We start from the raw sequence: 57,671 nt of genomic DNA, 5'->3' as shown, positions 1-57,671 counted from the left end.
CCAGGGGAACTTCGTGTGGCTGCCACTTGGCGATCTGTCGTCGGCCTTCGAGGACGCCTGCGTCGACCAGGCTGTCGCGGTGCGCAACCTCGGTGACGGGGTGCGGATCAGCATCGGCGAGAGGGAGGGCCTCGACCGGGTTCTCGCGGTCGCCGCCGCTTTCCGGACAGAGCATTTCGGGTAAGGACTTTCGGTAAGGACTTCGGGCAGGGCATTTCGACTGAGAGCTTCGGGCTGAGCACTGCCGACTCAGAGCTCCGCGAGTTCGAAGGCGAGCGCCACGGCCTGGACCGAATCTGCCTGTGAGAGGTCCCGCCCCAGCAGGGTTTCGACCTTCGCCATCCGGGCACGAACCGTGTGTCGATGGATGCCCAGCTCCGCTGCGGTCGCGTCGCGCACTCCCCCTGCGGCGATGAATGCCCGCAGCGTCAGCAGCAGATCCTGCCCGTCGCGCGCGGCCAGCAACGTGCCCAGGACCCGATCGACGAACCGCTGAGCCGCCGCTTCGTCGATCGACGACAGCAGAGCACGCACGTCCGAGGTCGCGCTCTCATGCTGGGTCCGCCACACCGTCCAGGTGTGATGGATCTGGGTGAGCGGGATCGTCTTCGCGAACAGCCTGTCGAGTCCCGTGACCTCCGCGACTCGGTCGACCGCACTCGCGTGTTCGGTCCCCGATTCGGCATGTCCCGCACTCGCCTGTTCGGTCCCCGATTCGGCATGTCCCGCGCCTCTGGTGTCCGGCTCGATGACACCGAGCATCGATCCCGCCCGAGCCAACAGCGTGTCCGCCCCGAGATCGCCCATCAGGGCTTCGGCATCCTCACCGCGCACATTGCCGAAAACGGTGAACCTCACCCGCGGGACAGGCGCCAGCCCAGTCTGCTGCGCCCATTCGACCCGAGCCTCACCGACCTCCAAGGGAGTGGCGAAGAGCCGTGATTCGACGCGCCGAGGCACCTGCTCGGCAATGCTGAGACTCAGCAGTGCTGCAGCGGTCGACAGCAGCAGGGAACGGGTACGGGGACTGCCGGCCGCCTCGGCGGGGGCGAGGATCCATCCGCGAACATGCTCATCGCCGACGGGCACGGCCTCGACGAGTCCCGACTCCCCATGATCCGGCTCCGACTCCTTCGACTCGGCGGGGCCACCCCACCCGGTGCGCAGGAGGCGAGGTGCCATGGAGGGTTTGAGCGACTCGGCGATCAGCTCGCGTCTCACCAGTGGCCCAGCATCGTGCCCGGTCAGACCCCTGCCGGTGGGCGAGACGAACTGGACGCCTGCACCCAGAGTTCCCTCCAGATCGCCGACCAGTGCGGCCGGCCCCTGGTGCGCGAGGTCGGTGGCGAAGCGGCGTCCCGCGCTGCTGGCCCGAGTCAGTTCCCGGCCCGTCTCCTCCTCGCGCATCCGGGTGAAGGCATCGACGACAGCCACGAACGGAACCGGTTCGGGAACCCCGAACAGTGCCAGCCCCTGGGCCTCGGCTTCGTCGCGGAGCAGCTCTGGGATCGTCTGCCATGGCAGCGCGGAGCCGAGGCCGATGCCGAGCGCGTGGACACCCACACGTTTGAGGCGGGTGACATAGTCGCCCACGCCGTCACCACCGAGGTCCTGCCCGACGCCGATCGTGAGCAGAACCTCGCCCCCGGCCAGCCATTCGTCGACCTCGGCCAGCTCCGAAGAATGGACGATCGTGACCTCCTGAGCCCTGGCATTCGCTGCATCGACGACGACGTCGAGAGCGAGTTCCTGACGTGCCCAGAGCTGACCCAATGTGACCATAGACCCCATCCTATCCACTGTGGATATCTTGTCTCTCAATTTATCCGTCGTGGATATCGGTGGGATGTGAGCCACGTCCTAGGCTGATGGCAACCACTCACCACCGAGTTCAACAACCGTCTTTTCGAAGGAGAGTCGATGTCGTCTCAACCCCTGGGCCCAGCCGATTACAGCCAGACGCCGCGTTTCGCGGGACCACCGACCTTCGGTCTGCTGCCGCGCATCGACGAAGTCGAAGCCCAGCGGCCGGGTGAGAAGATCGACGTCAGAATCCTCGGCGTCCCCTTCGACGCAGGTGTCAGCTACCGACCGGGAGCCCGCTTCGGCCCCGCCCACATCCGACAGTCCTCGAAGCTGCTGCGCCCCTACAATCAGGCGACGAACGTCCACCCGTTCACCTGGCAGCAGGTCGCCGACTGCGGTGACCTGGGCGTCAACCCGTTCGACATCGAAGAGGCCATCTCCACGGTCGAGGAGACCGCCGATGAGATGCGCGCCGACGAGGCGAAGCTGCTCACCCTCGGCGGCGACCACACGCTGGCTCTGCCGAACCTGCGCTCCCTGCACAAGACCCACGGCAAGATCGCGGTCCTGCACTTCGACGCCCACCTCGACACCTGGGACACCTACTTCGGTGCTCCGTACACTCACGGCACCCCGTTCCGCCGTGCCAGCGAAGAGGGCCTGCTCGATCTCGAGTCCTGCATGCACGTGGGCATTCGCGGACCGCTGTACGGCAAGAAGGACCTCGAGGACGACGCGGTCCTCGGATTCCAGATCGTCCGCAGCGACGACTATCAGTTCACCTCCGTCCAGGAGGTCGTGGCCCGGATGCGAGGGCGCCTCGGCGACGCCCCCGTCTATCTGTCGGTCGACATCGACGTCCTCGACCCCGCGGCCGCACCCGGGACCGGCACTCCCGAGGCCGGCGGGATGACGAGCCGCGAACTGCTCAACTCGATCCGCGGGCTGCAGGGACTCAACGTCGTCGGCGGTGAGATCGTCGAGGTGGCCCCCGCCTATGACCACGCCGAGGTGACCGGCCTCGCCGCCGCCCACGTCGGCTACGAGATCCTGTCCCTGTGGGCGGCCGAGCAGAACGGTCTCACCGAACCTTCCGGTCCCAGCGGCGACGCGCTGGGTGCTTGAGATGAACGCGAACCCACAGCAGCCTCCTCAGCCGGGGCACAGCACGGCAGCGAACGGGGAGATGTTCCGCAATGGCGCCAGAGCCGTCGTTGCCACCTTGGCCGCGCACGGAGTCGACACCGTCTTCGGCATCCCCGGCACGCACAACCTCGAGTTCTACCGGCATCTGGGCGAGTTCGGCATCCGCGCGATCACGCCCCGCCACGAACAGGGTGCCGGCTACGGAGCCGACGGGTACTTCCTCGTCTCCGGCAAGCCCGGGGTCGTCATCACGACCTCGGGGCCCGGCCTGACCAACGTCGTCACGGCCGCCGCGACCGCGTACGCGGAGTCGCGTCCGATGCTCATCCTCTCCCCCGGTGTGCCCACCGGCCTGGAGCGCGCCGACGTCGGAATGCTCCACGAGACGAAGGACTCCTCAGGTGCGCTGAGTCATCTGCTGGTCTCCTCTCAGCGCACGCGGACGGCCGAGGGTGCGGCCCAGGCCGTCGCCGAGGCGTTCGCCATGTTCGCCTCGTCCCGTCCCGGCCCCGTCCACATCGAGGTTCCGCTCGACGTGCTCGAGGGCGTCTGGAACGGCAGCGTGCCGACTCCGATCCCGGGTCGTCGCCCGGGTCTGGATTCGCGGGTCGTGGCTCGTACCGCCGAGGCGGTGCGCGGTGCACATCGTCCCCTCATCGTCGCCGGTGGTGGGGCCCGCAGTGCCGGTGCCGAGGTCACAGCCTTCGCCGAGGCGCTCGATGCTCCCGTGGCCACCACCGCCAACGGCAAGGGCATCGTCGCGGAGGACCACCCGCTGTCCTTGGGGTCCAACGTTCGTTTCCCCAGCGTCCAAGCAGAGTCGGCAGCCGCGGACGTGCTCATCGTGCTCGGCTCCGAACTCGCCGACTCCGACCTGTGGGGCGGACTCATCGGCGCCCAGACCTCGGCCGGGGTCCGCGACCCAGACTCGGACCAGGTCGTCATCCGCTGCGATATCGACCCCGACCAGCTGGGCAAGAACCTCGGCGGTGACATCCTCGCCTGCGCCGATACGGGCGAATTCCTCACCGCGCTGATGACCGAGCTGGGCATCGGCGAGCCCACGGCCGCCTCGGCGAGGGACATCGCTTCCGGCGAAAGCGGAGCCGACAGGGTTGCAGCCATCCGTCGGTCCTGGGGTGAGGATTTCGACTTCGAGTGCATCGGTGCCCGCGTCACCCGTCTGGTCGAGCAGGGTGCCGGTCCGTCTGTTGTGGTCTCCGGAGACTCGTCCCAGGTCACCTACGACGGATCCGTGCACGCGCTGACAGCGAGCACACCCGACCAACTGCTCTACATGCCCGGCTTCGCCACCTTGGGCTACGGGATCCCCGCAGCCATCGGGGCGAAACTGGCCGACAGCGCCCGGCCCATCGCCTGCATCCTCGGGGACGGGGCTGCGATGTTCTCGATCCAGGAGCTGATGACCGCCGGCGAGCTGGGGCTGGGGATCCCCTTCGTCATCGTCGACAACGGAGGCTACGCGGAGATCGAGGAGCAGATGGTCGATAGGAGCATGGAGCCGTTCGCGGTCAAGCTCGCTCGTCCCGACTTCGCGGCACTGGGCCAGTCCATGGGCGGGGCCGGAGTCACGATTGCGGAGTCGGACCTCGACGACATGCTGCCGACGACCGTCGCCGAGGCGCTCGAGCGTACGGTTCCCACCACCATTCACATCGAGTGCTGAAGCACCCGCTGAGCCGGATGCGCACGCACCAACCAAGGAAAGGGTCGACGTGGACTCTCTAGTCGTCATCATCTATCTCGCCGCCATGGTGGGATTCGGAATCTGGGGCCGGTACAAGGCAAAGAACCAGGACGATTTCCTCGTCGCGGGCCGTCGCCTGGGCGGATGGCTGTACACGGGCACGATGTCCGCGGTCGTCCTCGGCGGAGCCTCGACGATCGGCGGTGTCGGCCTCGGCTACACCTCCGGGCTGTCGGGAATGTGGCTGGTCTTCAGCATCGGCCTGGGCATCATCCTGCTCTCGCTGTTCTTCGCCCCGAAGATTCAGAAGCTGGAGATCTACACGGTCTCGCAGATGCTGGAGCTGCGGTACGGCAAGGGCTCCCGACTGGTCTCGGGCGCGATCATGACCGCCTATGGTCTGATGATCTCGACGACATCGACGGTCGCCTATGCGACGATCTTCCATGCTCTCTTCGACCTCGACAAGTTCTGGTCGGTGCTCATCGGCGGCGGCATCGTCATCCTCTATTCGATGCTCGGCGGAATGTGGTCGATCACGCTGACCGACTTCGTGCAGTTCTTCATCCAGACGATCGGAATCTTCCTCATCATGCTGCCGATCGTGTTGAGCAAGTCCGGTGGCATCACCGAGCTGTTCGCGTCACTGCCCGCCGAGCAGACCAGTCCGGTGGGAATCGGCTGGGAGGCCGTCCTCGGCTACATCCTCGTCTACACGCTGGGACTGCTCATCGGCCAGGACATCTGGCAGCGCGTGTTCACCGCACGCAGCCCGGGCGTGGCCAGGTGGGGCGGACTTTCGGCAGGCGTCTACTGCCTCCTCTACGCCGTGGCCGGTGCGCTCATCGGCATGGCCGCGACCAAGATCGTGCCCGGCATCGAGGTCCAAGACGATGTGTTCGTCGCCGTCGTCGACGCTGCCATGTCGCCCCTGATGGGCGGGCTCGTGCTCGCGGCAGCACTCGCCGCGATGATGTCCACTGCCTCGGGATCGCTGATGGCGGCCTCGACCGTGTGCCGTCAGGACATCGTCGAACCTCTGCTGGCCCGCAAGGACGTCGTTCCGGTCACGGAGGATCACTCGGCGGCCGACGGCGTGGCGGCGAACGGCGTGGCGACCGACGGCGTGGCGGGTGAGACTGCCTCCGCAGGCACCACTGGCACCGACGCGATGTCCGGCGGGACTGCCAACGGGGACTCCAGTTTGGGAACGAAGTCGGCCCTCGTCCGATCCCTGGTCCGCGAGACCGGGGATGAGATCCGCGATTCCCGGATCTACCTCATCGGCCTCGGCGTCGTCACCCTCATCCTCGCAAATATCATGCCCAGCGTCGTCGAGGCTCTGACCGTGGCCTACAACCTGCTGGTGACCGGACTGTTCATCCCCATCCTCGGCGGTCTGGTCTTCAAGCGCGGAACGATCGTCGGCGTCATGGCCGGCATGATCCTCGGTGCGCTCACCACGATCATCGTCATGATCACGATGGGCATCTACTCGAGTGAAGCCATCTACCTCGGCCTCATCGCCTCGCTGCTCGGCTACGTCATCGGTTCCCTGGTGTCGAAACCGACCGATCCGGCGATCATGGCAGCGTGGAAGGAACGCCTGAACCGCTGAGCCGCCGAGAAACGCACGCGGTACCGAATAACGCCGGTGCGCGTGCGTTTGTCGATACTCAACCCGTGCTTCGGCGATCGGCACTGTCGCGGTGCACCCACCGTCGCGGTGCACCGCCCGAACTTGGTCAAGGGACCACCTCTCGCCTATATTCGTAGAGTCAGGCCGGTGCCAACGTCGAATCCGGTTGATACCGAGAAGCCGGCGCTCGAAAAAGGAGCGCGAAGCCGCGGAACACGCGTGTGAGACATATATGGATCGCTCTTTCCATATCTCAATCTCATTCGCGAAAGGTCTCCCATGGCCCACACATCGGCTCACGTCGCGCACACTCTGGCCTGCCACATCGATGAGGTCTTCGGACTCATGGGCAACGGCAACGCCTACTTCCTCGATGCCCTACTCGCCTCCACCTCGGCGACCTACACCGCCGTCAGACACGAAGCCGGTGCCGTCGTCGCAGCCGATGCGCACTTCCGCACCTCCGGGTGCCTCGCTGCCGCGACCACGACCTACGGTGCCGGATTCACGAACACGCTCACCGCCCTCGCCGAGGCGGCCCAGGCCAAGGTTCCACTCGTCCTCGTCGTCGGTGATGAGCCCACGTCCGGCCCCCGCCCCTGGGATGTCGACCAGATCGCAATGGCCTCCGCGGTGGGGGTGCGCACCTATACAGTCGGCCGTGTGGACGCCGCCGCGGCCACAATCACCGCGATCGAACACGCCGTGACGTACCGAGTGCCCGTCGTCCTCGCGATCCCCTACGATGTCGCGACCCTCGACATCGGGGAGATTCCACAGGTTCCCGGGCCCGGTCGCCGGGCTCCGCTGGCACCGTCGTCCGAGTTCGCGCAGTCCTCCCTCGACCGTCTTGCGGCTGCCCTCGCCGATGCGGAGCGTCCGCTGCTTCTGGCCGGCCGAGGTGCGTGGCTGTCCGGTGCCGAGGAGGAACTCGGCGCCCTGGCAGAGGCCACCGGAGCGTTGACCGCGACCACGGCTCTGGGCCGCAATGTCTTCCCGGATGCCGAGTACGACCTCGGTGTGGCCGGAGGGTTCGGGGCTCCCGACGCCATGCAGCGAGTCCGGGAGGCCGATGTCGCCGTCGTCCTCGGCGCCTCGCTCAACCAGTTCACGATGCGCTTCGGCGAGTTGTTCCATCCAACGACCGCTGTCTGGCAGATCGACACGGACGATCGTGCGACGAACGCTCGCGTCGGCGGATTCGTCCGCAGTGACGTGAAGCTGGCCGCGGGCGAACTCGTCTGTCGATTGGAAGCCTCGGGTGCGCCTGTCGGCGGATGGCGCGAGTCCGTGGACACGACGGCCGAGAGAGCCTATGAGGTAGGCACAGAATTTGCCGAGGACGGTCGTCTCGACCCGCGTGCGGCGGCCGCGCGGCTCGGGGAACTTCTACCTGAGGACCGGGTCGTCGTCTCCGACGGCGGTCACTTCATCGCATGGGCGAACATGTTCTGGGAACCCAGTGCACCCGACCGTCTGGCGATGGTCGGCACAGCATTCCAGTCCATCGGGCTCGGGTGGCACAGTGTCGCAGGAGCGGCGAGAGCCAATCAGAATTCGACGATCGTCCTCACCACCGGCGACGGCGGAGGAGCGATGGCTCTGTCCGATCTCGACACCGCCATCCGTTCGGCAGGAGGGCGAGGAATCGCCGTGGTCTTCAACGATGCCGCCTATGGTGCCGAGTTGAACCTGTACGGTCTCAAGGGTCTCAACCAATCGCCGATGCTCATCGACGAGATCGACTTCGCAGCCCTGGCCGACGCGGCCGGTGGACAGGGAGTCGAGGTACGATCGCTGGCCGATCTCGAAGTCGTCGATGAGTGGAAAGCGACTCCGGTCGGCGAACGGAGGTTCCTGCTGCTCGACCTGCGCGTCTCGGGTTCGGTCATCGCGCCGTATCAGGAGGAAGTCATCCGTGTGAACTCTCAGGTGATGGCATGACGAAGCCCCGTAGGTCTGATGAGATTCAGGCCTACGGGGCTTGTCTATAAGTGGAGATGGCGGGAATCGAACCCGCGTCCGTCGGCAGATTGTCGGGACTTCTCCGGGCGCAGTTCGTGAAATAGTTTCTTAGGTTCTGGTCCTCGCACGAACACGTGGACCAACGAACGGAGTTGAGTAAAAGTCCCTCAGATACCCTCAACGAATATCTGAAGCAGTGGCTTCCTAAGCGACGCCAGATTCTAGAGCGGAAGCAACTCTAGGCTGACGGATTCGCAGCTCGCGCTCTATCAGGCAGCGAGGGCGAAATCGGTGCGGTTGTTAGACTTAGCACCTATTGTTTGCAGAGGACATTAACGAGATGACTCTACATTCTCGGCCCGCTTCTCCCGACGCATTGTCCAACGTCGAAACCGATCATCCCCATATTCTGTTACCAAACCTGAGCAACTCGTCCACCTGACCGAACAGGCTCATTCGCTGACCAGGATAACCAGCATACCCTCTCAACACCGAGCGACCCAATTGCATTCCCGAACTCGGAAATTCAGGATGGACAACCGGTCTCAGAGGTACTGTTTAGCCTTCATCGCACGCTCGGCCTCACGTTTGTCAGTCGCCTCGCGCAGAGCCTGGCGTTTGTCCCATTCGCGCTTGCCCTTGGCCAGAGCGATCTCGACCTTGACCCGAGATCCATCGAAGTACAGCTCGAGCGGAACAAGGGTGCGCCTCGATTCCTTGACCTTCTGTGACAGCTTGAGTATCTCCTCCCGATGGAGAAGGAGCTTCCGCCGTCGACGAGCCGTATGGTTCGTCCACGTCCCCTGCAGATACTCGGGAATGTAGACGTTTTCCAACCAGGCTTCGTTCTGAAAGATCAGTGCGAAGCCGTCCCTCAGCGATGCCCTGCCCTCTCGCAGCGACTTCACCTCGGTTCCGGTGAGCACGAGGCCGGCCTCCCACGTATCTTCGATGTGATAGTCGTGGCGCGCCTTCCGGTTCCTCGCAATGACGTTCCTGCCAGTTTCCTTCGCCATGTCCGGCCTCCTTTCTCAGTCTCGGCCCAACCGTGCCCACCCGTTGAATGCCAGCCCTCTCGACTGTCCATTCGTGTGGACACGCAGACCCACAAGTCTAACTCAATGATATCGCGTACGGAAGGCCACGAAGACCATGGTCAGGGTCCCCTCGGCGAAGGTCCTCGGCGAAGATCCACCTCGACGAACATCCGCCTCGGCGAGGTCATGTGACCGGTCCCGGGACGGCGGAATCAGGAGATGTAGGGCATCGGGTCGACGTAGCCGCCGTTCTTCATGATCTCGAAGTGCAGGTGGCAACCGGTCGATGCGCCCGTCGTGCCCGAAACCGAGATGACATCACCCTTCTTGACCTTCTGCCCCGGGTGAACCTTGACCTTCGTGTTGTGGTTGTAGGTCGAGGCGATCGTATCGCCCTTGATCTTGCCGTGGGAGACGACCACGCGATTGCCATAGCCGCCTGTCCAACCGGCGCCGACGACCACACCATCACCAGCGGCGTGGATCGGGGTCCCGCAGGGGACACCGAAGTCGGTGCCGGAGTGCAGCTTCTTCGCTCCGGTGATCGGATGCACACGGTAACCGAAGGGCGATGTGGTGGGATACCCCTTTGCAGGATTGGCAAGCTCACCGTCGCCGTAGACGAATTTGCCCTTCTTCTCCTGCTCCTTCTCCCATTCTCGGACCTTCTCCGCCAAGCGGTCCTGTTCTTCCTTCTCCTTCTTCAGCTGTTCCTTCGTTGAGGCCTTGTTGTCGGAGATCGTCTCCTCGGCATCGTCCTTCGCGGAGATGAGATCGTTGAGGCTGTCGGCCTTCTTCTTCGCGTCGACCTGTGCGGCCTCCTTGGCCACCACCGCCTCGGCGGCTTCGTCCTTGAGGTCGGAGATCTCCTCCGTCACACCCGACAGGCGCTCCTCGTTGTTCTTATTCACGGCCCGCTGCTCGGAGAGATTGTCGATCGTCCGCTGCTGCGAACGGACGGCGGAATCCACGCGGCCGATCCCGCCATCGGCGCTCGTGCCCTCGGCCATCTGCAGCAGCATCGCCAGGTCCGAGGTGATCCCGGAGTTCTGGTAGGCCTGACGGCCGATGCGCGCGGCCGAGGTCTTGTGCTTGTCGATCTCCTCGGCACCGTCCTCGATCGATGTCTTGAGATCCTTCTGGGCATTCTCCGCCGAGGTGAGACGAGCGGCCATGGAGGCATCCTTCTCGATTGCCTCGGCCAGGGCGTCGTCGGCCCGCTTCGATGCGGCTTCGGCGTCGGGCAGCTTCTCCTCCGCTGCGTCACGTTCGGCGATGACTCGGGCCAGGTCCTCGTCGAGTCCTTCGAACTCCTGCTGGAGCTCCTTGACACGGTCGTCGACCTGGCTCTTGTCGTCCCGAGGATCTGCCGCCGCGAAGTTGACGGGCAGGACGAGGGCGAGCACGGCCGCGGTGATGACCAAACCGAGTCTGCGTTTCATCTCAGACCTTCGTGTATTTGTTCAGGGTGATCAGGGACGAGGCTCCGGCCATGATCACACCGATGGCGATGAGGATCGGCGCGACGATGAGGACGTTGACTCCGGAGATGAGGCTGAAGCCGGCCGCCTGGCCCTCCAGCCAACCGCTGACGCCGAAGTGGACGATGAGTCCCAGCACGCCGGCGGACAGAGTCGCCCCTATCGCCGAGGCGATGACCCCTTCGAGCAGGAACGGGAGTTGGATGAATGTGTTCGAGGCACCGACAAGGCGCATGATGCCCGTCTCGCGCCGCCTCGAGAACGCGGAGAGCCTGATGGTGGTGGCGATGAGCAGCATTGCGCACAGCAGCATGATGCCGGCGATCGCGACGGCGATGACGGTGGCGATGTTGAGGACACCGAACAGGCGGTCGAGGAGCTGGTTCTGGTCGACGACCTCCTCCACGCCCGGCGTCGAGGAGAACGACTCCTTGATGATCTCGTACTTCTCGGCGTCCTTGAGCTTGACGCGGAAGGACTCGTTCATCTCGTCCTTGGGCACGGTGCCCTCGAGGCTGGTGCCCTTGAACTGGTCCTGGAAGTGTTCGAAGGCCTCGCCCTTGTCCTCGAAGTAGACCTCATCGACGTAGGGTGCGAGTTCCGAGCTGTCCAGCTGGTCCTCGATGTTCGTCTTCTGCGTATCGGTGGCTTCGCCCTCGACGCAGTTCGTCGCCTCGGAGTCCGGTGGGCACAGGAAGATGGAGACCTGAACGCGGTCGTACCAGTAGTCCTTCATCTGCCCCACCTGCATCTGCAGCAGGATCGCGGCGCCGACGAAGAGCAGCGACACGAAGGTCACGAGCACCACAGACAGGACCATCGAGACGTTCTTGCGCAGCCCGGACCAGACCTCTGAGAGGATGAATCCGGCCCTCATGAGGCTACTCCGTACGTGCCCTCTTCGACGTCGCGGACGATGACGCCTTCGGAGAGTTCAATGACTCGTTTGCGCATCCGGTTGACGATCTCTCCGTCGTGAGTGGCCATGAGCACCGTAGTTCCGTTGCGGTTGATCTTCTCGAGCACCGACATGATGTCGGCACTGGTGGTCGGGTCGAGGTTGCCTGTGGGCTCATCGGCGAGCAGGATCCCCGGCTTGTTGACGACGGCGCGGGCGATGGCCACGCGCTGCTGTTCACCACCGGAGAGTTCGTTGGGGTAGCGCTTCTCCTTGCCCGCCAGGCCCACCGTCTCGAGGACGTCGGGGACCAGGGTCGACATGGCAGCGCGTGACTTGCCGATAACCTGGAGCGCGAAGGCGACATTGGCGAAGACGGTTTTGTTCGGCAGCAGCCGGAAGTCTTGGAACACTGTGCCGATCCCCCGACGCAGGTAGGGCACCTTCCAGCTGGGCATCCTCACGACGGATTTTCCGGCGATGTGGATCCGGCCGGTGCTCGGCACCTCTTCGCGCAGGATGAGGCGGATGACCGTGGACTTACCCGAGCCCGAAGCTCCGACGAGGAACACGAATTCGCCGCGCTCGGCCTCGAACGAGATGTCGTCGAGTGCCTTGCGGGAGCGCGCGTCGTAGGACTTCGAAACTGAGTCGAATTTGATCAAGAGGGTCTTCAATCATGTCGCGGATGGCTCGGCCGCTTCCACTGTACGTAACAGCTCCATGATGATCCGGGAGGCGCAAGGGCGTGTGTTGCGGATCTGAGGAAGTTCACAGCTGCAGGGGCGAGGAGCGGCACGGAGTGCGACGTGACCGGCGCGGTCGGGGGCGACGGCACTGAAGCGTCAGCCGTCGGGGAGATAAGTGTGGGCTCATGGTCGATTTCAGCGCTGAAATCGACCATGAGCCCACACCCACGATGTTCATGTCGGCGAACCGGGGCCAGCCCGCGGTCCGGGTCGGGCCGGCAGAGTCGGCTCGCTCCGAGGATCAGTCTTCCTCGGCGGCCATCTCCTGCTCCTTGCGCCAGCGGATGCCGGCTTCGATGAGTCCGTCGATGTCACCGTCGAAGACCGCAGAGGGGTTGTTCACCTCGTAGCCCGAACGCAGGTCCTTGACCATCTGGTACGGGTGGGTCACGTACGAGCGCATCTGGTCGCCCCAGCTGGCCTTGATGTCACCGGCGAGTTCCTTCTTCTCCGCTTCCTCCTCCTGGCGTTTGAGGTCGAGGAGGCGTGACTGCAGCACGCGCATCGCTGCTTCACGGTTCTGGATCTGGGACTTCTCGTTCTGCATGCTCACGACGACGCCGGTGGGCTCGTGAGTGATGCGCACGGCCGAGTCCGTCGTGTTCACGGACTGCCCGCCCGGGCCCGAGGACCGGTAGACGTCGATGCGAAGATCGTTCTCGTCGACCTCGACGTGGTCGGTGGACTCGATGAGCGGGACGACCTCGACGGCGGCGAAGGAGGTCTGACGACGCCCCTGATTGTCGAAAGGACTGATCCGCACTAGGCGGTGGGTGCCCGCCTCCACGGACAGAGTGCCGTAGGCATAGGGTGCGTTGACCTGGATCGTCGCGGACTTGATGCCCGCACCTTCGGCGTAGGAGGTGTCGAGCTGCTGAACGTTGTACCCGCGGTTCTCGCCCCACCGGATGTACATGCGAATGAGCATCTGCGCCCAATCGGTCGCATCGTCGCCGCCGGCACCGGAGCGCACGGTCACGACGGCCGAACGCTCATCGTATTCGTGGTTGAGCAGGGTCGAGATCTCGAGGTCGGCCAGCTGGTCGTGCAGCTTCTTGATGTCACGTTCGGCTTCCGCCTTCGAATCCTCATCGCCCTCGTCTTCGGACATCTCGATGAGAAGCTCGGCATCGTCGATGCGCACACCGAACTTCTCCAGCTTGTCCAGTGTTCCCTGCTTGTGTGCGAGCGTGGCCGAGATCTTCTGCGCCGAGTCCGGATCGTCCCAGAAGGACGGTGCGGACGCTTGCTCCGTGAGCTCGGCGACCTCTGAGCGAAGATCGTCCAGATCGGACACGTCGAGGATCGCTTTGTAAGTCTGACGGAGGTTGGCGATTTCAGCAGAATAATCAGTGGCCATAATGAAGCCAGCCTAGTACATCGGCGGCCTCAGCCTTGAATCTTCGGCCCTCGTCCCCAGCGACGATCATCGCCGAGGTGGTACGTCGATTCGCACCGCCTCGGTGAGTGGGTCCCGCCTGCCGATGACAATGGTTCTGTGAGCGCAGCGTTGGGCGTCGACCATCCTGTGTGACCCGAACGGGTGGTGCCCCGCCTCGGCGAATTCGAGTTCGACCAATCCGCCCTGCGAGCCCAGAGGGAGCGCGGACTGGTCGAGAACTAACTCCTTGTCGACGGCCGGCAGCTCGGGTGGGTCGATGACGACTGCGCTGACATCACCGCACAGGGTGAGGCCCGGCATGGTCTCATGCCGTTCGCCTTCCTCGGAATAGCAGTGGACGTGGGCCTCGACGAAGTCTGGCATTAGGAAGGCATCTCCCCCCCCCCCATCGACCACGTGTTCCGCCTCCTCGCCTGAAAGTGGGTTCCACGTCGACGTACTTCTCCCCGCTGATGAGCACCGCTCCTCGGCGATAGTTTCCGTCCCCATCGGCAAGCTTTCCTATGACTGCTCTGTCTATGTATTGGTTCATGCAGACAGTTCCCATTTGGCGTGGGAACGAGGACAATCTAATTCGCATGACGTGAGAAAATCGGGGTTCTCGGATCGCCTCGGCTTCACCGGTGTCGGCCAACTCACCGCGGGGCGTATTCACCGGTTGTCATTCGACGTCAGCGTTTCCGCAGAACGTTTCCGTACCTTTGGGCAGTGACTTGGCCGTCCTTGACCGCGATGTTCCCCCCGACGAGTACCGTCGACAATCCACTCGCCAGTTGCCAAGGATCGTCGAAGGTGGAGTTCTCGCGAACGGAGTCGGCGTCGAAAATTGCGAGGTCAGCTATCTTGCCCTGCGAGATGATGCCCCGATTCTCCATTTGCAGTCTTTCCGCAGGCTGGCTCGTCATCTTTCTCACTGCTTCTTCGAGTGTGATCAGTCCTTCTTCGCGGACATATTTGCCCAGTACTCGGACGAAGGTTCCAAACGACCGTGGGTGCGGCATCCCCTCGCCTTTGGGCCGCAACGTCCAGCCGTCACTGGCGACAGAGACGAGCGGGTGGGAAAGCACCTTCGCGACGTCGTCACGGTCCATCGCGTGGTTGACGATCCCCACGGATGCCCCGTGCGCCGAGAGGACTCGCATTGCGGCTTCCTCTGCATAGCAGCCTTCTCTTCGCCCGATCTGGGCGATCGACTCTCCGATCGCCCATGTGTAGTCGTCATCAGTGTCGCCCGCGCCGAGAGCGGCGATGACGACGCCTTCGGGATCGATGTCTTTGTCGAATCGGGCTGCCATGTCGCCAGCAATCTTCGAACGCTGTAGTGGATCGGAGAGTCGCTCAAGTAGCGTCTCCTGTCCACCGTCCATGGCGTAGCCCGGAAGCCGCGATGTCAGTCTCGTGCTCGAGGCCGTATAGGGATATACGTCAGCTTTGACATCGAGTCCACCCTCCCGCGCTTCTTCAATCCGTGCCAATGCCAGAGCCGGAGAACCATAGTTTTCCGGTCCCATTGCCTTGAGATGAGAGATCTCGAGCCTGGCTCCGGCGGCAGTGGCGGCGTTGATGGCCTCCTCGACTGCTGGAAGAAGCCGATCCGATTCGTTTCGCATATGGGTCGAATAGAGGAGACCGTACTCTGCAGCCTCAGCGACGAGGGCTGCCACCTCATTCGGCTGAGAATACATTCCGGGAGCGTAGATGAGTCCGCTGGAGAAGCCGTAGACTCCGACTTCAGCAGCTTCAGCGACTTGCCTCTTCATCGAGTCCAGCTGTTGGGAGTCCGGTGCAGCGTCGTTCGGTCCCATGACGTAGGAGCGAATGCTCGACAGCCCGACCTGAAGGGCGATATTGATGCCCGGTCCGACATCGTGCACTGCCTCAAAGAATCCACGTGCGCCAGTCCAGTCAGCGGTGAATTCTGCGTCGAGGTGCGCATTGTCTCGCTGTATCTGCGCGACCGACCGGGCCGGGAATGGCGAGGATCCACAGTTTCCGACGAGTGCGGTGGTCACGCCTTGAAGTAACTGTGTCTGTGCTGCTGGGTCCGCCATGATCGAGAAGTCAGCATGCGAATGCAGATCGATGAATCCGGGGACCAAGACCTGATCGTGGGCATCAATCATTTGACGGGCCCTGTCATCGTTGGCAGCTTCCGCCTCGTGTCTTGAAGCTGTTTCGCGTGTGCGGGCAACATATGCGATGCGGCCGTCCCGGATCCCGACTTCGCCGTGAAATCTCGGGCGTCCGGTGCCATCGACGATATGAGCGTTGGTGATGAGGAGATCGAACACTGTTTACCTCGTTTCGAAGAAGAGGAAGAGGAAATACATGATGCAGGCGGGGACCAGGAGCATCCAGCCAGTGATCAGCATGTTGCGCAGATTCGTTGATCGTGCCAGTCCCATGACTCCCACCATGTTCCCGTTGGGGAACGGTCCGTAGGTGTCGGCCTTAGAGGCAAAGAGAAGCACGATGACCCACGATCCAGCGCTCACGCCGAGGGCCGCGCCGAGGTCTCCAAAGACCTTATCGAGGAGGACGACTTGTGCTGCCGTCGCTCCGGGTACACCGACCCAACCGAGAAGCGCGATGATGATGGTGAAGACCAACGGCGATGCGGATTCGAGCTGTGCGCCGAACAAGTCCATGACGACGTCGAATGGGGCCAACATGTCAATGATGATGAAGAGCGCGGCAAGGAGCCAGAAGAGAATGAAAATGCTGACAACCTGGGAGCATCCACGGTAGATCATTGAGACGATGTCCTGAGCTCGCATCCGGCTGGCGATAGCGGTGGCGACGCCAAGCACCGGCAAGGCGAGCAGCGGGAAGGTGGTTCCAGCTGAGGTGACGGCCGCGAAGACTACCGACACAGCCAGCATTCCAAGGAATACGAAGGTAGATAGACGAGACCCAGACGCCTCAGCGGATCTCGCATCGCCTACTTCTTCGGTGGAATAGAAGTCGTCCTTCTTGGCCGTCCACCGCTGCATGAATGCCACCACCGGCACGCCGACGATGAGTGAAAGCAATGCGATGGGCCCTCCGCCGTAAAGCACGTACTGTGCATAGTTGACGTCGGCCGCTTCCATGATCGCGACGTTCGAGCCGGCGAACGGTGCGAGCGCGAGGCCCGCGCATCCACCGATGAACAGCATCGACGCAGTGGCAGACTTCGTGTATCCGAGTCGAGCCGTGATTGGGAGCAGGATCGGAGCCGCGATAGCAATGGCACCAGCCAAGGTGCCGAGCGCCGCCACAAGAATCAAACAAGAAATCATGACACCGAACACCATCATGTTCTTGCCGCTTCTCCCGAACACGTGCATGACGGTCGAGACGATGCTCTGGGCGACTCCGGTGACTTTGAGAATCTCGCCGACTCCTGCGCCGAGCATAATGATGAGACCGATGATGGTGATCTGGTCGGCTAACGAGTCACCGAGCAACGTTCCGATCTCGATGGCTCCCATTTTGGCAATGATGATCCCAGATACCACTGCGACGACGGTGGCTACGACGATGTCCATCCCGAGAATTGCCAACACGGCGTAGAGAACGATGGGGAGCAGACCCCAAAGAGTCGGGCCATCCGATATGAATGCTGCAACGACGGCCAGACCAACGCCGACGGTGGCGAGGATCCATATCAACCGTGATCGGCCAGGTGTCAGCACAGTTTCATAGGCGTTGGATGACTTCTTCTGGACTGTTGCATCTGGAGTGGCTTCGTTGCTCACTTCATTCTCCTTGTTCACGTTTTATGCCGTGTCGATCCGGTTCGCTCAGGCCATGGCTTCAGCCACGACCTCATCCGTTGTCTGCCCTCGGGACTGATGCAGGGGTTGGTGACATCTGATTTTGCACGTATTGCTGTTCGCAGTCGCCGTCGTGCTGAGCGAGCGGCGAGATCGCCTGGCTCTGTCTCGATACATGAGGAAAATTGAGGGTAGACGCCGTTGTGATGTCAGTCGTGAACATAGCTGCCATGCTATGCAATTCACCGCTGGCATAAGCCACAGCGTATTACAACACTGAGCCACATCCATTGTGATAATCTCACACCACAAGTTTGATTTCGACATTCGAGCTTGGTTCCGACATTCGAGCGGATCACGGCGCCTTCCCCAACGCTGAACTCTTCGCCTGACGTTTCATGATCTGCGTCGGTGTTGTCGCACCGAATCCGCTGCACCGTCACGTGTTCCAAAAGTGCCCTCGCACATCGTGGGGCAAGGCGCCCCGAAATTGCCTTGAACACCAACCGCCCTATCGCTCCTTCATTGACTGCCCACTGCGAGCTAGTCAATAGACGGTGGAGAGTCGAGGCTGACTACCCGACTGGTCTTCGTCGACTTTCAGCGAAGGCCGAGTCACTCACCGCATGCGACTTTTGTTCAGGGCGCGTACATTGGGATGCGTTGGATTAGGAGGCGTTGGTCACGCAATAAAGAGCGACGTGAGAGCGAAAGCGCCGGCGTGCTGTAAAGGCCGAGCGAATGGGAGTTCAACGACAAGCCGTAGCAGAAGTTCAAGTAGTCGGCTTCCCGCCCCAGCAGACGGCATCTAAGTGCAGCCACACACCGCGGTTGTGACCTGAGTCGAACCGACGTACCAGCGACGTCGTCGGCAGCCCCGGCTGAATCAATTGACACCTATCGAGAACGAAGCAACTACAGTCCCAGTTGCTCTCGCAGCATGACACATAAGTAGGCACCTCTCCTTGAATCAGGCCCAAGAAGTTGCTGTAACTCGTGGACGTGCGCGTTCCGACCCGGTCACCACGGTCAAAATGCTCTTCGACCGTAGTGGAGCACAGACCGAGGGCTCGAACAGATGCTCACCGATTGACACCTTTCACGACCGCTCACAGTAGAACGTTCTGCGTAAATCAAACCGCTGCCGCACGCCGCCGTGACCGTCGAGTTCGTCAGACCGGAATTCACTGGTCGACGACCGCACCGTCCGCCCCAAGCCGCGACAGGGTCTCCACCCGCGTGACCGGGATTCGATCCGCCAACTTGAAGTCGAGCTCTATCCCCAGGCCCGGGCCAGAGGGCACCGGTGCATAGCCACCGGCGGCTGCGGGTATCGGACTGAGCATCGCCGTCTGGTCGAATTCCTGACGCTTGCCGTCGGCTGAAGCGGTGTACCTCTCGGTTGCCGAGACTCCTGAATGGTCAGGCAGCTCCATGATTCCCAAATTGGACACTGCGCTGGAGACCTGCAAACAGGCTGCGGTGCTCACTGGGCTCAGCGGATTGTGCGGCACCACTTTCGACCCGACTGATTCTGCGATGGCGGCGATCTTCATGGCTCCAGTAATGCCTCCGGCCAAGCAGACACTGATCCGCGTGTATGCCAACGGATAGCGACTGAGCAGCATCTGGAACTCCTCGGGAGTATGCAACCGCTCCCCCGTGGCCACCGGCACTGGAACCGAGGACGCCACGTGTGTCATCGAGTCGAAGTTGTCCGGACGCACCGGATCCTCGATGAACATCGGCATCACATCTGCGACAGCGTGAGCGAAGGTGATGGATTCGCTGATGCTCAGTCGCCGATGTAGTTCGACACACAGATCAAGGCCGTCACCGACTTCGGCGCGAAGCGTCTTGAGCACGTTGACTGCCTCGCTGATGTACTGAGCGTTCGACGATTCCAGACTCTCATTGCGGTCGATGTCGAGGAACGGTGAAAGATGCCCCACCGCAGTGTAGCCCTCCGACTGTGCACCTTTGCAGTCTTCGACGAGTTCGTCAACGGTGGCTCCAGCGACGTGCTTGTACACTCGCACGCGTTCTCTCGCTGCCCCACCCAGGAGCTCGTGCACAGGAACACCGAGCCGTTTTCCCGCCAAGTCCCACAGCGCGATGTCTATGGCGCTCAAAGCCCCCATGATGACGGCACCGCGGAAGTGATACGCACGGTACATGAACTGCCAGTGATGCTCGATCTTCCGCGGGTCCTGGCCGACGAGGTATTCGGCGAATGTCTTCACCACCTCGGCGGTCGCCTCCTGATAGGCCCATGCCCCGGACTCGCCGAGCCCATACAGTCCGTCATCGGTCTCGACGCTGACATAGAGAATCCGATTGACATGAATTGGGCGAACTTCAGTAATCGTGGGCATTGAGCCTCCAAAAATGGCTGGGTTGAGTATTAACTGAGCTGGTACGACAATCCGAATGAACTTCGCAAGGTCTCACACTCGGCCTCGCGGCGCGAGGCATCGGACGGTCGAGTTCCTGTCTTCCTAGAGGAGGAAGGGAGCCATAATCGACAGAATGATGAGCATCAACGCGCCACCGAGACGGGATGCGATCTGAAGAAAAGGCATCAATTCGAGTCGGCCGGCGGCAGACAGAACGGCGACATCTCCGGAACCGCCCATATCAGCCATACCGAGCCCTCCACTGATCGATGATTCGACGAAATAGAAGCCGACGAGCATACCGGCCGCACCCGCAGCTGCAGCTGCGATGACTACGGTCACCACAACAATAAGGAGATAACGAGGATCGGATGCGATCGCGACGATAGCATCGAAGTCGACCATGCCCGCGCTGATCGAGACGAGGACTGCCGGTATCCATGCGTGCGAGATGAAGTTGTACCACTGTTCAGCACCGAGGTTGAGGCGTTCCGGAAGGAGGTTGAAAATCTTCAGCGCGGCGGCAACGATGATGATCCACACGTAGGCGTGCAGCCCCGAAACAAGGGACGACATGATCTCTCCGACCATGTAGATCGTGATCGACAGCACCAGACCGACTGTGATGTCTTTGATCGTCAACGGGGATTCGTCTGACGCCTTCGAATAGTCGAAGTCCCCCTTGCGCATCATCCGGCCCTCGCCGCTGAAGCTCTTGGCTTTCACTGTCTTGCCGATCCCGTTGAGGATTCCTGCAACGATGATGCATACGACGTTTGCGACGATGACCGCCGGGGCGATCTGTTCGAGGAACGACCCCGGTTCGCCTCCATTTGCTGATGCGAAGATCTCCGACATCGGGACTGCTCCCGCAGCCATGCCACCGCCCATTACGGGCCCCACGACCAACATGACCGCTCTCCCGACGCCGAAGCCAGTGATCATTCCCATCAACGCACCAACCAGGAAAGCCGTCAGCACACCTGCGATGATCGGAAAGAAGAAGCGCGCGCCGACGCTGACCAGCAGTTTGCGATTCATTCCGAGAATGGAACCGACGATGAGCCCTGTGACGACGAGTTCGGAGAACCCGAGTTCGTTGTAGAACGAATCCGCCAAATCGGCGAACTCCTGCGGGAACAGGCCGGTGAAGACAATGAGCGCCGGCACAACGATGCACAGCAGCGATCCCCCACCAAATGTGTTGAACACCGGGATCGAATCCCCGAGGTATTTGAGGGCACCCCCGACTATCATCGCGATCGCCATTCCACTGACGATGTTGACCGGCATGACTTTGAGGAAGACGGCAGCGATGATCACTACCAGAAAAGCCAGATAGAAGGGCCATGGGAAGCCCATGATCGTGATCTGCGAGCCGGCTTTGCGGCCGTTCGGCTCGAGAGTGGTCCTGCTGCTGCGGCGCGGTAAGGATTGTGGTTCGTTGTGCGTCATTGCATCTCCGATTTCGGGTTGGCCAAATGGCGCAACGTGGGCTCGTCGGGATGCCGTACTCGGCCCCCGCACGTTGCGTTGCACTATTTGACTGTGGATGCGAAACGAGTGTTCGCTGTTGCCCCTAGGTCAAGGACTTCGATTCGACTCTGCCTCGCTGTCAGCGAGGCAAGCCGGCGGGCAGTTCGTCTTCTCCCTTTTCGGCTCACTCCTTCCGGAGCACGTCGATGATGGCTTGGCCAAGTGTCTCTGTGGTGCCCTGACCTGCGATGTCGGGCGTGAGCACCTGAGGATCGGCTGCCCGGAGCACATCGTCGATGGCGGTCTCAATTTCGCGTCCTGCAGCCTCAGCGCCGAGATGGTCGAGCATCATCGCGCCGGACCAAATTTGTCCGATGGGATTGGCCACCCCTTTGCCGGCGATGTCGGGAGCCGAACCATGGACCGGCTCGAACAGGCTGGGGAACTCACCCGTCGGGTTGATGTTGGCACTCGGCGCCACTCCGATCGTTCCGGTGCATGCGGGACCGAGGTCCGAGAGGATGTCGCCGAACAGATTGGATGCGACAACGACATCAAACCATTCCGGGTGCTGAACGAAGTGAGCGGCGAGGATATCGATGTGGAATCGGTCCGTCTCGACGCCCGGATAGTCCGACTGCACCGCTTCGAACCTACTGTCCCAGTACGGCATCGTGATCGAGATACCGTTGCTCTTCGTCGCCGAAGTCACCTTCTTACGCCGCTTCTGAGCTTGGGCGAACGCGTACTTCATGACCCGGTCGACACCGATGCGAGTCATCACAGTCTCCTGCATCGCGAGCTCACGATCCGTGCCTTCGAACAGCACGCCGCCCGCGTTTGAGTATTCGCCTTCTGTATTCTCGCGGACAACGAGGAAGTCAACATCTCCGGGGCCCCTGTCACGCAGAGGCGGCGTGATGCCCGGAAGAATCTTGCACGGTCGAAGGTTGACATATTGGTCGAACTGCCTCCTGAACTGCAGGAGGCTCCCCCACAGCGATACGTGGTCAGGAACCACCTGCGGCCAACCAACAGCGCCGAAGAAGATCGAGTCGAACCCACCCAACTGGCTCTGCCACCCGTCGGGCAGCATTTGGCCGTGTTGCTGGAAGTACTCAACGTTTGCGAAGTCGAACCACTCGAAATCTACGTCGAGCCCGTGCCGCTGGGCGACCACCTCGACGGCTTGCACTCCGAGAGGCATGACTTCCTTCCCGATTCCGTCTCCGGGAATGGCCGCAATTTTGGGCATAGATCGACCTCCAAGCTCCTGTGAGTCGAACCCGCCCGATGACGGATCCAGACAATGTGCTGTTTTACTTGGCCACGAATCTAACAGCGATCTCAGCCGTTTCACCCGCCCTTTGAATCAACTCAGGCTTGTGCAGAATGCAACGATGAACGTGCCAATGCTCGGCGTTCTCTACCTAGACTGAAACCGTGAGAGTCGACGATTTCCAGTTCTTCGCAACGATCGGCGAAGAGATGAACCTGACCGCTGCGGCCAGGTCGATGGGGATGTCGGTGTCGGCTGTGAGCAGACGACTCGCCCAGCTTGAAAATCGCCTCGGCGTCCAACTGATCAAACGCACCTCACGGCAAATGCTCTTGACCAGTGAGGGTCTGCGCTTTTTCGAGGGCGCACGACGCATCGTGCACGAAGCCGACGTGCTGCAGGCCGACATCACCAACAGCGTCGACAGTGAGCGAGGGACTCTCGTCGTCTTCGGCACTCTGGGATTCGGGCGCACACATCTGTCCGAATTGGTGGCGGACTTCCACACGCAGTATCCGAACATTGAGATTCATCTCGAGCTCTCGGGCGACCCTTTCGACCTGGAGAACACCCATTTCGACATGCTCGTCGGAGTCGGCGCGGCGAAGGACTCGCAATTGACGTACCGCAGACTCCTGACGAACCGCAGGGTGCTCTGCGCGTCCCCCGACTACATCGACCGCAGGGGCTCCCCGCAATCGATTGCCGAACTTCCCGATCACGACTGCATCATCCTCAACGAGCACGAGCCCGACTTCACGCTGTGGAAATTCGAACTCGACGGTGTCGTCACACCGGTCCGGGTCCGGGGACCACTGCGATGCAACGACGGTGACACCGTCACCAAGTGGGCCGTTCTCGGGCACGGGATTGCAATGCGCTCGATCTGGAATGTCCGCCCATTCCTTGAGAGCGGTCAACTGGTCCCGGTACTGCCAGATGTACCGACAGTCCGCTCTGACGTCTACCTCGCCTTTCCCAACAACGAGTACTTCCCTCTGCGCGCCAGGCGCTTCACCGAATTTCTGCAGCGCGAGATTCCCAAACGAGTGAAATCGGCGCGTGACTTCGTCAACTTCACCGCATAGGGCTCAATCGCCCGGCTGCAGGTTTCCAGCCGCTACGCAAAGGAGAGACACAACGATGGCGAGAATACTAATTATGGGTTTGGGGGCTCTCGGCTCCGTCTACGCTGCTCTGATGAAGAGCGCCGGCCACGAAGTCCACGGAGTAGGGCTGGCCGCCGACCACATCGGAGCTGCGTCTACTCAGGGTCTGCGAGTCAGCGGAGCCAGCGGTGATCGCACGGTCCGCCTCGACTCGGTGAGCACGACGACCGACGGGATTGATGGCCATTTCGGCCTCATCATCATCGCCACAAAGGCCTACGACGTCGAGCAGGCTGCGGCCGATACAGCACCATTGGTCGGTCCGAACACGATCATCCAATCGATCCAAAACGGAATTGGATCGATGGATCTGGTCGCGCCACATCTGCCGCAGTCTCAACTATGTCTGGGCGTCGTCGGCGGCTTCGGCGCATCTATACCCGAGCCCGGGCATGCGCATCACAACGGCATGGCGCTGGTGCGGTTCTCGCCATATGCAGATCTGCCTATGGCCGAAGTCGAAAAGGCCGTATACATCTGGCGATCGGCTGGGTTCGACGCCACCTCGCTCCTCGACCCATCGCAGGTCATATGGGAAAAGCTCATCATGAACGTGGCGTTCTCAGGTCCCGGAGTGCTCAACAGACTCACGATCGGCGAGATGTTGACCGACAAGAACGCTTGGCGGGTCTCACGCGCGTGCTTGGAAGAGGCTTTCGCAGTGGCAAAAGCCTCGGAGGTTCCTCTGGATATCACAGACCCAGTGGAGCACGTTCGTGCCCTTGCCGGGAACATCCCCGATGCGAAACCATCCATGCTCCTTGATGCCCTTCGGGGATCACGGGGAGAAATTGATGTGATCAATGGCTCCGTTGTCAGGTTCGGGAGAAGAGTCGACGTTCCTACGCCGGTGAATTCGACAGTGGTCAATCTCGTTAAGGCTTGGGAAGCCACACTCAATAAGTAGCGACAGCGAAGGAGACGACGTAGTCGGCATCCCGGAGCGGGCCGAGAATCTTCTCATTCGACGCAGGCGCGAAAGAACAGCCACGTCCCACAGAATCGCGCTCCTGATCCTGGGCGACTGTGTCGATTGACAGAACCGACGTGCAAAGGTTTGATGGCTCTTCGTCAATGATGAATACAGGTTTGTGAACGTCAGGCACGGGATGTCTGGTTTCAGGAGATCGCTGCCCGGACAGACGTCGAGGTCGTCCGATGATGGGTGTTCCTACACCATCCATCCGAAAGGCCCCGACGCCGCCAAGCCTACTTTCTCGACTCCTGACCTGACGACTTTCTGCCGACTCGACGCTCTCGACCTCTCCTGCATCGGCCAGCACATGACGGACACAAGGCCAGCTTGGAATGGCGGCCACGCGTCGGGGCAAGACACCCGTGCTGCAGCACCAGCGCGGACGAAGATGTCCCGAACCGGACTGGACTGGGCACTGAGAGCCGTCATGATCACTCACGACACGGAGTCCGTGATCGCAACGAAGCTCGCCGTGGTGACACGTACGTCACCGCCATCATCGACCTCACCCCTATCGATCAGCGAACAGGCCCGGCACACTTGCTCGATACGGCGCCCGGACAATCTAAACAGGTGTTCAATCAATGGTTGAAAGCTCGACCGAAGGGATCTGCAAGAGCGCCGCGAGCCAGGGGGAGCGTCCATAGAACTACAACCACGACATTATCTGTTCGCGGGCGAAGTTATCCACAGATTCCGAAAATCACTGGCATCTTCTTAAGACTACAGATAGGTTAAAAACCAATCCAGCTGTTGAAAATGTAATTCGTGTTCTGTACACCAGGGGTTCAATGTGGAAGCCACCGAGGTCATCACGAGCGAAGTTCACAAGAGGATCAGAGACCTCGAAGTGGACCCTCGTGTCGAGACGCAACGCTCTCGAGAAGTCATTCGCACTGTCATCTCCGAGTATGACGAACGCAGTCTCGTTGCGGACCTTCCACCCTTGGAGGACAAGGAAGCGACATTCCGGACCATCGACAATCAGCTCTCGGGCTTCGGCACCCTCCAAGACTATTTCGACGACCCCCGCGTCGAGGAGATCTGGATCAACTCCCCCAGCGAAGTCTTCATCGCCATCGACGGCCTCCACCAACTGACGACGACCAAGCTCACCAGGAGCGAACTCGACGAGCTGATCGAGAGAATGCTGCGCACCTCCGGCAGACGAGTCGACTTGTCCCAGCCCTTCGTCGACGCGATGCTGCCCGACGGGTCACGACTGCACGTCGTCCTGCCCGACATCACACGCTCCTTCCCCGCCGTGAACATCCGCAAATTCATTCAACGCCCTCGGAACTTGGCCGCCCTCGTCGCTCAGGGGTCACTGACACCCGCTGCCGCCCGATTCCTCGACGCCGCCGTCGCCGCCGGCGCGAACATCCTCGTCTCCGGTGCCACTCAAGCCGGCAAGACCACGATGCTCAATGCACTGGCCGGATCGGTTCCCGCCCGAGAACGCATCGTCTCGTGTGAAGAAGTCTTCGAACTCAACCTGCCCAGTCGCGACTGGGTCCCGATGCAATGTCGCCAACCCTCGTTGGAAGGCACCGGCGAAGTCACCCTGCGTTCACTGGTCAAGGAAGCACTGCGCATGCGCCCAACACGCATCATCGTCGGCGAGGTCCGTGAAGCCGAGAGCCTCGACCTGCTGGTGGCGTTGAATTCCGGACTGCCCGGAATGGGCACGATACACGCCAACTCCGCCCGAGCAGCGATCACGAAGATCTCCACCCTGCCACTCCTGGCCGGGGCGAACATCTCTTCGTCCTTCGTTGTTCCCACCGTGGCCGTGAGCATTGACATCGTCGTCCACCTGCGACGCGACGCGAACGGAACCCGACTCGTCAGTGAGATCTGTGCCGTGCCGGGCGGAGTCGAAGGTGACGTCATCGAGCTCGACACGATCTTCCATTCGCCGCGGGGACAGCTGGTTCGCGGTCAGGGCTTCGGCCACCTCGGCGAACGATTCGCCAGCATCGGCAAGGATCTTCACGCCATTCTGGAGACCGCATGAACTACTCCCAATACAGTCTTCTCATCGGCGCATGTCTGGGAGCGGGTCTGTTCCTCGTGTGGATGTCTCTGTGGCAGAGCCGATCGACCACCCGCGTTCAGAGGCGCTGGGTCCGGGAACTCGATGACATGCTCACGGGTGCGGGCTTTCCACGGATGCATCCGAGCCAACTCGTCCTCATCTCGATCTCGGTCTTCATCGTCGTTGCCGTCGTCGCCACCGTCCTCACCGGATCGTGGGCGATCGCCCTGTGCTTCGGCCTCTTCGGCTCGTGGCTGCCGCTGCGGCTCCTCCAACATCGTGCCCGGAGCAAACAGGTCATGCGCCGCGAATTGTGGCCCGAAACGCTCGACCACCTCAACTCCGGCGTTCGTGCCGGACTGTCGCTGCCGGAAGCGCTGAGCTCGCTGGCCCACCGCGGGCCCGAACCCCTGCGTCCGCTGTTCGAAGTCTTCGCCGAGGAGTACCGGGCCAGCGGATCGTTCGCCATCGCTCTCGAACGATTCCGTCAGGTCAGCGCCGATCCGGTGGCCGACCGGATCGTCGTCGCGCTCAGCGTGACCAGGCAAGTCGGCGGCAGCGATCTGGGCACGATGCTGCGAGCACTCGCCCAGTTCGTCCGGGACGATGCCCGCACACGCAATGAGCTCTCCGCCCGGCAGCAATGGACTGTCAATGGGGCACGCTTGGCGGTGGCGGCTCCGTGGGTGGTCCTGGCATTCCTGTCGACCCGACCGGAGACGGCGGTCGCCTACAACTCACAGACCGGTCTCCTTCTCCTGGCAGCCGGGTTCGTCGTCTCTCTGCTGGCTTATCAGGCGATGAAGAAGATCGGCAGGCTCCCCCAGGAGCCACGCGTCATCGAAGGATCGTCTCTGTCCTCCTCGTCATTCCGTCACCCGGCCGGGGACGGTGAGGCACGGTGAGCGCATTGACCGACCCACTGACGATCTTGGCCCTGGGCGTGTTCAATGCCTTCGCGCTGTGCGTCTTCGTCCTCTCGCTGCCGCCCTTGCGCAGACCGACGCTGTCCTCGCGCATCGCACCGTACCTGCGTGATCAGGAATCTCTGGTCGACGTCTACGCTCCCCCGACTCCACGCGCGGAAGGCGTGGTGGGGCTGGTCAAGTCGGTCACGATGGGCGCAACACTGTGGGTCACGTCCCGGATCACCACCGACGCCACATTGAGCCTTCGGGTCAACCGCCTCGGCGGAGGTGCGTCCCTTGAACGGTTTCGGATCAATCAGATCCTGAGCATCCTGGCCGGGATGATCGCCGCCGGCTGTGTGGCGGGCCTGCTCTCGGCCCAGCGGGGCTTCTCCCCCATCGTCACCGTCGTTCTCATCATCAGCGGCGGCATCGCCGGACATGTGATCAATGACTGGCGCCTGAGCCAGGCCATCGCACGCCACGAGTCCCGTGTGCTTGCAGAGTTCCCGACCATCGCCGAGCTTCTGGCTCTGTCCATCACCGCTGGTGAGGGCATCGTTGAGGCACTTGAGCGGGTGTGCCGGACCTGTTCGGGTGACTTGGTCGATGAGCTGCGCACGGCCTTGGCGACGACCAGGACCGGTACGCCGCTCGTCGATGCGCTCGATTCGATGGCGACGAGGATCGCCATCCCCGAGATCGTGCAGTTCGTCGATGGTCTGGCCGTGTCGATGACTCGCGGGACTCCGCTGGCGGAGGTCCTGCGCGCACAGGCCGCCGATGTGCGGGAACAGTCGCGGCGGAGGTTGCTCGAGCTGTCGGGGAAGAAGGAGATCGGGATGCTGGTGCCGGTCGTCGTCTTCGTCCTTCCCGTAACCGTCATCTTCGCGGTCTTCCCCTCACTCACCGTCCTCGACCTCAGTCCGTGACCCTGCCCGCCCACCGTGGGCTCCGACAGCCGCACCATCCGATCGACCGCACCGGCCGATCGACCTGGAAGAAGGAGAATCTCAATGATCCATCACCTGATGAACAGATTCGCCGTGTTCGTCCTCGGCCTCACCAGCGGCGAACCCGACCGCGAAGGTGAAAGGCCCGACCGCGGCGACGTGCCCGGCTGGGTGCTCATCACCCTGATGACCGCCGGTTTGGTCGTCGCTCTGTGGGCGTTGGCCGGCGAGGCCTTCACCTCGATGTTCCAGGATGCGATGAACAAGGTCCGGGGTGCAGGGTGACCCACCGGGAGGCGACTCCGGAGTCGGAGTGCGCGGTGGGCTCCGATCCGGGTCAGGAGCCTAGTGAGTGCTCCGATGCGGGTTCCGCGATCGCCGAATTCGCCCTCATCGCTTCGCTCCTGGCCCTCGTCCTGGCCGGAGCGCTGCAGATCGGCCTCGTCATCCACGTCCGCAACACGGTCATCGATTCGGCCATCGCCGGTGCCCGCCAGGCCAGCCTCGCCGACCAGTCGACGGTCGACGGCAAACGCCTCGCAAGCGAGCTCATCACCGTGTCGGTCGGCGAGCGCTATGCCCAGTCGATCACCGTCACGACCTCGCATCGGGCAGGGGTCGAGGTCGTCGAGGTCCGGGTGCGCACTCCGGTACCCGTCATCGGCCTGTGGGGCCCCGCCGAGGTGTGGGATCTGTCGGGTCACTCCATCGTCGAGGACGTCGAACGTGACTGAGCCTGAAGTAGTCGTGACCGACCCTGAAGGAATCGTGACTGACCCCGAAGCGGGATCGCCGAATGAGCGGGCCGATTCCGGCACGGCCGTCATCGAGTTCATCTTCGCCTCGATCGTCCTCCTCATTCCCGTCGTCTACCTCATGCTCGCAATCTCCCAACTCCAGGCTGCCAGCTATGCCACCACAACGACCGCGATCTCGGCTTCACGGATCGCCGCTCGCGACGCCGACCCTTCCGAACACCGCGCCCACCAGGTCGCCGACATGCATTTCACGGACTTCGGACTCACCGATGTGCCCGTCTCCATCGACTACTCGTGTGCGGGCCCCTGTGGACAGGCAGGTTCCCTCGTCACCGCACGCGTCGAGACTAAAGTGTCCCTGCCCGGAATCCCACTCCTCTTCGGCGCCGACAACTCTCCGCACATCACGCTCCGCGCCCACCACACGGACGTCGTCGCCACAGCAGGCGGACAGTGACATGGCGGCACAGGAGCGCAAGCGGCCGCCGGCGGATGACGGGTCGATCACGCCTCTGGCGATCGGCTTCGTCGTCATCGCCCTGCTGCTGGCATTCCTCATCGCAGCGCTGACCGATCTGCACATGACCAGGCGGGAACTGCAGAGCGTCGCGGACTCCGCCGCGCTGGCCGCCTCCGACTCCTTCGAGCCGGCCTCCGGTGACGAGCCCGGGCTCGTGTTCTCCCCGGCCGCCGCCGCACGCGCGGCCAGCCGTTATGTTGCGACAGTGCCGACGCCCGAAGGGCTGCACAACGTCGAACTCAGCGCCGACGCGGACGGGCAACATTCGGTCGTCATCCGTCTGCGCGCCGACTACACACCCGCCATGCTGTCACCGTTCGTCCCGAACCTGCTCGAACTGCACGCCACTGCCTACGCACGCGGGTCACTGCGCATCTCATGACCGACGACCCCCTCGTCACCGTTCGCAACACCGACGGGGGCGTCGACTCATACGTATCACCCTGTTGAAGGCCGACCGAGTTCCACGTCATTTTCCTGTGGACCCAGCCGCATCGTCCACAGGTCCGCAATGAGGCCTTGCCGCCCTCGACGAAGCCCGCCAGCCTGGGAGCATGAAGACGCTCGGCCTCGTCCACCGCATCGACGCGAACGCGAACATTCGCACCGATGTCCTCGAAGCGGACTCCCAGCAGCTCGTCCTCGACGTCTTCCGCACCGTGTTCGGCCCCGTCCTCGCCTCGGCCGACCTCATCACCGGCAATCTTCTGCCCGGCGAGTCGACCGCCCCTGAAGACATCGGCAGCTGCGACGACGCGATCAGAGCAGTCAGAACCGCGACCTGGGGCCGGTGGCAAGCGCTCAACCCGGTCACACTCCTCGGAGCGTCCTCCCTGCATCGCGGATCCGGAACCGCAACCGTCTGCGTGCTCGCAGGTCCCGACTGCGGCTTCACGATCGGAATCGATCCTCGTGCTCCCCTGCTCAGCCGGGTCAGCCGCCCCGAGAGCGTGGCCATCGTCGACCCGTGCATGTCGCGACGGTCGACACCCCTGGAGCTCGGGCCGGCGCGGGAGCAGACGTTCGCGTCCCTGGGCACCACGGTCTTTTCGCCGACCGCTCCCACCCTGCCCTGGTCTCGAAACGCCCACGTGCACCACGAGGCTGCGTCGACCCCCGCGTTCGGCGGCCGCGCCCCTGCTCACCCGAGACGTGGGCCCACCCACGTGGCGCCCGCACCGGTCGACGACCCGCGACCGGCGAAACCTCCCCAATGGTGGGCGTTCCTCATCCCCATCGCTATCGGCGGAGTCCTCGCCCTCGTCACCGGAATGTGGTGGTTCCTCCTCTTCAGCGCGACCGCCCCGATCTCCGGATATGTCTCCTTTGCCATGGAGAAACGCCGCTTCGCGCGAGAAAGTGCTCAATGTGCCATCGATCGACGGCACGCGATTGAGACCGCCCATGAGCAGGTCACCACTCTGATCGTCGAACACGAACACCTTCTGCAGACCGCGCCCGGCCTATGCCTGGGATTCGGGCCGGTGCTCAGCCCCATCACCATCGCCGAGGTGCTCCAGAATGACATCGATCATCTCGACGGAGCCGTCGTCGTCGAAGACGTGCCCATTCGCATCGACCCGCGGACCACCTCGGTGACGGTCACCGGAGACCACGAACAACTGCGCCGCATGGCATTGTCCTGGCTGGCCGACCCGAGCTACGACTGGGGCCCGTCCCACGAGCTGCTCAGTCTCCCCGAACTGCAGGGAAGCCGGTTCGACCACGAATTCGCTCCGCCCGGTGCAGCGGCAGGCGACTCGAGGATCGTGCTGAGCCTGTCCGACCAGGACTCGACCGCAACGCTGCGCCTGGAAGCACCCGCGGACACCGCAGCGATCTCACTGTCGCTGGGCAGCCTGGCTCAGGCACGCACCGCTGATTCGTCTGCCGCAGGCGGACCCGTGCCGGGGCGATCACTCATCGCCGCGCTCATGCCACCGGGCCGTTTCCTCAGCCTCGAGCGCAGGCAGGTCAGCCGTGCCGGCGTCGAACGGCTGCCGAACCACGGGCTCGGCGACCTCTACCAGGACACCCCGCAGGCCATCCGCCATCGGTGGGAGCGAGACGCCCCGCAACCGGCGACGATCGGGCGCGGGGCCGATGGGGACGTCTCCATCGACCTCTTCGGCGACGGACCCCACGCCCTCGTGGCGGGCACGACCGGCAGCGGCAAATCCATCCTGCTCCAGACCTGGCTGCTGGCGATGGCACTGGAGCACCCTCCTCGGCGGCTGAGGTTCGTCCTCATCGATTTCAAGGGCGGGGCGACTTTCGCCCCGCTCGAGGACCTTCCTCACACGGACAGCGTCCTCGACGATTTCGACTCGGCCACGGCCTTCCGCGCCCTGGTCTCCGTCCGCGCCGAGATCACCCGACGCGAGCGGCTGCTGGCCGACCACGGTTGCTCCGATGTCCTCGAACTCGAAGATCCGCCGCCGAGGCTGGTCGTCGTCATCGACGAATTCCATGCCCTCATGGCGACCCACCCTAAGGCCGCTGACCTGTTGGAGCACCTGACGGCGATGGGACGGTCCCTGGGCGTGCATCTGATCCTCGCGACCCAACGCCCACTCGGAGTCGTCACCGCGCATATGAAGGCCAACATCAACATCCGCGTCTGTCTGCGCGTGCGCGACGACGCCGACTCCTTCGACGTCATCGGCGTCAGCGATGCCGCACAGCTCCCCCTCGACAGTCCCGGGGCGGCATGCCTCGACTCCGGCACGTCGATCGTCTCGTTCCGCGTCGCAGTCCCCACTGCCGACCCCTCCGCAGCGGAGACGATCCACCGACCACGCCTGCGACGGTGGGACCCCGGCCAGGGCCTTCCCACCCAGCGCGGCATCAACGGGATCCGGGTGGCCAATCTCGAGGCAGCCGCTCGAGAAGCCGACGACCGGGCGAAAACACCTTCTCCCCCGATTCGACCCGTCGTCCTCCCGCCCCTGCCCGGCCCCGACGAGATCGGCGCTCCATCGACTTCACACTCGACGGACGGCGGACGGGCGGTGACCGGAATCGTCGACATCCCCAACCACCAGAGTCAGAGCGAATGGTCCTATTCTCCCGCGGTCGACGGCTCGGCCGTCGTCGTCGGCACCGATCCGACCGTCATTGCGCCGGTTCTGGAGCGGATGGCGGTCAGCGCTGCCAGAACTCATCGGGTCGTCGCTCTGGGGCGCATCGCAACTGTATTGGACTGGGCCGAGATCGGATGCGGAATGGACACCGGATGGCGATTTCATGCCACACTCGACCACCTGACCCGCGGATCCGACACAGAAGATCGACCGGACACGATCGTCGTGTGCAGCAATTGGAACGAATTCATCGACTCCATGGACCACCACGCGGCGGGTGAGGCGGAGCGCCTGCTCAAACACGCCTCCGGACTGGGTCTGACGTTTCTGTTGGCAGGCTGTCGATCGACCACGAACCCGGGCACCGCCTTCTCGACGCAGGTGATCTTCCCTCCCAGCGCCGGAGGTGACGGGCTGACCGTCGGACTCTCGCGTCAGCGCTTCGTCGGGACCTGGCCCACCTACAGAGCCGTTCTGATCAGCCCGAGCGCGCACGAGGCAGGTGGGGACGGTGCGGATGTGCAGATGATCCCCCACCGGCCGTGCCCGAACGGTGCGGCAGGCGAGGATGCGCGGCGGTGCGGTTTCGAACCGCGCTGGCACGGACTCGGTGAGTCGTCTCTGTCCGCGCTGCCGGGCGCCCCGCAGCGGGAGCCGAGGAGCCGATCGATCGCTCTCGGGCTCGACGCTTTCGGCGGACTCGTGGGGTGGGACCCGGCTCGCGACGGGCCGGTGCTCACTGTCCGCGGGTCACCGCAGAGTGGAAAGACGGATATCTCCGTCATGCTGCGACAGATGTGCTCTGCCGCGTCTTCAGGCACCTGCCGAGAACTCGCCGTCCACGATGACGCGCACCTGGAGGAGCCACCGGAGTCCTTCGACCTCCTCGACGGTGGCACACATGTGGTGACGATGCCGGTGCGATTCACCCCCGGCTACGGATCCCCGCTGGCCAAGGCACAAGGCCTGGGCCCGATGCTGATCCTCGGATCCCACGGTCGGCAGGACCTCAGCAACTTGGGTCTGCTGCGGCTGCCGCCACTCGACGGGGAACCGGGAACAGCGTGGTTCGTCACCGAGCAGAGGGCTCAAGCGGTGAGGCTCTTCCCCGCGGAGTACTTCCCCGCCTTCGTCGGGAAACGGTCCCCGGCAGCATTCGAGAGCCCACTCGAACCGAGGCTCAGTGCGAATCCGCAGGAGGCCCCGTGAGCGTTTCATAACGGTAGAGCTCGCTGGCCTGCCCTGCTTCCAGGAGACGATCGGCCAGTGCCGAGACCACCGGCATGCCGCTCGTGACCTCGAGGACGACATCGGCGTCGACGGAGAGCCGGGCGAGGAGGAGCTCGGCGTCGGCGACTGCTGCTGTGAACAGCTCGCTCGTCGTGTCGACGGCCTCGTCGCGGGTCTCGTACATCGAACCGATGATGAGCTCGGTGGGCGGTTCCTCATCGGCATCGTGGCCCGCACTCGCCTCGGCGTCCTGGTTCGGACCACCCTGAACGTCGGCATGGTCGGCCTCCCTGGCATAGGAGACGGCAAAGGCGCTCAGCCCGGTGCCTTCGCTCGCACCGGCCTCTCCGTCGAGCAGAGCGGCACCATGAGCGCCCGCGGCCTCGGACAGGAATGCATTGTTGACCTGGCCGATCGTCAGCGGACCGGCCGCATCGTCCCGATTCACCGCCGTGTACCAGGCGAGGAACGCCTTCGTCAGCTTCACCGAACCCGTGGCCACGATCTCGAGGTCCTCGGCACGTCCGCCCCCGCTGGGCGGCAGGGCTCCCGCGGCGACCTTGATCACCCGTGTCGTCGTCAGCGGCACGAACCCGAGCGCCTGGGCGAATTCTTCACCCGGGCTGTCGGCCTGCACACGGGCGCGCAGGTCGAGACCCTCCACGGCCGTCCCGACCGTCTCGGCGCACACGGCCTCGAACAGTTCCCGTCCCCGACCATGTCCCTGCTCTTCGCCGGCGACCTCGACGTGGACCCACGCCCGGTAGGGATGAAGCGGGGATTCGGCGATCGCGGCGGCACCGACGGGAACCTCGGGCACCACCTCGGCGATGACGGACCGCAGCAGGGGCGAGTCCGAGGACGGACGGAACAGGGACCTGGCCATGTGCGCGGCCGGCGTATCGGCGTCGGCGAACACCTCATTCAACCGCAGGTCGTCACCATCGGTCAGCTCTCTGATCGGCATTGCGTGCGCTCCTTGAACGGTATGAGAACTTGATAATCTTGGCGTCATGACTGACTTAAGCGATCCTACCGCCGCCGCTCGCGCCGCGGCCACGACCATCAACTCCAAAGCCGGGATCGAGGCCCATGACATTGCTCTCGTTCTCGGCTCGGGGTGGGGCGGAGCAGCGGATCTCCTCGGTGAGACGGTCAGCGAGGTCTCGGCGGCAGAGGTGCCCGGGTTCCACGCTCCGGCCGTCGAGGGCCACGGCGCCACCCTGCGCACGATCCGGATCGAAGCCAGCGGCAAGCACGCCCTCGTCCTCGGTTCACGCACCCACTACTACGAAGGCAAGGGTGTGCGCTCCGTCGCCCATGGCGTCCGCACCGCCGCTGCCGCCGGTTGTCGGAGTCTCGTGCTCACCAACGGCTGCGGCGGTCTCAACCGCAACTGGGCCGCCGGCACCCCGGTCCTCATCTCCGACCACCTCAACCTCACCGGCACCTCCCCCATCGAGGGCGCGAACTTCGTCGACCTCACCGACCTGTACTCCGCGCGCATGCGTGCGATCGCGAAGGAGGTCGACCCCAGCCTCGACGAAGGCGTCTACGCCCAGTTCCGCGGACCCCATTACGAGACCCCCGCCGAGGTGCGCATGGCCGGGATCCTCGGTGCCGACCTCGTCGGAATGTCCACCACCTTGGAGGCCATCGCCGCACGTCAGGCCGGTCTGGAGCTGATGGGCATCTCCCTGGTGACGAACCTCGCCGCGGGCATCCAGGAGACCCCGCTCTCCCATGCCGAGGTCATCGAAGCCGGGGTCGCGGCAGCCCCACGCATCTCGGGCCTGCTCGCCGACATCGTCGCGAAGCTCTGAGCCCCCAGCAGCACTCCCACCCCGCCAGCATTTCTCTCGCCGACATCACCGGACAAGGATGAAAATGACCCGAGTAGCCGATCGCTTCACCAACGGATTCGATGCCGAGATCGTCGAAGCCTGGATCGCCGACGACCCGGACCCGCAGACCGCGACGACTCTGCGCAACGTCCTCACCGAGGCGAAGGCCGGTGATGAGGCGGCGCTGGCCGACCTGGAGGATCGCTTCGCCGGTCCTCTGGAGTTTGGAACTGCGGGCCTGCGCGGAGAGATCGCCGCCGGGCCCAACCGCATGAACCGGGCCGTCGTCATCCGTGCCGCAGCGGGTCTCTCCCGTTTCCTCCTGAACACGGTGGGCGAGGGATTCACCGTCGTCATCGGCTGCGACGCCCGCTACAAGTCCGCGGACTTCGCGGCCGACACCGCCGCTGTCGTCACGGCCGCCGGCGGGACGGCCATCCAGCTGCCCGACCAGCTGCCGACACCGCTGCTCGCCTTCGCGCTGACCCATCTGCAGGCCGACGCCGGCGTCATGGTCACCGCAAGCCACAATCCGCCCGCCGACAACGGCTACAAGGTCTACCTCGGACAGCGTCCACTCCTGGCAATCGAATCCGACCCGACTGCGGCCGAGGCAGGCGCCGGCGCCCAGATCGTCAGCCCCGCCGATGCCCTCATCGCCGAGCAGATCGCAGCAGTCGAATCTGTGGCCTCGGTGCCTCGTGCCGAATCCGGGTGGGAGCGCCTCGATGAGACGATCGTCGAGACCTACCTGGCTCGCATCGATGCGCTGGGGGTGAGGGCGAGTGGCGACCTGAGCATCGTGCTCACCTCCCTCCACGGTGTCGGAGCCTCCGTCGCCGAGGCGGCCCTGGCCCACGCCGGGTTCACCGATGTGCACCCTGTGCCCTCGCAGCAGGCGCCGGACCCGGACTTCCCGACGATCTCGTTCCCCAACCCCGAGGAGGCCGGAGCTCTGGACGAGTCGTATGAGTTGGCCAGAGAGATCGGTGCCGAACTCATCATCGCCAACGACCCGGACGCCGACAGGTTCTCAGCCGCCATCCCCGACGCCTCGCTCGCCGCCGGGTACCGGCAGCTGTCCGGCGACGAGGTGGGTCTGCTGCTGGGTGAGGACATTGCGAGCCGTCTTTCACAGGGTACGCATCATTCGACGCGCGATGATGCTGACGGCCACGACGACGCCGGCAGCAACGCAGACACCAGCAGCGACGCAGACACTGGCAGCGGTTTGAACTCGTCACGGGTGTTTGCGAACTCGATCGTCTCCTCCCGGGGTCTGGCGACCGCTGCCGAAAGCCACGGGTTCACCGCGAGCAGCACCCTCACGGGGTTCAAGTGGATCTCCCGTGTCCCCGACCTCGTCTTCGGTTACGAGGAAGCTCTGGGCTACTGCGTCGACCCCGCAGCGGTCCGGGACAAGGACGGCATCTCCACTGCCGTGACCTTCGCGGCCATGGCTTCACGGCTCAAGGCATCGGGGTCGAGCATCGAGGCCGAACTCGACCGGATCCGCAACCGCGACGGCTTTTTCGCGACGGCGCCGCTGAGCTTTCGCCTCGACGATGTCGCACTCATCGCCGCAGCCATGTCGAAGCTGAGGGAGAGCCCGCCGACGACGTTGGCCGGCTCCCGTGTCGCCGAGGTCCACGACCTCTCGCAGGGCTATGACGGCCTGCCGCCCACCGACGGCATCCTGCTGCTCTCCGAAGCGAACTCGCGTGTGATCGTGCGCCCGTCGGGCACCGAGCCGAAGCTCAAGTGCTATCTCGAAGTCCTCGCCGATCCCGAAGGCCTCGCCGCCGCAGCTGCCGCCGACCAACGGGCGGTTGCCGCCGCAGGCTTGCGAGTGTCGACCGCTTCGTCGAGCGCGGCACTCGCCCCTGCGCTCAAGGAGCGACTGAAGACGATCAGCACCGAACTCAAAATCTACTTCGGACTCTGATCGATGACTGAGCACAATATTCCGGCAGATCCGGAGATCGACGATGTCCTCGCCGAGCTGCTCGGCGGCCTGGGTGCGAAGTCCTCGGTCTTCGGAGGGGGACGCCATGGTGCCAAGTGGTCCGCCAAACGGCTGAAGACGGAGACTGCTCGAGAGGTGATCGACATTGCGCCCGCTGAACAGCAGCGTGTTCTCGCGACACTGGCAGATGACGCCTCCAACGCAGCAGGGTCGTTCGGTCGACTCGCAGGACGATGCGGTGGTGACGCTTCGCGGCATCGTCGGTTCGGGAGTCGGATCGCTGAACCCGGCCTATGTCATCATCGTCGTCGACGCTCAGTCATCGACGATCGGCATCGCCGCCCACGCCAAAGAGGGTCTGATCAAGCAGCGAACAGCGCAGAAAGCCATCGCCAAGGTCCGCTCCGCCCTGGACCTCTGAGCGGACCGAGCCACCACTGGACCTGAATCCGTGTGCGTCCGCTCTTCGTCGTTCCATCCTGAATCAGGTTTTCGCATCGAGGCAACAGCGAAACCCTGACTCAGCGTTGAACGAGGCCTCGTCCTTCAGCCTTGCAACTCCTCGAGGATCCCAGCGGACCCGGACAGCCCCAGACGCGAGGCTCCCGCAGCGATCATCTCCTCGGCTGCTTCGACCGTGCGGATTCCCCCGGAGGCCTTGACGCCGAGACGATCCCCCACGGTTTCGCACATGAGGGAGACAGCGTGCGCGCTGGCTCCACCGGCAGGGTGGAAACCCGTGGAGGTCTTGACGAAGCCTGCCCCGGCAGCCTCGGCGCGGCGGCAGACCTCGACGATCTGCTCATCGGTCAGTGCTGCGGACTCGATGATGACTTTGACCAGAGAGCTTTCGCTGGCGGCGACGACGCCACTGATATCAGCTTCGACGGCGTCGAAGTCTCCCGCGATGGCCTGGCCGACGTTGATGACCATGTCGACCTCGTCGGCACCATCGGAGACTGCACGGGCAGCCTCGGCGGCCTTGATCTCTGCCTTGACCTGACCGGACGGGAAGCCGACGACCGTGGCGACAATCAGCTCACCGGAATCGGTGACGGGCAGCATCGACGGGGACACGCAGATGGCGAGCACACCGAGCTCCTTCGCCTCCGACACCAATGCCTCGACGTCGGCCGGGGTGGCTTCGGGCTTGAGCAGCGTGTGGTCGATGATGGCGGCGACGTCGGTGCGGTTGGTCATGGTTGTCCTCCAGGGTGGTTCTTACGGTGATGATTGGTGCTGTGGTTCAACTGATCTTCTCGAGCACGATCGACTCGGAGACCGCGCTGAGGTCGCCCCCGATCTCGACGGCGCCCTCGAGCGATTCGATCGCGCGGGCGAAGTGTTCGGGTGTTGCCGTGTGCAGGGTCATCAGCGGCTGGCCGGCGGTGACGCTGTCACCGGGTTTGGCGTGGAGTTCGATGCCGGCCACGTCCTGGACCGGGTCCTCCTTGCGGGCCCGTCCGGCGCCCAGTCGCCAGGAGGCGACTCCGACGGCCAGCGCGTCGAGCTTGCTCAGCGTTCCTGAGGTCGGCGCCGGGACGATCTCCGTGTGCTCGGCCACGGGCAGCGCAGCATCGGGGTCACCGTTCTGGGCCCGGATCATCTTCTTCCACACGTCCATGGCCCGGCCGTCGGACAGGGCCGCACGCACATCGACGTCGGTCTTACCGGCCAGGCGCAGCATCTCCTCAGCCAAGGCCACCGTCAGGTCAACCACGTCGGAGGGCCCGCCACCGGCGAGGACCTCGACGGATTCGCGGACTTCGAGTGCATTGCCGACCGTCAGCCCCAACGGCGTCGACATGTCCGTCAGCAGCGCCGAGGTGCTGACCCCGGCATCCGTGCCCAGGTCGACCATGGTCCGCGCCAGCTTCTGCGCCTTGGCCAGGTCCTTCATGAAAGCCCCGGATCCGACCTTGACGTCGAGGACGAGCCCCTCGGTGCCCTCCGCGATCTTCTTCGACATGATCGACGAGGCGATGAGCGGAATGCAGTCGACCGTCGAGGTGGTGTCGCGCAGTGCGTAGAGCTTCTTGTCCGCCGGGGCCAGGCCGGACCCTGCGGCGCAGACGACCGCGCCGAGGTTCTCGAGCTGGGCGAGGATCGCCTCATTGCTCAGGCCCGCCTGCCAGTCCGGAATGGATTCGAGCTTGTCGAGGGTTCCCCCGGTGTGGCCCAGACCGCGACCGGACAGCTGCGGGACGGCGACGTCGAAGACCGCGACGAGCGGGGCCAGGGGCAGGGTGATCTTGTCCCCGACTCCTCCGGTCGAATGCTTGTCCGAGGTCGGCCGCGACAGGGACGAGAAGTCCATCCGTTCGCCCGATGCGATCATCGCCTGCGTCCAGTGAGCGATCTCGGCCGATTCCATGTCGTTGATGAAGATCGCCATGGCCAGCGCGGCCATCTGCTCATCGGCGACGACTCCACGGGTGTAGGCGTCGATGACCCAGTCGATCTGGGCTCTGCTCAGGGTGCGGCCATCGCGTTTGGCTGCGATGACGTCGACGGCATCGAATGCCTCTACACTCACGTTCTCAATCCTTCGTTCTCTGCTGGTGACCGGTCTGGTGACGGCCGGTCTCGGGATGTGACCGTTCTTGGGGTGGCCGTTCGTGTGGTCACAGCTGATCGCCGAGGTGGCGGTACCACCTCGGCGATATCGGGTTCAGTGCTTGGGGACGCTGTGCGGGCCGGCCTCGTCCCCGCGCCCGACACGGCTGAGGTGATCCGGCCCGAAGGCCTCGGGCAGCACCACCGACATGGGCTCTCTGCCGCTGGGCATGTTGAGGATCAGGTCATTGCCGCCGTGTTCGAACAGTAGTTGGCGGCAGCGTCCGCACGGAACCAGGGTTTGGCCCGCACCGTCAACGCAGTCGAAGGCCACGAGCCGCCCGCCACCGGACATGAACAGGTCGGAGACGAGGGAGCATTCGGCGCACAGCGTGACCCCGAACGAGGCATTCTCGATATTGGCGCCGCTGACGATGCGCCCATCGTCGACGAGCGCCGCCGCGCCCACGGGATAGGACGAGTACGGAACGTAGGCGAAGCCCATCGCTCGCCTCGCCTCGTCCCGCAGCAGCGACCAGGTGCCCTCGGACAGATCGTCGACCGAGACGGGGGTGGGTTCCACGCTCCACACGTGTTCAGAGGCTTCGACATCTGCAGAAGTCATAGGGGATACCTCTCTCTTCAGTATTGGACTATTTCACGTACGGCACGCCTTCGGCCGCCGGCGGGCGGACCCGACCGACGAATCCGGCGACGGCGAGAACCGTGACGATATAGGGAAGCATGAGCAGCAGCTCGTTGGCCACCGGGGTTCCGATGGACTGCAGGGTGTTGCCCAAACTCTTGGAGAAGCCGAACAGCAGGGCCGCGAGCAGGGCGCCCTTCGGGTTCCATTTGCCGAGGATCATCGCCGCCAGAGCGATGTAGCCCTGTCCCGCCGACATCTCCTTGCCGAAGGCCAACCCGGATCCGACGGTGAAGAAGGCACCGCCGAGGCCCGCGATCGCACCGGCCATCAGCGTGTTGCGCACGCGGGTGAAATTGACCTTGATGCCCACGGTGTCGGCGGCCTTCGGGTGCTCGCCGACCGCCCGCATGCGCAGGCCCCACTTCGAACGGAACACGAAGATCTGGAGGGCGATGACGACGACATACATGATATAGACGAGGATGTTCTGGTCGAAGAGCACCCGGCCCACGAGGGGAACGTCCGACAGCAGTGGGATCGGCAGGTCGGGAAGCTTCTGCCGGGCATTCCACAGCTCGGGGTCCTCGGAGAGCACCGTCGAATAGAGGAAGCTGGTGACTCCGACGACGAGCACGTTGAGGACCACGCCGATGATGATCTGATTGACCCAGTACTTCACCGCGAAGAACGTGAGGATGACGGCCACCAGCGCACCGGCGATCGGTGCCGCCAGCAGTCCCGCATAGGGGTTCTTGACCACCGAAGCGACGACGGCGGCGAGGAACGCACCCGCCAGCAGCTGACCCTCGATGGCGATGTTGATGATGCCCGAGCGTTCGCCGACGAGCCCGCACATGGCGCCGAAGATCAGCGGCACGGACAGTGCCAGGGCACCGGCCAGCAGTGTGGTCAGCGGGATCACCCCACCGCTGCCGCCACCGGCCCAGGCGAGGAAGGACACGACGAAGATGATGCCGAAGACCATCGGGAACCATCCGGCCAGGGTGACGCGTCGGATCGCGAAGTAGATCGAGGCGGCCGCCATCACCACGAGGATCAGGGAGAGGATCAGTCCGGCCACGGTCGAGGACACGACCACGTCGGGGATCGCGAAGAGGTCTCCCCCGGTCGCGATCCTGAAGGTCGTCTGCCCGTCACGGCCGATGATGCCGAAGGAGATCAGCGACACGAGCGCCAGGATCGTGTACACGATCGGGAACTTCCACGTGATCGGGGTCAGCGACTTGAGCTGGTTCGCGGGTGTTGCTTCCGCGGTCTGAGCGCTCATGTCAGGCCTCCTTCCGCTTGAGCACCGGTGTGGGCAACCGGAAGATCGACCTCACCAGCGGCGGGGCCGCGATGAGCAGGACAATGACGGACTGGACGACGAGGACGATGTCGATCGGGGTCCCGGTCTGCGACTGCATGAGATAGCCGCCGGCCTTGAACGCGCCGAACAGCAGACCCGCCAGGAATGTTCCCCAGGGTTTGGACCGTCCCAGCAGCGCGACGGTGATCGCGTCGAAACCGATCGAACCGCTGATTCCGCCGGTGAGTTTGCCCTCCGTGCCGAGCACCTGAGCCGCTCCGCCGAGTCCGGCGAGTGCACCGGCGACGACCATCACGGTGATGGTCACCTTGGCCACGGAGATGCCCGCGGTCCGCGCTGCGTGCGGGTTGGCGCCGACGGCCTTGAATTCGAATCCGATCGTCGACCGCTCCAGCAGCCACCACACGAAGATCGTCGCGAGGATGGCGAGGATGAATCCGAAGTGCAGTCGGAACGGAGGCGGCAGCAGCAGGAACATCTGTGAGGAGTCGTCGATGGCCCTGGACTGCGGATTCGCCGAGGTGGTGTGGGTGAACCAGCCCTGCTTGAGCAGGTAGCCCAACAGATACCCGGCGATGGAGTTGAGCATGATCGTCACGATCACCTCGTTGGCTCCGGTCCGCGCCTTGAGGACGCCGGCGATGCCGGCCCAGATCGCGCCGCCGATGATTCCGCCGAGGGTGGCGATGAGCATGTGCACGACCGGCGGCAGCTCGAGGGCGTAGCCGAGGTAGCCGGCGATGGTGGCGCCGAGGATGACCTGCCCCTGCCCGCCGATGTTGAACAGTCCGCAGCGGAAGGCCATGGCGATGCCGAGCCCGGTGAGGATGAGCGGGGTGCCGCTGACCAGGGATTCGGTCAGTGGGCGGATCGCCCGTTCCGTGGTACGGGCGTTCCAGTCGAAGACCGCACCGCGGAACAGTGCAGAGTAGGCCTCGCCGACGGTGGAGAACAGGGTGGAGAAGAAGGAGCCCGGGGCCGCGAAGAAGTTCGCCGCCGCCGCGACGATCTCGGCGTTGGACACGGCGATGAGCACACCGCCGAGCAGAAGGGCGAGTACGATCGCGAGGACCGAGACCAGCCATGAGCCGGACAGGATCTCCTGGAGCAGATTCTGCTCCTTGTCCGGCTCCGCCTCGGCGTTCGGAGGCGGTGCCGGCGGTGGTGTCGCTGGGGAGGTGTCAGTCGTCATTTCGTCTCCTCCGCCGAGGTGGGCGCCGGTCCCTCATCGGTCGTCGAGGCGGGTGCCGCTGTGCTGGCCGAGTCTTCGGACGCCGCCGTGGCGGCGAATGCCTCGTCGGCCGGTACCCCGGCCATCATCAGCCCCAGGGCCTCCCGTGAGGTATCGGCACCGACGACGCCGACGATGCGGCCCGAGTACATGACGGCGATCCGGTCCGCGATTCCGTAGACCTCGTCGAGTTCGGTCGAGACGATGAGACAGGGCGTACCGACGTCCCGTTCGGCGATGACGCGTTTGTGGACGAACTCGATCGACCCCACGTCGAGGCCGCGGGTGGGCTGGCTGGCGATGAAGAGGCGCAGTTCACGGCCGAGTTCGCGGGAGAGGACGACCTTCTGCTGGTTGCCGCCGGACAGGGTCGCGATCGGGTCGACGACGCTGCCGAGGCGGATGTCGAACTCCTCGACCTTCTGCTTCGCCTCTTCCGTGATGACAGCGGTCTTGAGGTTGAAACCCTTGGCGTAGGGAGGGCGGTCGTAGACGTCGAGGATCATGTTCTCGCGGATCGCGAACTCGGCGATGATGCCGTCCGTGGACCGGTCCTCGGGCACGAAGCCGATGCCCGCTCCCAAACGTTCCTTGACCGACCGTCCGATGAGGTTCTTCCCGTCGAGGGTGACCGTGCCCAAGCGCGGTTCGCTCAGACCGATGATCGTCTCCGCCAACTCCGTCTGCCCATTGCCCTGCACACCGGCGACGGCCAGGATCTCGCCTCGGCGGACGTCGAAGCTGACATCGTCGACGACGATGTTGTCGGCTTTGTCGACCAGGGTGAGGTTCCTGACCTTGAAGGTCGCATCGCCGGGATCGGCGGCGTCCTTCTCGGTGGTCAGGGACACGGCACGGCCGACCATCTGGCTGGCCAGCTCCGCCTCGGTGGAGTCCGGGGAGGCCTCGCCGACGATCTTGCCGCGGCGGATGACCGTGATGGAGTCGGCGATCGCCCGGACCTCGCGGAGCTTGTGGGTGATGAAGACGATCGAGGTGCCCTGCTCCTTGAGCTGGCGCATGATCGAGATCAGCTCATCCGTCTCCTGCGGCGTGAGCACCGCGGTGGGCTCGTCGAGGATGAGGATCTTTGCATCGCGGGACAGCGCCTTGATGATCTCCACGCGCTGCTGAGCACCGACGGGCAGGTCCTCGATGAGGGCGTCGGGGTCGATGTTGAAGTTGAACCGGGAGGAGATCTCGATGACCTTCTGGCGCGCCTCGGCGAGGTTGATCAGGCCCAGGCTCTTCGTCGGCTCGTAGCCGAGCGCCACCGATTCGGCGACCGTGAAGACGGGGACGAGCATGAAGTGCTGGTGGACCATGCCGATGCCGGCGGCCACGGCGTCACCGGGCCCGTCGAAGGTTACGGGTTCCTCGTCGATGAGGATCTGTCCCCCGTCGGCGGCGTAGAGGCCGTAGAGGACGTTCATCATGGTGGATTTTCCGGCGCCGTTCTCACCCAACAGGGCGTGGATCTCGCCCGGTTCGATGGTGAGATCGATGTGGTCGTTGGCCACGAACGATCCGAACACCTTGGTCATCCCGCGAAGCTCGAGTTTCACTGCTTCCGGTACTCCTCACAAATTCGAAAACTGCAGGGCCGAAAAGCTTCGGCCCTGCAGTTTAACCTATTCGCCTATTTCGGCGAGTTCTCGGAATCCACGGTCAGAGAGCCGTCGATGATCTGCTTCTTGAGCTCCTCGACGTCCTTCTTCACGTCCTCGGACACCTTGTCCTCGAAGTCGTGGTAGGGAGCGAGTCCGACGCCTTCGTTCTCGAGGGTGCCGACATAGGGCTCGGAGCTGAAGTCGCCGTCCTGGGCTTCTGCGACCGTGTCCTCGACGGAGTTGGCGATCTGCTTGACCACCGAGGTGAGGATGATGTCGCCGTATTCGGTGGACTCGTAGCCGTCGGAGTCGACCCAGACGAGCTTGACGTCCCCGGCTTCCTTCGCGGCCGCCGCCGCTCCGAGTCCGACGGGACCGGCGACCGGCATGATGATGTCGGCTCCCTGGGAGATGAGCTGCTTGGTCAGCGCCTGGCCCTGCCCCTGGTTCTCGAAGTCGCCGGAGAAGGAACCATCCTGCTTCTCCTTGTTCCAGCCGAGGAGTTTGACGTCCTTGTCGTTGTCTTCGTTGAACTTCTTCACACCGTCGGCGAAGCCGTCCATGAACACGGTCACCGAGGGGATCTGCATCCCGCCGAAGGTGCCGACCTTGTCGGTCTCCGATGTCGCTGCGGCGACGTAGCCGGCGAGGTAGGCCGCCTCGGCGGTGTTGAAGACAAGTGGTTTCGCGTTGTCGATGGTGACGGGGTTGCCGTCCGCGTCGGAGAACGTCGAGTCGATGAGTGCGAAGTTGAGGTCGGGGTTCGCCTCGGCGGCCTCCTGGATCGAGTCCTCGAGGAGGAACCCGACGCCGAAGGTCAGGTTGCAGCCCTGCTGGACCATGTTGTCGACGTTGGGACCGAAGTCGGCATCACCCTGGGATTCGGCCAGTTTCTCCTGGATGCCGAGGTTGTCCACCGCCGCCTGCAGACCCTCGCGGCCGGACTGATTGAATGACTGGTCGTCCCAGCCGCCGGAGTCGGAGACCATGCAGCCGAGGAAGTCCTCGGCGCTGCCGGACCCCTCGCCTGAACCGCAGGCGGAGAGCACGAGGGCGGATGCGGCGGCAATCGACACCGCGGATACGAGCTTCTTCACGTTTTCTCATTTCTCCCGATCAGCAATGACGACGATCGAGGCACGGAGTCCTCCGCCGAGTTTGTGAAACCACTGGATGATCGGTCATATTTCGATGAATTTTCCGTCAGTCTAATTCAATTCGGGCACGCCTCAGGCGCGCTTAGCACCTGAATCGACGACACCGATATGAAAACGCAACATAACTTCATGTTCGTCCGCTCCCGCTTCGGCGCTCGCACATGCTCGACCATGCCGTCCGCACATGCTCGACCACGCGTGCTCTAGGCTGGGAGACGTTATGGCACATCTTCTCGGGGCCGAAGCCCTGCACCTCGAATACCCCACCCGCATCGTCTTCGATTCCGTCACGCTCGGCGTCGACGCGGGGGACATGATCGGCATCGTCGGCCGCAACGGCGACGGCAAGTCGAGCCTGCTGGGAATGCTCGCCGGCACCATCGAACCCGATTCCGGTCGCGTGACCTACCGCGGCGGCATGCGCCTGGGCATGCTCAGCCAACGTGACACCATGGACTCCGAGGCCAGCGTCGGATACTCCGTCGTCGGTGACATGGCCGACCACGAATGGGCCCGCGACGCGAAAGCCCGCGACATCATCGCAGGCCTCATCGCCGATCTCGACTGGACGGCCACCGTCGGCAGCCTCTCCGGCGGTCAGCGCCGCCGAGTGGCACTGGCGGCCCTGCTCATCGGCGACTGGGACCTGCTCATCCTCGACGAGCCGACGAACCACCTCGACGTCGACGGCATCTCCTGGCTGGCCGGACACATCAAGAACCGGTGGGCGAAGAATGCCGGGGCTCTGCTGCTCGTCACTCACGACCGGTGGTTCCTCGATGAGGTCTGCAACAAGACGTGGGAGGTCCACGACCAGATCGTCGAGCCGTTCGAAGGCGGTTACGCCGCCTACGTCCTCCAACGCGTCGAACGCGACCGGATCGCGGCGGCAACGGAGCAGAAGCGCCAGAACCTCATGCGCAAGGAGCTGGCGTGGCTGCGCCGAGGCGCTCCTGCCCGGACGTCGAAGCCGAAGTTCCGGGTCGAAGCCGCAAACCAGCTCATCGCCGACGTCCCCGAGGTGCGCAATCCGATCGAGCTGAAGAAGATGGCGACCGCCCGCCTGGGCAAGGACGTCGTCGACCTCCTCGACGTCTCGCTGAACTTCGGTGACCAGCAGATCCTCTCCGACGTCACGTGGCGGATCGGGCCCGGAGAACGCACCGGAATCCTCGGACCCAACGGCGCCGGCAAGTCGAGCCTGCTCAGCCTCGTCTCCGGAGAGATCGAACCGAGCGAGGGCCGGGTCAAACGTGGGAAGACCGTCGAAGTCGGCGTCCTCGACCAGCAGTTCAAGGATCTGGCCGCCATCGGCGGGCAGAGGGTGCGTGACGTCCTGTCGGAGTCGAAGACGAACTTCACGATCGAGGGCAAGGACTACACTCCGGCCCAGCTTCTGGAGCGTCTGGGCTTTGCCAAGGAGCACCTCTCGGCCCGGGTCAAGGACCTCTCCGGTGGGCAGAAGCGCCGGCTGCAGCTGTTGTTGCTGCTCATGTCCGAACCCAATGTCATCATCCTCGACGAACCGACCAATGACGTCGACTCCGATATGTTGGCCGCGATGGAGGACCTGCTCGACTCCTGGCCGGGCACCCTCATCGTCGTCTCCCACGACAGGTACCTGCTCGAACGCGTCACCGATCAGCAGTACGCGATCCTCGACAAGGGCCTGCGGCACGTGCCCGGCGGGGTCGACGAATACCTCAAGCTGCGTGCCCGGAGTGCCAAGTCCGGCTGCGCGCAGGGAAACGTCTCGGGCGTGGACCCATCGGATGCGAACTCGTCCGAAACAGCCGCCGAGGGAGTTTCCGGGCTCTCCGGTCCCGAGGTCAGGGCGGCGAAGAAGGAGCTCGCCTCGCTCGAGCGCCGCATGGACAAGCTGAGCAAGCGGATCACCCGCGCCCACGAGGAGATGGCCGAACACGATCAGACCGACTTCGAGGGTCTGGCCGCCCTCACCGCCTCGCTCAATGAGCTCAAGGACGAGATGAGCGAGCTGGAGGAGCGCTGGCTCGAGACCACCGAGACGTTGGACGCCTGATGGTCGATGTGAGGGGCGCCTGATGGTCGACATGGACCGGGCGCGCCGACTTCTGTCTGCCGAGGAGTCCGACACGAGGGAGCTGATCAGATCCCTGAGCTCGGTCATCCATGATCTCTCGGCTGCACGCGAGGGCGACAACAGCGACGACGAACATGACCCGGAAGGTTCGACGCTCGCGTTCGAACGATCACAGACCGACACCCTCCTGCGCCAGGCCGAGGAGCGTCTGACCTCCATCGCCGAGGCGGTGGCGAGGCTTGATGACGGCACCTTCGGCATCTGCACGAACTGTGGGAATCCCATCGCAGAGGTGCGACTCGAAGTCCGTCCCTACGCTGCGACCTGCGTGGCCTGCGCCGGCTGAACCCGGCTCGCGGGAGCTGAACGCGCCCTGACTCCGGGCTGTCTGCGGTATGAAATCTTTAGGTTTGAGCGGATGACGCGCTATCGTGGCGTGGTGCCCACACGAGATCACCGCTTGGACCGCGCCAAAGGCATCCTCATCTTCGCCGTCGTCCTCGGCCACCTGCTGGCCCGAACGGGGCCATGGGATGACGAGGTCCTCAGTGCGCCGATGTACCTCATCTACTCCTTCCACATGCCGGCCTTCGTCTTCCTCGCCGGCATCACGGCCAAGTCGACGAGGCTGCCCGAACGCGTACTGACATTCCTCGTGCTGCTGTTCACCGTGCTGCCCCTGATGTGGGGGTGGCTGTGGCTGTTCGAACTCGATGCCGACTACAGCTTCCTGACTCCGTTCTGGTACTCGTGGTTCCTGCTGTCGATGGCGTACTGGATCATCACCGTTCCCTTCATCGAACGTTTCCCACGCACGCTCCTCGTCACCTCGGTGGTGGTGGGACTCTTCGGCGGCATCCTGCCGCTGCTCGACACGGAGCTCTCGGCCTCACGGTCGATGATCTTCTGGCCCTTCTTCGTCGTCGGCAAGCTCTACGGCAAGCAGATCCTCAACTGGGCGGGCGGCCTGCGCATCTGGCAGAAGCTGTTCTTCACCGCGGCCGCCTTGGGCACGATCGGCTACTTCTACCTCGACGAGGTCGATCACCACTGGTTGTACGGCAGCCTCAATTTCGCTCATTTCGGTGTCAGCATCCCCGAAGGCGTCGGCCTCCGGCTCATCGTCGACATCGGTGCCCTGCTCATGACTCTCATGCTGCTCATGTGGGTCGGCGAGAAGGACAACCTCATCGCCAAGATCGGCCGTCACAGCCTGGCCATCTACGTCATCCACGGATTCGTCGTCCGCGGTTTCCAACCCCTCCTCGACGACAGTCTGGATGTCTACAGCGCTCCGATCGTCCTGAGCATCTGTCTCCTGTTGGCCCTGCTCACCACGTACGTGCTGTCGTGGTCACCGTTCGAACGGAGCCTGCGCTGGTATTCGTCGACCGTGACCAACCTGCTGCTCAAACCGTTCGCCCCGCTGCGCACGAAAGCGGGCGGGCACTCGGAGAAGACGTCTTCGTAGTCCGCCTGCTCGGCGGGTCGAGACAGCGGAGCCGCCGAGAACGTCTCCGAGCGTCATATGACTCGATTATGTCGATGTGACGTCGGCAACGTCGGCGGAACTGGTTGTATGCGTAGAGCCCAGGTGTTCAGCCTGCGCGGTTCAATCGCCTGTCCTCTACCTTCCAAACGGAGAGAACCATGACCACCAGCAACGCCCTGACCGATCGCCTCGATGCCGGCCCCGTGATCTGCGCCGAAGGCTTCCTGTTCGAGCTCGAGAAGCGCGGCTACCTGTCCGCCGGAGAATTCGTGCCCGAAGTCGCCCTCGAATTCCCCGACGCCCTGCGATCCCTGCACGTGGACTTCCAGCGGGCCGGTTCGGACATCGTCGAGGCCTTCACCTACAACGGCCACCGTGAGAAGATGCGGGTCATCGGCAAGGAGGACCTCCTAGAGCCGCTCAATCGCTCCGCCCTGCAGATCGCGCGCAGCGTCGCCGATGCCGAACCGGGCAACTTCATGGCCGGAAACATCTCGAACTCGAACATCTGGGATCCCGAGAGCCCCGACCGCCAGGCCGAGGTGCGTGCGATGTTCGCCGAAATGGTCGGCTGGGCCGTGGACGAGGGCGCCGATCTCATCATCGGTGAGACCTTCTACTTCGCCGGTGAGGCCATCGCCGCGGCCGAGGTCGCCACGGCCAGCGGACTGCCCGTGGTCCTCACCCTCGCACCCATGGCCTTCCAGGAGATGGCCGACGGCGTCGGAATCGTCGAGACGGCTCAGAGACTCGAACAGCTGGGCGTCGACGTCGTCGGCCTCAACTGCTTCCGCGGTCCCGCGACGATGCTGCCGTGGCTGAAGGAGATCCGCGCGGCGGTGTCCTGTCACGTCGGCGCCCTGCCGATCCCCTATCGCACGACCGAGGACGAACCGACCTTCTTCAACCTCTCCGATCCCCTGGCCGCAGTGCAGTCCCCGCACGAGCGCACCTTCCCCACGGCCCTCGATCCGCTGCAGACGAACCGCTACGAGATCGGCTCCTTCGCCAGGGAAGTCTACGACTTGGGCGTCAACTACATCGGCGTGTGCTGCGGCGCGACACCGATGCACATCCGTGAGGTCGCCGAGGCGGTCGGGCTGAACACCGAGGCCAGCCGCTTCTCGGAGAATATGAAGAACCACTTCATGTACGGCGACAACGAACGACTCGCCGACAATGTGGTCGCCCTCGGCAGCACCGCCTGAGCGCAGGTCGCGCCTGGCTGAGTCCGGGTCGTGTGCCTCAGGCGGCACCACGCACACTCAGCGCCATAACCTCGTGCTGCACGGAGAGGTTATGGCGCTGAGTGTTGTTGGCGGTGGTACCTGTATGAATAACTGGGGACAGGGCGAGACATTGCACGTGGCATCCTGGCGCCGGGAGGAGACGCTGCACGTGGCAAGCCGGGCCGGGAGGAGACGCTGCACGTGGCATGATCGCGGCTGACCGCTGACCGGCAGTGGTCAGCCGCGCTACTCGGCCTGGCGTTCAAGGTCTTCCAGGGAGACCGAGCCCTGGCGCACTGCGCGAAGCACACGATATGTGCGCACGACCCTGGGCAGAGTGATGAGAGCCAGCCCACCGAGCATATTGAACGGGATGACGATCGCAAACCATTTCAGCAGGTCCACCATCGAGATGTCCGCCCCGGCCAACATGGCTGCGAAGATGACGATCGCGTTGAGAGCGCCGTGGAGCATGCCGAGACCGATGAGCAACAGGCCGGATGCCAAACTGACGATGGCGAGGACGACGTCGTTCGAGGTCCCCTGCGACATCCGCGTCGACAGAGTGACGGTGGCACCGGCCAAGAGCGACAATGCGATCATTCCCACCAATGACGACTGGTCCATGTACTTGACGGCGGTGTCGATCATCGTCGAATGATAGTCGGGCAGCGCCAGCACCATCAGCCCGGCGAAGGCCAGGCCTCCGACCAAGTTCGTCACGAGGGTCACCGCCCACAGGCGAACTATCTGAAGCACCTTGGCCTGACCTGCGATCACTGCATTGATGGGCAGCAGAAACTCTTCAGTGAACAGTTCCGAGTGAGCAAGCTTCAGCGCCAGCAGACCTATGCCGAATGCAAGACCGGCCAGCACATCCGAACCCGTCGTCTGTTTGACCAGCACCATCGCCAGAATGCCCAGGCCGACGTCGACGCCGCCGAAGAATCCGGTGACGATGAGCTCCGGCCATTTCCGGTTCAGACGCTTCGCACCCGCGACCACAGTCCCGGTTGCTTCATCGACCAGTTCGTCTTCGAGGTCGAGATCATTCGCCCCCAGTCGTCGGCGCTGTTCCTTCTGAGTCATTGGCACAGTGTATTTGTGGTTCCTGTGCTCTGCCAGTGGTGCAGGGACCTTCACTGTCGATACCGCGGCGGACAGGCATCACGCACCAAGAGCGCCGAAACCACCCTGTGCAGCGGGATGTTTCGGCGCTCTTGGTGTGCGGTGAGACTCGCGTCGGTGCACGAGCACTCGGAGTCGAGTGCGCGGACCTCAGCCCTGCGGCGTCACGCCGATCGAGTCGAGTGCGGCCTCCAGGCGCGAGATCGAGCCGGCGATGTCGCCGAGCTTGTCGAGGCCGAAGAGACCGATCCGGAAACTCGAGAAGTCTTCGGGTTCGTCGCACTGCAGGGGAACTCCGGCAGCGATCTGGACTCCGGCTTCCTTGAACTGCGCACCTGTGGCCAGCTTCGGGTCATCCGTGTGGACGACGACCACGCTGGGTGAGGCGAACTCGGGTGCCGCGACCGAGGGCAGTCCGCGGTCGGAGAAGACCTTGCGAACCCGGTCTCCGAGCTCGAACTGTGCCGCCGAGAGCTTGTCGAAGCCGATCTGTTCGGTCTCGAGCATGACCGTGGCATTGTGTGCCAGCGAATCGGTGGGCATGGTCGCGTGGTACGGCGCCCGACCCTCTTCGTATTCGTCGGCGATGAACAGCCACTTCTTCAGGTCCATGGCGAAGCTCGTCGAGGTGGACTCCTCGACCGCGGCCCGACCGGCCTCGCTGAGCATGACGTAACCGGCGCAGGGCGATCCGCTCCACCCCTTCTGCGGGGCGCTGATGAGAACGTCGACGCCCAGCTTCTCCTGCGAGGCCCAGACCGCGCCCGAGGCGATGCAGTCGAGGACGAAGATGCCGCCCACACTGTGGACCGCCTCGGCGACCTGGCGGATGTAGTCGTCGGGCAGGAGCATACCGGAGGCGGTTTCGACATGGGGAGCGAACACGACGGCCGGACGTTCGGACTCGATGGCGGCGACCACCTCGGCGGTGGGGGCGGGAGCCCAGGCCGACTGGTGCTCGTCGCTGAGCGGTGAGGCCTTGAGCACGGTCGTCTCACTCGCGATGGACCCGGCGTCGAGGATCTGTGACCAGCGGAAGGAGAACAGCCCGTTGCGCACGACGAGGCATTTCTGGCCGGTGGCGAGCTGCCGGGCCACGGATTCCATGGCATAGCTGCCGCCGCCGGGAACGATCGCCACACTGTGGGCGTCGTAGGCCTCGCGCAGGACGCGGTTGATGTCCTGCATCACGGACACGAACCGACCCGACATGTGGTTCAGCGATCGGTCGGTGAAGACCACCGAGTATTCGAGCAGTCCGTTGGGGTCAACATCTTCATGTGGCAAAGTCATGTCACCCACATTGCCACGTCAGACGGCTTCGGGCCACTGTCGCCCGACTGCAGAGACGACGGCCGCCGCTCCTGCGAGGCCAAGGGTGCACCTCTGCGCCGGTCACAGCTTCGTTTCGCTGCGATCGCCCGCCCACAGGGTATGGAAGGTTCCGGCCCTGTCCGCGCGTGCGTAGGTGTGGGAGCCGAAGAAGTCACGCTGTGCCTGCACCAGAGCGGCCGAAGCCCGGGTGGTGCGGATCCCGTCGAAGTATCCCAGCGCCGAGGCCAGCGCCGGCACCGGAACGCCGTGGGTGGCTGCATCCGCGACGACCTCACGCAGCGACTGCTGTCCCGCGTTGAGAGCGTCCTGGACGTGCGGATCGGCCAGCAGCGAGCTCAGGTCCGGGTCCGTCTCGTAGGCCCCCGCGATCCGGTCGAGTAACCTGGCCCTGATGATGCACCCGGCCCTCCAGATCCTGGCGACCTCGCCGAGGTCGGTGGTCCATCCGTATTCCTGTGACCCTGCGGCGATCTCGTGGAAGCCCTGCACATAGGCGAGGATCTTGCCCGTGAACAGTGCCCTGCGCACCGTCTCGACGACAGCGTCGGGTTCCTTGATCGCCGAGGCGGCGGTGCCGTCGTCCCGCGCCCCGCCGGCCGTGGGGCGGGGACCGTCGAGGGCAGGGCCGGACGATCGCAGGACGGATGCCGCGGACAGAGACCGAGCCGAGACCGCCTCGGCGATGGTGGAAACGGGAACTCCGAGGTCGAGGCCGGTCTTCACCGTCCACCCACCGGTCCCCTTGGCCCCGGCCGAATCGGCGATGATGTCGACGAACGCCTCGCCCGTGGCCTCATCGGTGTGGGCGAGGACCTCGGCGGTGATCTCGATGAGGTAGGACTCCAGATCGCCCAGGTTCCATTCCCTGAACACCTCGGCGATCTCGGGCGGGGTGAGACCGAGCCTGCCGCGCAGGACGGCGAAGGCCTCGGCGATGAGCTGCATGTCCGCGTATTCGATGCCGTTGTGGATCATTTTGACGAAGTGGCCGGCCCCGTCGGTGCCCACGTGTGCGATGCAGGACTCCCGGTTCGCCTCAGCGGCGACGGGTTCGAGTATCGGGCGCAGCCTGGCCCAGGCGAGCTCGGTACCGCCGACCATCATCGACGGTCCCTCGAGTGCCCCGATCTCTCCACCGGAGATGCCGACCCCGACGAATTCGATGCCGGCCGCCTCTGCCTGCCTGCCGCGGGAGATGCTGTCGGTGAACAGTGAGTTTCCGCCGTCGACGATGATGTCTCCGGCTTCGAACACCTGCAGCAGATCGCTGATCGCCGAGTCCGTGGCCGGCCCCGCATTGACCATGAGGATCGCCACGCGTGGGCCGGACAGTCTGTCCGCCAGATCCGCCGGCGACTCGGCGACGAGGAAGTCGGCGTCCGGATGCTCCTGCGCCACTGCCCGAGCCCGACCGACGTCACGATCGTAGACGGCGACACGCGCGCCTGCCCGGTCGGCCAGATTCCGTGCGAGGTTCCTCGCGAGATTCGATCCCATCACCCCGGTGCCGATCACGCCCACTTCCGCAGTCATTCCCAATCCTCTTCTTCGTGGTTGACAGTTGCACGCGGCTCATTTAGATTTTATAAATCTGATTTATTCATCGCAGTTTAGCAATATCATCATATTTTTACGAGAGGCCGCTTGAGATGGATCTTCCCCCGCTTATCGTCATGGGGGTGTCCGGCACGGGGAAGACGCTGATCGGCGGTCGCCTGGCTGCGGAGCTCGGGCTCCCCTTCGTCGACGCCGACGATCTCCACAGCAGCGACAACAAGGCGAAGATGAACGCGGGACTCCCCCTCGACGATGAGGACCGCTGGCCGTGGCTGAGGACCGTGGCAGGCGAACTGACTTCGGATCCGCCTCCCGTCGTCGCCTGCTCCGCGCTGCGACGCAGCTATCGGGACTACCTGCGAGTCAAGGCTCCACAGACCTTCTTCATCCATCTCACCGGCAGCCGCGAGATCATCATCGACCATCTCGCCTTCCGCTCACACGAATTCATGTCTCCGACGCTCATCGACTCCCAGCTCGAGACGCTGGAAGAACTCTCTGCCGAGGAGGCGCATATGCTCGCACCGATCGATCTGACCCCGGACGAAGTCGCCCGCCACATCCTCAAGCACCTGCCATTCGCAGACTGACCACCGCCTGACCATCTCCGACCCTCAAGGAAGAGGAAACCGTGACCGATATCGATCTCAACTGGACGCTGTCAGCCCCCGCGCTGCTCGGCATGGCCGCAGCCGCCATCGCCGTCCTGCTCCTGCTCATCATCCGCTTCAGGCTTCACGCCTTCGTCGCCCTCGCGGTGGTCAGCGTGATCACCGCCCTGGCCGCCGGCATCGCCCCCGCCGACCTCGTGCCCGTGATGTACGAGGGCTTCGGATCCACCCTGGCCAGCGTCGCACTCCTTGTGGGTCTCGGGGCCATGCTCGGCCGGATGCTCGAGCTCTCCGGAGGGGCACAGGTGCTCACGGACGCGCTCATCAGAGCCTTCGGAGAGAAGCGTGCACCGCTGGCATTGGGGATGACCTCTCTGCTGTTCGGATTCCCGATCTTCTTCGACGCCGGCCTCGTCGTCATGCTGCCGATCATCTTCACCGTGGCCAAGCGCCTCGGCGGCTCCATGCTGCTCTATGCCTTCCCTTCGGCGATCGCCTTCTCGGCGATGCACATCTTCGTCCCGCCCCACCCTGGGCCCGTGGCCGCATCCGGACTCCTCGGAGCGAACGTCGGCCTCGTCCTCATCTGCGGTGTCATCATCGCCGTCCCCGCGTGGTATCTGTGCGGATACCTGTTCGGACTCTTCGTCGGCAGGCGAGTCGACATCCCGGTCCCCTCACTTCTGGCACACGACCGAGGCGGTGAGTTCGCCGACTTCCGATCCTCACCCAAGCTCTCCACGGTCGTCGTCCTGCTCGCTCTGCCGCTCGTGCTCATCTTCCTCAACACCGGTCTCGACTTCGCCGGCCAGGCGGGCTGGATCGACGCCGAATCCACCACGATCACCACCCTGCGGATGCTCGGCGAAACCCCGATCGCCCTGCTCATCACCGTACTGGTGGCCATGTGGCTGCTGGGATGGCGCAAGAACAAGGGACGCGGCATGGTCGAGAACATCGTCGACTCGGCGCTGGGGCCGGTGTGTTCGATCATCCTCATCACGGGAGCCGGCGGCATGTTCGGCGGGGTGCTGCGTGCCAGCGGGATCGGCGATTCGATCGCCGACTCCCTGGCGGCTTTGGGACTGCCGGTCATCGTGGCCGGGTTCGTCATCGCAGCAATCGTGCGCATCGCCCAAGGCTCGGCGACGGTCGCACTGACCACAGCGGCGGCGCTCGTGCAGCCGGTGGTGGTCGACAACCCGGATTTCTCGAGCCTCCAGGTCGTCGCCATCGTGCTGTCCCTGGCCGCGGGCTCCGTGTTCGCCAGCCATGTCAACGATTCGGGGTTCTGGCTGGTCTCGCGGTTCTTCGGCATGGACACGAAGACCACGCTGAAGACCTGGACCGTGGCGCAGACGCTCCTCGGCCTCGTCGGTTTCGGCTTCAGCCTGGTCATCTACGCCGTCGCCGGCGCATTCTGAGTCGCCCGCAGCTTCGGCGGGGGCACCACTTCGGCGGAAACCGTCTCGGCGGACGCCGTCTCAGCGGCCGGGCCCCAGGCGGGGCTGACCCTCCCAGGCGTCCTCCATCTCGGCG

Annotated in this window: 48 protein-coding genes, 1 other RNA gene and 1 pseudogene (2 of these 50 cut by a window edge); 25 read left to right on the top strand and 25 right to left on the bottom strand. The window is 63.9% G+C overall.

Features of this window, described 5'->3' with window-relative positions; all coding sequences use genetic code 11:
* Window positions 1–184: the end of a histidinol-phosphate transaminase gene (locus BKA07_RS08575; protein WP_167950536.1), read on the top strand. Its footprint begins 926 nt before the window's first position; only the last 184 of its 1,110 coding nucleotides appear in the window; its start codon lies off the left edge, out of view; its stop codon occupies window positions 182–184.
* Window positions 185–249: 65 nt separating this feature from the next.
* Here the strand turns inward: BKA07_RS08575 and BKA07_RS08570 are convergent, their stop codons facing one another.
* Window positions 250–1,782 (bottom strand): PucR family transcriptional regulator, encoded by a 1,533-nt coding sequence (locus BKA07_RS08570; RefSeq protein WP_167950535.1) that lies wholly within the window; start codon window positions 1,780–1,782, stop codon window positions 250–252.
* Window positions 1,783–1,920: 138 nt separating this feature from the next.
* Here BKA07_RS08570 and speB point away from each other — a divergent pair, with 138 nt between their 5' ends.
* The 4 genes from speB to BKA07_RS08550 all read left to right on the top strand — a co-directional run bounded on the left by speB (window position 1,921) and on the right by BKA07_RS08550 (window position 8,243).
* Window positions 1,921–2,931: an agmatinase gene (speB, locus tag BKA07_RS08565; RefSeq protein ID WP_167950534.1), complete on the top strand. Its 1,011-nt coding sequence runs from the start codon at window positions 1,921–1,923 to the stop codon at window positions 2,929–2,931.
* Between the two features lies 1 nt (window position 2,932).
* A complete protein-coding gene (locus BKA07_RS08560) occupies window positions 2,933–4,639 on the top strand; it encodes a thiamine pyrophosphate-binding protein (RefSeq protein ID WP_245161892.1) in 1,707 nt (568 codons plus the stop codon).
* Window positions 4,640–4,688: 49 nt separating this feature from the next.
* Window positions 4,689–6,278 (top strand): sodium:solute symporter family protein, encoded by a 1,590-nt coding sequence (locus tag BKA07_RS19270; protein ID WP_342449018.1) that lies wholly within the window; start codon window positions 4,689–4,691, stop codon window positions 6,276–6,278.
* 300 nt (window positions 6,279–6,578) lie between these two features.
* Window positions 6,579–8,243 (top strand): thiamine pyrophosphate-binding protein, encoded by a 1,665-nt coding sequence (locus BKA07_RS08550; RefSeq protein ID WP_167950533.1) that lies wholly within the window; start codon window positions 6,579–6,581, stop codon window positions 8,241–8,243.
* Window positions 8,244–8,291: 48 nt separating this feature from the next.
* Here BKA07_RS08550 and ssrA read toward each other — a convergent pair.
* From ssrA to BKA07_RS08490, 12 genes are all read right to left on the bottom strand, one after another.
* Window positions 8,292–8,668, bottom strand: a transfer-messenger RNA (tmRNA) gene (ssrA, locus tag BKA07_RS08545).
* 141 nt (window positions 8,669–8,809) lie between these two features.
* Entirely contained in the window at window positions 8,810–9,280 is a 471-nt protein-coding gene (smpB, locus tag BKA07_RS08540) for an SsrA-binding protein SmpB (RefSeq protein WP_167950532.1), read from the bottom strand.
* 233 nt (window positions 9,281–9,513) lie between these two features.
* Window positions 9,514–10,743 (bottom strand): peptidoglycan DD-metalloendopeptidase family protein, encoded by a 1,230-nt coding sequence (locus tag BKA07_RS08535; protein WP_167950531.1) that lies wholly within the window; start codon window positions 10,741–10,743, stop codon window positions 9,514–9,516.
* Between the two features lies 1 nt (window position 10,744).
* The gene (ftsX, locus tag BKA07_RS08530; protein WP_167950530.1) at window positions 10,745–11,659 is read right to left on the bottom strand and encodes a permease-like cell division protein FtsX; all 915 of its coding nucleotides are present in this window, start codon (window positions 11,657–11,659) and stop codon (window positions 10,745–10,747) included.
* On the bottom strand, window positions 11,656–12,345 hold the full coding sequence (gene ftsE / locus BKA07_RS08525; RefSeq protein ID WP_167950529.1) for a cell division ATP-binding protein FtsE: 690 nt from the start codon (window positions 12,343–12,345) through the stop codon (window positions 11,656–11,658). Before ftsE ends, ftsX begins: the two co-directional genes overlap by 4 nt.
* 325 nt (window positions 12,346–12,670) lie before the next feature.
* The gene (gene prfB / locus BKA07_RS08520; protein WP_167950528.1) at window positions 12,671–13,789 is read right to left on the bottom strand and encodes a peptide chain release factor 2; all 1,119 of its coding nucleotides are present in this window, start codon (window positions 13,787–13,789) and stop codon (window positions 12,671–12,673) included.
* A 66-nt stretch (window positions 13,790–13,855) separates the two neighbouring features.
* Complete coding sequence (locus BKA07_RS08515; RefSeq protein WP_167950527.1) at window positions 13,856–14,194, bottom strand: hypothetical protein; 339 nt, start codon at window positions 14,192–14,194, stop codon at window positions 13,856–13,858.
* Between the two features lie 308 nt (window positions 14,195–14,502).
* Window positions 14,503–15,954 (bottom strand): N-acyl-D-amino-acid deacylase family protein, encoded by a 1,452-nt coding sequence (locus tag BKA07_RS08510; RefSeq protein ID WP_209043913.1) that lies wholly within the window; start codon window positions 15,952–15,954, stop codon window positions 14,503–14,505.
* Window positions 15,955–16,125: 171 nt separating this feature from the next.
* The gene (locus BKA07_RS08505) at window positions 16,126–17,571 is read right to left on the bottom strand and encodes a Na+/H+ antiporter NhaC family protein (protein ID WP_209043912.1); all 1,446 of its coding nucleotides are present in this window, start codon (window positions 17,569–17,571) and stop codon (window positions 16,126–16,128) included.
* 1,202 nt (window positions 17,572–18,773) lie between these two features.
* Window positions 18,774–19,964, bottom strand: a complete 1,191-nt coding sequence (locus BKA07_RS08500; RefSeq protein ID WP_167950525.1) for a mandelate racemase/muconate lactonizing enzyme family protein — start codon at window positions 19,962–19,964, stop codon at window positions 18,774–18,776.
* Window positions 19,965–20,087: 123 nt separating this feature from the next.
* On the bottom strand, window positions 20,088–21,440 hold the full coding sequence (locus BKA07_RS08495) for a 2-hydroxycarboxylate transporter family protein (protein WP_167950524.1): 1,353 nt from the start codon (window positions 21,438–21,440) through the stop codon (window positions 20,088–20,090).
* Between the two features lie 205 nt (window positions 21,441–21,645).
* Entirely contained in the window at window positions 21,646–22,716 is a 1,071-nt protein-coding gene (locus BKA07_RS08490; RefSeq protein ID WP_167950523.1) for a tartrate dehydrogenase, read from the bottom strand.
* Window positions 22,717–22,904: 188 nt separating this feature from the next.
* Here BKA07_RS08490 and BKA07_RS08485 point away from each other — a divergent pair, with 188 nt between their 5' ends.
* From BKA07_RS08485 to BKA07_RS08435, 11 genes and pseudogenes are all read left to right on the top strand, one after another.
* The gene (locus tag BKA07_RS08485) at window positions 22,905–23,828 is read left to right on the top strand and encodes a LysR substrate-binding domain-containing protein (protein WP_167950522.1); all 924 of its coding nucleotides are present in this window, start codon (window positions 22,905–22,907) and stop codon (window positions 23,826–23,828) included.
* Window positions 23,829–23,883: 55 nt separating this feature from the next.
* Entirely contained in the window at window positions 23,884–24,816 is a 933-nt protein-coding gene (locus BKA07_RS08480) for a ketopantoate reductase family protein (protein WP_167950521.1), read from the top strand.
* Window positions 24,817–25,087: 271 nt separating this feature from the next.
* Window positions 25,088–25,491 (top strand): annotated as a pseudogene (locus tag BKA07_RS08475) (ISL3 family transposase); the annotation flags it as partial.
* Between the two features lie 187 nt (window positions 25,492–25,678).
* Window positions 25,679–26,902, top strand: coding sequence for an ATPase, T2SS/T4P/T4SS family (locus BKA07_RS08470; RefSeq protein WP_167950520.1), 1,224 nt, complete (start codon window positions 25,679–25,681; stop codon window positions 26,900–26,902).
* The gene (locus BKA07_RS08465; RefSeq protein WP_167950519.1) at window positions 26,899–27,828 is read left to right on the top strand and encodes a type II secretion system F family protein; all 930 of its coding nucleotides are present in this window, start codon (window positions 26,899–26,901) and stop codon (window positions 27,826–27,828) included. The genes BKA07_RS08470 and BKA07_RS08465 overlap by 4 nt, the downstream gene beginning before the upstream one ends.
* Complete coding sequence (locus BKA07_RS08460; RefSeq protein WP_167950518.1) at window positions 27,825–28,763, top strand: type II secretion system F family protein; 939 nt, start codon at window positions 27,825–27,827, stop codon at window positions 28,761–28,763. The genes BKA07_RS08465 and BKA07_RS08460 overlap by 4 nt, the downstream gene beginning before the upstream one ends.
* A gap of 84 nt (window positions 28,764–28,847) precedes the next feature.
* Complete coding sequence (locus BKA07_RS08455; protein WP_245161891.1) at window positions 28,848–29,069, top strand: hypothetical protein; 222 nt, start codon at window positions 28,848–28,850, stop codon at window positions 29,067–29,069.
* Between the two features lie 35 nt (window positions 29,070–29,104).
* A complete protein-coding gene (locus BKA07_RS08450; protein WP_167950517.1) occupies window positions 29,105–29,518 on the top strand; it encodes a TadE/TadG family type IV pilus assembly protein in 414 nt (137 codons plus the stop codon).
* A gap of 34 nt (window positions 29,519–29,552) precedes the next feature.
* Entirely contained in the window at window positions 29,553–29,999 is a 447-nt protein-coding gene (locus tag BKA07_RS08445) for a hypothetical protein (protein WP_167950516.1), read from the top strand.
* Between the two features lies 1 nt (window position 30,000).
* The gene (locus BKA07_RS08440; protein WP_167950515.1) at window positions 30,001–30,444 is read left to right on the top strand and encodes a pilus assembly protein TadG-related protein; all 444 of its coding nucleotides are present in this window, start codon (window positions 30,001–30,003) and stop codon (window positions 30,442–30,444) included.
* Between the two features lie 172 nt (window positions 30,445–30,616).
* Window positions 30,617–34,354 carry an FtsK/SpoIIIE domain-containing protein gene (locus BKA07_RS08435; protein WP_167950514.1) on the top strand — a complete coding sequence of 1,246 codons (3,738 nt, stop codon included), beginning with the start codon at window positions 30,617–30,619 and terminating at the stop codon, window positions 34,352–34,354.
* On the opposite strand, the gene BKA07_RS08430 is transcribed toward BKA07_RS08435, so the two are convergent.
* The gene (locus BKA07_RS08430) at window positions 34,326–35,342 is read right to left on the bottom strand and encodes a GNAT family N-acetyltransferase (protein WP_167950513.1); all 1,017 of its coding nucleotides are present in this window, start codon (window positions 35,340–35,342) and stop codon (window positions 34,326–34,328) included. The two genes, BKA07_RS08435 and BKA07_RS08430, sit on opposite strands and share 29 nt — an antisense overlap.
* Before the next feature lie 46 nt (window positions 35,343–35,388).
* Between BKA07_RS08430 and BKA07_RS08425 the strand changes: the two genes are divergently transcribed.
* The 3 genes from BKA07_RS08425 (at window position 35,389) to BKA07_RS08415 (ending at window position 38,606) form a co-directional block, all read left to right on the top strand.
* Window positions 35,389–36,198 carry a purine-nucleoside phosphorylase gene (locus tag BKA07_RS08425; RefSeq protein WP_167950512.1) on the top strand — a complete coding sequence of 270 codons (810 nt, stop codon included), beginning with the start codon at window positions 35,389–35,391 and terminating at the stop codon, window positions 36,196–36,198.
* A 64-nt stretch (window positions 36,199–36,262) separates the two neighbouring features.
* Complete coding sequence (locus BKA07_RS08420) at window positions 36,263–38,164, top strand: phospho-sugar mutase (RefSeq protein WP_167950511.1); 1,902 nt, start codon at window positions 36,263–36,265, stop codon at window positions 38,162–38,164.
* 208 nt (window positions 38,165–38,372) lie between these two features.
* On the top strand, window positions 38,373–38,606 hold the full coding sequence (locus BKA07_RS08415) for a hypothetical protein (RefSeq protein WP_167950510.1): 234 nt from the start codon (window positions 38,373–38,375) through the stop codon (window positions 38,604–38,606).
* Window positions 38,607–38,731: 125 nt separating this feature from the next.
* Here BKA07_RS08415 and deoC read toward each other — a convergent pair whose 3' ends face one another.
* The 7 genes from deoC to BKA07_RS08380 all read right to left on the bottom strand — a co-directional run bounded on the left by deoC (window position 38,732) and on the right by BKA07_RS08380 (window position 46,658).
* Window positions 38,732–39,385 carry a deoxyribose-phosphate aldolase gene (gene deoC, locus BKA07_RS08410; RefSeq protein ID WP_167950509.1) on the bottom strand — a complete coding sequence of 218 codons (654 nt, stop codon included), beginning with the start codon at window positions 39,383–39,385 and terminating at the stop codon, window positions 38,732–38,734.
* 46 nt (window positions 39,386–39,431) lie between these two features.
* On the bottom strand, window positions 39,432–40,721 hold the full coding sequence (locus BKA07_RS08405) for a thymidine phosphorylase (protein WP_167950508.1): 1,290 nt from the start codon (window positions 40,719–40,721) through the stop codon (window positions 39,432–39,434).
* 135 nt (window positions 40,722–40,856) lie between these two features.
* Complete coding sequence (locus BKA07_RS08400) at window positions 40,857–41,366, bottom strand: cytidine deaminase (RefSeq protein WP_167950507.1); 510 nt, start codon at window positions 41,364–41,366, stop codon at window positions 40,857–40,859.
* 28 nt (window positions 41,367–41,394) lie between these two features.
* Window positions 41,395–42,678: an ABC transporter permease gene (locus BKA07_RS08395; protein ID WP_167950506.1), complete on the bottom strand. Its 1,284-nt coding sequence runs from the start codon at window positions 42,676–42,678 to the stop codon at window positions 41,395–41,397.
* A gap of 1 nt (window position 42,679) precedes the next feature.
* Window positions 42,680–43,912: an ABC transporter permease gene (locus tag BKA07_RS08390; RefSeq protein WP_167950505.1), complete on the bottom strand. Its 1,233-nt coding sequence runs from the start codon at window positions 43,910–43,912 to the stop codon at window positions 42,680–42,682.
* A complete protein-coding gene (locus BKA07_RS08385; protein WP_167950504.1) occupies window positions 43,909–45,516 on the bottom strand; it encodes an ATP-binding cassette domain-containing protein in 1,608 nt (535 codons plus the stop codon). Before BKA07_RS08385 ends, BKA07_RS08390 begins: the two co-directional genes overlap by 4 nt.
* 74 nt (window positions 45,517–45,590) lie before the next feature.
* Window positions 45,591–46,658, bottom strand: a complete 1,068-nt coding sequence (locus tag BKA07_RS08380; protein WP_167950503.1) for a BMP family ABC transporter substrate-binding protein — start codon at window positions 46,656–46,658, stop codon at window positions 45,591–45,593.
* A gap of 280 nt (window positions 46,659–46,938) precedes the next feature.
* On the opposite strand from BKA07_RS08380, the gene BKA07_RS08375 reads away from it, so the two are divergent.
* The 4 genes from BKA07_RS08375 to BKA07_RS08360 all read left to right on the top strand — a co-directional run bounded on the left by BKA07_RS08375 (window position 46,939) and on the right by BKA07_RS08360 (window position 51,480).
* Window positions 46,939–48,759, top strand: a complete 1,821-nt coding sequence (locus BKA07_RS08375) for an ABC-F family ATP-binding cassette domain-containing protein (protein ID WP_167950502.1) — start codon at window positions 46,939–46,941, stop codon at window positions 48,757–48,759.
* A 22-nt stretch (window positions 48,760–48,781) separates the two neighbouring features.
* Window positions 48,782–49,126 carry a TraR/DksA family transcriptional regulator gene (locus BKA07_RS08370; protein WP_167950501.1) on the top strand — a complete coding sequence of 115 codons (345 nt, stop codon included), beginning with the start codon at window positions 48,782–48,784 and terminating at the stop codon, window positions 49,124–49,126.
* Window positions 49,127–49,219: 93 nt separating this feature from the next.
* Complete coding sequence (locus BKA07_RS08365; protein WP_167950500.1) at window positions 49,220–50,251, top strand: acyltransferase family protein; 1,032 nt, start codon at window positions 49,220–49,222, stop codon at window positions 50,249–50,251.
* Window positions 50,252–50,430: 179 nt separating this feature from the next.
* Window positions 50,431–51,480, top strand: a complete 1,050-nt coding sequence (locus tag BKA07_RS08360; protein WP_167950499.1) for a homocysteine S-methyltransferase family protein — start codon at window positions 50,431–50,433, stop codon at window positions 51,478–51,480.
* A 267-nt stretch (window positions 51,481–51,747) separates the two neighbouring features.
* Here the strand turns inward: BKA07_RS08360 and BKA07_RS08355 are convergent, their stop codons facing one another.
* The 3 genes from BKA07_RS08355 to gndA all read right to left on the bottom strand — a co-directional run bounded on the left by BKA07_RS08355 (window position 51,748) and on the right by gndA (window position 55,497).
* Complete coding sequence (locus tag BKA07_RS08355) at window positions 51,748–52,590, bottom strand: formate/nitrite transporter family protein (RefSeq protein ID WP_167950498.1); 843 nt, start codon at window positions 52,588–52,590, stop codon at window positions 51,748–51,750.
* Between the two features lie 189 nt (window positions 52,591–52,779).
* The gene (locus BKA07_RS08350; protein WP_167950497.1) at window positions 52,780–53,922 is read right to left on the bottom strand and encodes a pyridoxal-phosphate-dependent aminotransferase family protein; all 1,143 of its coding nucleotides are present in this window, start codon (window positions 53,920–53,922) and stop codon (window positions 52,780–52,782) included.
* Window positions 53,923–54,024: 102 nt separating this feature from the next.
* Complete coding sequence (gene gndA, locus BKA07_RS08345) at window positions 54,025–55,497, bottom strand: NADP-dependent phosphogluconate dehydrogenase (RefSeq protein WP_167950496.1); 1,473 nt, start codon at window positions 55,495–55,497, stop codon at window positions 54,025–54,027.
* A 116-nt stretch (window positions 55,498–55,613) separates the two neighbouring features.
* Here gndA and BKA07_RS08340 point away from each other — a divergent pair, with 116 nt between their 5' ends.
* Both BKA07_RS08340 and BKA07_RS08335 read left to right on the top strand, forming a co-directional pair.
* Window positions 55,614–56,111 (top strand): gluconokinase, encoded by a 498-nt coding sequence (locus BKA07_RS08340; RefSeq protein ID WP_167950495.1) that lies wholly within the window; start codon window positions 55,614–55,616, stop codon window positions 56,109–56,111.
* Between the two features lie 41 nt (window positions 56,112–56,152).
* Window positions 56,153–57,556, top strand: a complete 1,404-nt coding sequence (locus BKA07_RS08335) for a GntP family permease (RefSeq protein ID WP_342449017.1) — start codon at window positions 56,153–56,155, stop codon at window positions 57,554–57,556.
* 60 nt (window positions 57,557–57,616) lie between these two features.
* Here the strand turns inward: BKA07_RS08335 and BKA07_RS08330 are convergent, their stop codons facing one another.
* Window positions 57,617–57,671: the final stretch of a FadR/GntR family transcriptional regulator gene (locus BKA07_RS08330; protein WP_167950494.1), read on the bottom strand. It continues 701 nt past the right edge of the window; 55 of the gene's 756 nt are visible here — the last part of the coding sequence; its start codon lies beyond the right edge, outside the window; its stop codon occupies window positions 57,617–57,619.

The sequence above is a fragment of the Brevibacterium marinum genome (genome assembly GCF_011927955.1).
GTDB classification, from domain to species: domain Bacteria; phylum Actinomycetota; class Actinomycetes; order Actinomycetales; family Brevibacteriaceae; genus Brevibacterium; species Brevibacterium marinum.
This window is presented reverse-complemented; position numbering and strand designations above follow the sequence as displayed.

Excerpts from the sequence above, each read along its gene's own strand:
- BKA07_RS08570 (WP_167950535.1), bottom strand. The coding sequence starts at position 1,782 with ATGGTCACATTGGGTCAGCTCTGGGCACGTCAGGAACTCGCTCTCGAC.
- speB (WP_167950534.1), top strand. The coding sequence starts at position 1,921 with ATGTCGTCTCAACCCCTGGGCCCAGCCGATTACAGCCAGACGCCGCGT.
- BKA07_RS08560 (WP_245161892.1), top strand. The coding sequence starts at position 2,933 with ATGAACGCGAACCCACAGCAGCCTCCTCAGCCGGGGCACAGCACGGCA.
- BKA07_RS08550 (WP_167950533.1), top strand. The coding sequence starts at position 6,579 with ATGGCCCACACATCGGCTCACGTCGCGCACACTCTGGCCTGCCACATC.
- smpB (WP_167950532.1), bottom strand. The coding sequence starts at position 9,280 with ATGGCGAAGGAAACTGGCAGGAACGTCATTGCGAGGAACCGGAAGGCG.
- BKA07_RS08535 (WP_167950531.1), bottom strand. The coding sequence starts at position 10,743 with ATGAAACGCAGACTCGGTTTGGTCATCACCGCGGCCGTGCTCGCCCTC.
- ftsX (WP_167950530.1), bottom strand. The coding sequence starts at position 11,659 with ATGAGGGCCGGATTCATCCTCTCAGAGGTCTGGTCCGGGCTGCGCAAG.
- prfB (WP_167950528.1), bottom strand. The coding sequence starts at position 13,789 with ATGGCCACTGATTATTCTGCTGAAATCGCCAACCTCCGTCAGACTTAC.
- BKA07_RS08515 (WP_167950527.1), bottom strand. The coding sequence starts at position 14,194 with ATGCCAGACTTCGTCGAGGCCCACGTCCACTGCTATTCCGAGGAAGGC.
- BKA07_RS08510 (WP_209043913.1), bottom strand. The coding sequence starts at position 15,954 with ATGATTGATGCCCACGATCAGGTCTTGGTCCCCGGATTCATCGATCTG.
- BKA07_RS08500 (WP_167950525.1), bottom strand. The coding sequence starts at position 19,964 with ATGCCCACGATTACTGAAGTTCGCCCAATTCATGTCAATCGGATTCTC.
- BKA07_RS08495 (WP_167950524.1), bottom strand. The coding sequence starts at position 21,440 with ATGACGCACAACGAACCACAATCCTTACCGCGCCGCAGCAGCAGGACC.
- BKA07_RS08490 (WP_167950523.1), bottom strand. The coding sequence starts at position 22,716 with ATGCCCAAAATTGCGGCCATTCCCGGAGACGGAATCGGGAAGGAAGTC.
- BKA07_RS08480 (WP_167950521.1), top strand. The coding sequence starts at position 23,884 with ATGGCGAGAATACTAATTATGGGTTTGGGGGCTCTCGGCTCCGTCTAC.
- BKA07_RS08465 (WP_167950519.1), top strand. The coding sequence starts at position 26,899 with ATGAACTACTCCCAATACAGTCTTCTCATCGGCGCATGTCTGGGAGCG.
- BKA07_RS08455 (WP_245161891.1), top strand. The coding sequence starts at position 28,848 with ATGATCCATCACCTGATGAACAGATTCGCCGTGTTCGTCCTCGGCCTC.
- BKA07_RS08440 (WP_167950515.1), top strand. The coding sequence starts at position 30,001 with ATGGCGGCACAGGAGCGCAAGCGGCCGCCGGCGGATGACGGGTCGATC.
- BKA07_RS08435 (WP_167950514.1), top strand. The coding sequence starts at position 30,617 with ATGAAGACGCTCGGCCTCGTCCACCGCATCGACGCGAACGCGAACATT.
- BKA07_RS08430 (WP_167950513.1), bottom strand. The coding sequence starts at position 35,342 with ATGCCGATCAGAGAGCTGACCGATGGTGACGACCTGCGGTTGAATGAG.
- BKA07_RS08425 (WP_167950512.1), top strand. The coding sequence starts at position 35,389 with ATGACTGACTTAAGCGATCCTACCGCCGCCGCTCGCGCCGCGGCCACG.
- BKA07_RS08420 (WP_167950511.1), top strand. The coding sequence starts at position 36,263 with ATGACCCGAGTAGCCGATCGCTTCACCAACGGATTCGATGCCGAGATC.
- BKA07_RS08415 (WP_167950510.1), top strand. The coding sequence starts at position 38,373 with ATGACGCCTCCAACGCAGCAGGGTCGTTCGGTCGACTCGCAGGACGAT.
- deoC (WP_167950509.1), bottom strand. The coding sequence starts at position 39,385 with ATGACCAACCGCACCGACGTCGCCGCCATCATCGACCACACGCTGCTC.
- BKA07_RS08400 (WP_167950507.1), bottom strand. The coding sequence starts at position 41,366 with ATGACTTCTGCAGATGTCGAAGCCTCTGAACACGTGTGGAGCGTGGAA.
- BKA07_RS08395 (WP_167950506.1), bottom strand. The coding sequence starts at position 42,678 with ATGAGCGCTCAGACCGCGGAAGCAACACCCGCGAACCAGCTCAAGTCG.
- BKA07_RS08390 (WP_167950505.1), bottom strand. The coding sequence starts at position 43,912 with ATGACGACTGACACCTCCCCAGCGACACCACCGCCGGCACCGCCTCCG.
- BKA07_RS08375 (WP_167950502.1), top strand. The coding sequence starts at position 46,939 with ATGGCACATCTTCTCGGGGCCGAAGCCCTGCACCTCGAATACCCCACC.
- BKA07_RS08370 (WP_167950501.1), top strand. The coding sequence starts at position 48,782 with ATGGTCGACATGGACCGGGCGCGCCGACTTCTGTCTGCCGAGGAGTCC.
- BKA07_RS08360 (WP_167950499.1), top strand. The coding sequence starts at position 50,431 with ATGACCACCAGCAACGCCCTGACCGATCGCCTCGATGCCGGCCCCGTG.
- BKA07_RS08355 (WP_167950498.1), bottom strand. The coding sequence starts at position 52,590 with ATGACTCAGAAGGAACAGCGCCGACGACTGGGGGCGAATGATCTCGAC.
- BKA07_RS08350 (WP_167950497.1), bottom strand. The coding sequence starts at position 53,922 with ATGACTTTGCCACATGAAGATGTTGACCCCAACGGACTGCTCGAATAC.
- gndA (WP_167950496.1), bottom strand. The coding sequence starts at position 55,497 with ATGACTGCGGAAGTGGGCGTGATCGGCACCGGGGTGATGGGATCGAAT.
- BKA07_RS08340 (WP_167950495.1), top strand. The coding sequence starts at position 55,614 with ATGGATCTTCCCCCGCTTATCGTCATGGGGGTGTCCGGCACGGGGAAG.